52 protein-coding genes (1 of these 52 running past the window's edge) are annotated in these 55,544 nt (G+C 71.3%); 22 read left to right on the top strand and 30 right to left on the bottom strand.

The window, feature by feature from the left end; all coding sequences use genetic code 11:
• Positions 1-2,532, bottom strand: partial view of an ATP-dependent Clp protease ATP-binding subunit gene (locus tag ACIBF5_RS28985; protein ID WP_396816072.1) — the 5' portion only. 33 nt of this gene lie to the left of the window's left edge; 2,532 of the gene's 2,565 nt are visible here — the first part of the coding sequence; its start codon is at positions 2,530-2,532; the stop codon falls past the left edge of the window.
• Between the two features lie 89 nt (positions 2,533-2,621).
• Here ACIBF5_RS28985 and ACIBF5_RS28980 point away from each other — a divergent pair, with 89 nt between their 5' ends.
• From ACIBF5_RS28980 to ACIBF5_RS28960, 5 genes are all read left to right on the top strand, one after another.
• Complete coding sequence (locus ACIBF5_RS28980; protein WP_396816071.1) at positions 2,622-3,005, top strand: hypothetical protein; 384 nt, start codon at positions 2,622-2,624, stop codon at positions 3,003-3,005.
• A 196-nt stretch (positions 3,006-3,201) separates the two neighbouring features.
• A complete protein-coding gene (locus tag ACIBF5_RS28975) occupies positions 3,202-3,462 on the top strand; it encodes a hypothetical protein (protein WP_121160520.1) in 261 nt (86 codons plus the stop codon).
• Positions 3,463-3,469: 7 nt separating this feature from the next.
• The gene (locus ACIBF5_RS28970; protein ID WP_396816070.1) at positions 3,470-4,339 is read left to right on the top strand and encodes a hypothetical protein; all 870 of its coding nucleotides are present in this window, start codon (positions 3,470-3,472) and stop codon (positions 4,337-4,339) included.
• On the top strand, positions 4,332-7,034 hold the full coding sequence (locus ACIBF5_RS28965) for an FtsK/SpoIIIE domain-containing protein (protein ID WP_396816069.1): 2,703 nt from the start codon (positions 4,332-4,334) through the stop codon (positions 7,032-7,034). The genes ACIBF5_RS28970 and ACIBF5_RS28965 overlap by 8 nt, the downstream gene beginning before the upstream one ends.
• Positions 7,031-7,681: a hypothetical protein gene (locus tag ACIBF5_RS28960; RefSeq protein ID WP_396816068.1), complete on the top strand. Its 651-nt coding sequence runs from the start codon at positions 7,031-7,033 to the stop codon at positions 7,679-7,681. The genes ACIBF5_RS28965 and ACIBF5_RS28960 overlap by 4 nt, the downstream gene beginning before the upstream one ends.
• 57 nt (positions 7,682-7,738) lie before the next feature.
• Here the strand turns inward: ACIBF5_RS28960 and ACIBF5_RS28955 are convergent, their stop codons facing one another.
• From ACIBF5_RS28955 to ACIBF5_RS28930, 6 genes are all read right to left on the bottom strand, one after another.
• Positions 7,739-8,992 carry a cupin domain-containing protein gene (locus ACIBF5_RS28955; protein ID WP_396816067.1) on the bottom strand — a complete coding sequence of 418 codons (1,254 nt, stop codon included), beginning with the start codon at positions 8,990-8,992 and terminating at the stop codon, positions 7,739-7,741.
• Positions 8,993-9,005: 13 nt separating this feature from the next.
• Positions 9,006-9,311: a hypothetical protein gene (locus ACIBF5_RS28950; protein ID WP_396816066.1), complete on the bottom strand. Its 306-nt coding sequence runs from the start codon at positions 9,309-9,311 to the stop codon at positions 9,006-9,008.
• Between the two features lie 162 nt (positions 9,312-9,473).
• Positions 9,474-10,496 (bottom strand): LacI family DNA-binding transcriptional regulator, encoded by a 1,023-nt coding sequence (locus ACIBF5_RS28945; RefSeq protein ID WP_396816065.1) that lies wholly within the window; start codon positions 10,494-10,496, stop codon positions 9,474-9,476.
• 180 nt (positions 10,497-10,676) lie between these two features.
• Positions 10,677-10,829, bottom strand: coding sequence for a hypothetical protein (locus ACIBF5_RS28940; RefSeq protein WP_396816064.1), 153 nt, complete (start codon positions 10,827-10,829; stop codon positions 10,677-10,679).
• 178 nt (positions 10,830-11,007) lie between these two features.
• A complete protein-coding gene (locus ACIBF5_RS28935; protein WP_396816062.1) occupies positions 11,008-11,283 on the bottom strand; it encodes a ubiquitin-like small modifier protein 1 in 276 nt (91 codons plus the stop codon).
• Between the two features lie 3 nt (positions 11,284-11,286).
• Entirely contained in the window at positions 11,287-12,357 is a 1,071-nt protein-coding gene (locus ACIBF5_RS28930; RefSeq protein ID WP_396816060.1) for a WD40/YVTN/BNR-like repeat-containing protein, read from the bottom strand.
• Between the two features lie 283 nt (positions 12,358-12,640).
• Here ACIBF5_RS28930 and ACIBF5_RS28925 point away from each other — a divergent pair, with 283 nt between their 5' ends.
• A complete protein-coding gene (locus ACIBF5_RS28925; RefSeq protein WP_396816059.1) occupies positions 12,641-13,402 on the top strand; it encodes a cyclase family protein in 762 nt (253 codons plus the stop codon).
• A 13-nt stretch (positions 13,403-13,415) separates the two neighbouring features.
• Positions 13,416-15,074: a thiamine pyrophosphate-binding protein gene (locus ACIBF5_RS28920; protein ID WP_396816057.1), complete on the top strand. Its 1,659-nt coding sequence runs from the start codon at positions 13,416-13,418 to the stop codon at positions 15,072-15,074.
• A 34-nt stretch (positions 15,075-15,108) separates the two neighbouring features.
• On the opposite strand, the gene ACIBF5_RS28915 is transcribed toward ACIBF5_RS28920, so the two are convergent.
• Both ACIBF5_RS28915 and ACIBF5_RS28910 read right to left on the bottom strand, forming a co-directional pair.
• The gene (locus ACIBF5_RS28915) at positions 15,109-16,044 is read right to left on the bottom strand and encodes an anti-sigma factor RsbA family regulatory protein (RefSeq protein WP_396816056.1); all 936 of its coding nucleotides are present in this window, start codon (positions 16,042-16,044) and stop codon (positions 15,109-15,111) included.
• A gap of 198 nt (positions 16,045-16,242) precedes the next feature.
• Entirely contained in the window at positions 16,243-16,824 is a 582-nt protein-coding gene (locus ACIBF5_RS28910) for a hypothetical protein (protein WP_396816055.1), read from the bottom strand.
• Between the two features lie 198 nt (positions 16,825-17,022).
• On the opposite strand from ACIBF5_RS28910, the gene ACIBF5_RS28905 reads away from it, so the two are divergent.
• Positions 17,023-17,391, top strand: a complete 369-nt coding sequence (locus tag ACIBF5_RS28905) for an FKBP-type peptidyl-prolyl cis-trans isomerase (RefSeq protein ID WP_396816054.1) — start codon at positions 17,023-17,025, stop codon at positions 17,389-17,391.
• A 163-nt stretch (positions 17,392-17,554) separates the two neighbouring features.
• Positions 17,555-18,460 (top strand): DUF1295 domain-containing protein, encoded by a 906-nt coding sequence (locus ACIBF5_RS28900; RefSeq protein WP_396816053.1) that lies wholly within the window; start codon positions 17,555-17,557, stop codon positions 18,458-18,460.
• On the opposite strand, the gene ACIBF5_RS28895 is transcribed toward ACIBF5_RS28900, so the two are convergent.
• Complete coding sequence (locus ACIBF5_RS28895) at positions 18,450-19,301, bottom strand: alpha/beta fold hydrolase (RefSeq protein WP_396816052.1); 852 nt, start codon at positions 19,299-19,301, stop codon at positions 18,450-18,452. The two genes, ACIBF5_RS28900 and ACIBF5_RS28895, sit on opposite strands and share 11 nt — an antisense overlap.
• A gap of 384 nt (positions 19,302-19,685) precedes the next feature.
• Between ACIBF5_RS28895 and ACIBF5_RS28890 the strand changes: the two genes are divergently transcribed.
• Complete coding sequence (locus ACIBF5_RS28890; protein ID WP_396816050.1) at positions 19,686-22,097, top strand: glycoside hydrolase family 3 N-terminal domain-containing protein; 2,412 nt, start codon at positions 19,686-19,688, stop codon at positions 22,095-22,097.
• Between the two features lie 47 nt (positions 22,098-22,144).
• Here ACIBF5_RS28890 and ACIBF5_RS28885 read toward each other — a convergent pair whose 3' ends face one another.
• The 4 genes from ACIBF5_RS28885 to ACIBF5_RS28870 all read right to left on the bottom strand — a co-directional run bounded on the left by ACIBF5_RS28885 (position 22,145) and on the right by ACIBF5_RS28870 (position 24,630).
• Complete coding sequence (locus tag ACIBF5_RS28885) at positions 22,145-22,573, bottom strand: DUF2267 domain-containing protein (RefSeq protein ID WP_396816049.1); 429 nt, start codon at positions 22,571-22,573, stop codon at positions 22,145-22,147.
• Between the two features lie 143 nt (positions 22,574-22,716).
• Positions 22,717-23,115 (bottom strand): TraR/DksA family transcriptional regulator, encoded by a 399-nt coding sequence (locus tag ACIBF5_RS28880; RefSeq protein ID WP_396816048.1) that lies wholly within the window; start codon positions 23,113-23,115, stop codon positions 22,717-22,719.
• Between the two features lie 163 nt (positions 23,116-23,278).
• Positions 23,279-23,911 (bottom strand): uridine kinase, encoded by a 633-nt coding sequence (locus ACIBF5_RS28875; protein ID WP_396816047.1) that lies wholly within the window; start codon positions 23,909-23,911, stop codon positions 23,279-23,281.
• Between the two features lie 23 nt (positions 23,912-23,934).
• Positions 23,935-24,630, bottom strand: a complete 696-nt coding sequence (locus tag ACIBF5_RS28870; RefSeq protein WP_396816046.1) for a winged helix-turn-helix domain-containing protein — start codon at positions 24,628-24,630, stop codon at positions 23,935-23,937.
• Positions 24,631-24,824: 194 nt separating this feature from the next.
• Here ACIBF5_RS28870 and ACIBF5_RS28865 point away from each other — a divergent pair, with 194 nt between their 5' ends.
• On the top strand, positions 24,825-25,748 hold the full coding sequence (locus tag ACIBF5_RS28865; protein WP_396816045.1) for an AEC family transporter: 924 nt from the start codon (positions 24,825-24,827) through the stop codon (positions 25,746-25,748).
• A gap of 70 nt (positions 25,749-25,818) precedes the next feature.
• Here the strand turns inward: ACIBF5_RS28865 and ACIBF5_RS28860 are convergent, their stop codons facing one another.
• From ACIBF5_RS28860 to ACIBF5_RS28845, 4 genes are all read right to left on the bottom strand, one after another.
• Positions 25,819-26,451 carry a winged helix-turn-helix domain-containing protein gene (locus ACIBF5_RS28860; protein ID WP_396816044.1) on the bottom strand — a complete coding sequence of 211 codons (633 nt, stop codon included), beginning with the start codon at positions 26,449-26,451 and terminating at the stop codon, positions 25,819-25,821.
• A gap of 58 nt (positions 26,452-26,509) precedes the next feature.
• Complete coding sequence (locus tag ACIBF5_RS28855) at positions 26,510-27,010, bottom strand: rhodanese-like domain-containing protein (protein WP_396816043.1); 501 nt, start codon at positions 27,008-27,010, stop codon at positions 26,510-26,512.
• Positions 27,007-27,459 (bottom strand): cysteine dioxygenase, encoded by a 453-nt coding sequence (locus ACIBF5_RS28850; protein ID WP_396816042.1) that lies wholly within the window; start codon positions 27,457-27,459, stop codon positions 27,007-27,009. Before ACIBF5_RS28850 ends, ACIBF5_RS28855 begins: the two co-directional genes overlap by 4 nt.
• A 140-nt stretch (positions 27,460-27,599) precedes the next feature.
• Positions 27,600-27,977 carry a carboxymuconolactone decarboxylase family protein gene (locus ACIBF5_RS28845; RefSeq protein ID WP_396816041.1) on the bottom strand — a complete coding sequence of 126 codons (378 nt, stop codon included), beginning with the start codon at positions 27,975-27,977 and terminating at the stop codon, positions 27,600-27,602.
• Between the two features lie 174 nt (positions 27,978-28,151).
• Between ACIBF5_RS28845 and ACIBF5_RS28840 the strand changes: the two genes are divergently transcribed.
• Positions 28,152-29,276 carry a cellulose binding domain-containing protein gene (locus tag ACIBF5_RS28840; protein WP_396816040.1) on the top strand — a complete coding sequence of 375 codons (1,125 nt, stop codon included), beginning with the start codon at positions 28,152-28,154 and terminating at the stop codon, positions 29,274-29,276.
• Positions 29,277-29,429: 153 nt separating this feature from the next.
• Here ACIBF5_RS28840 and ACIBF5_RS28835 read toward each other — a convergent pair whose 3' ends face one another.
• Positions 29,430-30,875 (bottom strand): LVIVD repeat-containing protein, encoded by a 1,446-nt coding sequence (locus ACIBF5_RS28835; protein WP_396816039.1) that lies wholly within the window; start codon positions 30,873-30,875, stop codon positions 29,430-29,432.
• A 142-nt stretch (positions 30,876-31,017) separates the two neighbouring features.
• Between ACIBF5_RS28835 and ACIBF5_RS28830 the strand changes: the two genes are divergently transcribed.
• The 3 genes from ACIBF5_RS28830 to ACIBF5_RS28820 are packed head-to-tail and all read left to right on the top strand — an operon-like array spanning position 31,018 to position 32,982.
• Entirely contained in the window at positions 31,018-31,743 is a 726-nt protein-coding gene (locus tag ACIBF5_RS28830) for a DUF305 domain-containing protein (RefSeq protein WP_396816038.1), read from the top strand.
• A 44-nt stretch (positions 31,744-31,787) separates the two neighbouring features.
• On the top strand, positions 31,788-32,039 hold the full coding sequence (locus ACIBF5_RS28825; RefSeq protein WP_396816037.1) for a hypothetical protein: 252 nt from the start codon (positions 31,788-31,790) through the stop codon (positions 32,037-32,039).
• Entirely contained in the window at positions 32,032-32,982 is a 951-nt protein-coding gene (locus ACIBF5_RS28820) for a DUF3500 domain-containing protein (RefSeq protein ID WP_396816036.1), read from the top strand. The genes ACIBF5_RS28825 and ACIBF5_RS28820 overlap by 8 nt, the downstream gene beginning before the upstream one ends.
• A gap of 31 nt (positions 32,983-33,013) precedes the next feature.
• Here ACIBF5_RS28820 and ACIBF5_RS28815 read toward each other — a convergent pair whose 3' ends face one another.
• The 6 genes from ACIBF5_RS28815 to ACIBF5_RS28790 all read right to left on the bottom strand — a co-directional run bounded on the left by ACIBF5_RS28815 (position 33,014) and on the right by ACIBF5_RS28790 (position 41,021).
• Positions 33,014-33,520, bottom strand: coding sequence for a DUF2231 domain-containing protein (locus ACIBF5_RS28815; RefSeq protein WP_396816035.1), 507 nt, complete (start codon positions 33,518-33,520; stop codon positions 33,014-33,016).
• A 115-nt stretch (positions 33,521-33,635) separates the two neighbouring features.
• Entirely contained in the window at positions 33,636-34,397 is a 762-nt protein-coding gene (locus ACIBF5_RS28810) for a GAF domain-containing protein (protein ID WP_396816034.1), read from the bottom strand.
• Positions 34,398-34,628: 231 nt separating this feature from the next.
• Positions 34,629-36,923, bottom strand: coding sequence for an accessory Sec system translocase SecA2 (gene secA2, locus ACIBF5_RS28805; RefSeq protein WP_396816033.1), 2,295 nt, complete (start codon positions 36,921-36,923; stop codon positions 34,629-34,631).
• A 129-nt stretch (positions 36,924-37,052) separates the two neighbouring features.
• Positions 37,053-38,819 carry an ABC transporter ATP-binding protein gene (locus ACIBF5_RS28800; RefSeq protein ID WP_396816032.1) on the bottom strand — a complete coding sequence of 589 codons (1,767 nt, stop codon included), beginning with the start codon at positions 38,817-38,819 and terminating at the stop codon, positions 37,053-37,055.
• Between the two features lie 95 nt (positions 38,820-38,914).
• Positions 38,915-40,003 (bottom strand): zinc-binding alcohol dehydrogenase, encoded by a 1,089-nt coding sequence (locus ACIBF5_RS28795; RefSeq protein ID WP_396816031.1) that lies wholly within the window; start codon positions 40,001-40,003, stop codon positions 38,915-38,917.
• Complete coding sequence (locus ACIBF5_RS28790) at positions 39,996-41,021, bottom strand: Gfo/Idh/MocA family protein (RefSeq protein WP_396816030.1); 1,026 nt, start codon at positions 41,019-41,021, stop codon at positions 39,996-39,998. Before ACIBF5_RS28790 ends, ACIBF5_RS28795 begins: the two co-directional genes overlap by 8 nt.
• A gap of 204 nt (positions 41,022-41,225) precedes the next feature.
• Here ACIBF5_RS28790 and ACIBF5_RS28785 point away from each other — a divergent pair, with 204 nt between their 5' ends.
• The 4 genes from ACIBF5_RS28785 (at position 41,226) to ctaD (ending at position 46,158) form a co-directional block, all read left to right on the top strand.
• Positions 41,226-42,248: a glucosyl-3-phosphoglycerate synthase gene (locus ACIBF5_RS28785; RefSeq protein WP_396816029.1), complete on the top strand. Its 1,023-nt coding sequence runs from the start codon at positions 41,226-41,228 to the stop codon at positions 42,246-42,248.
• A gap of 26 nt (positions 42,249-42,274) precedes the next feature.
• Positions 42,275-43,411 carry a glycosyltransferase gene (locus ACIBF5_RS28780; protein WP_396816103.1) on the top strand — a complete coding sequence of 379 codons (1,137 nt, stop codon included), beginning with the start codon at positions 42,275-42,277 and terminating at the stop codon, positions 43,409-43,411.
• Between the two features lie 82 nt (positions 43,412-43,493).
• Entirely contained in the window at positions 43,494-43,970 is a 477-nt protein-coding gene (locus tag ACIBF5_RS28775) for a DUF4383 domain-containing protein (protein ID WP_396816028.1), read from the top strand.
• A 184-nt stretch (positions 43,971-44,154) separates the two neighbouring features.
• Complete coding sequence (gene ctaD, locus ACIBF5_RS28770; RefSeq protein WP_396816027.1) at positions 44,155-46,158, top strand: cytochrome c oxidase subunit I; 2,004 nt, start codon at positions 44,155-44,157, stop codon at positions 46,156-46,158.
• An 87-nt stretch (positions 46,159-46,245) separates the two neighbouring features.
• Here ctaD and ACIBF5_RS28765 read toward each other — a convergent pair whose 3' ends face one another.
• The 4 genes from ACIBF5_RS28765 to ACIBF5_RS28750 form a co-directional block, all read right to left on the bottom strand.
• Positions 46,246-47,400: a SigB/SigF/SigG family RNA polymerase sigma factor gene (locus tag ACIBF5_RS28765; RefSeq protein WP_396816026.1), complete on the bottom strand. Its 1,155-nt coding sequence runs from the start codon at positions 47,398-47,400 to the stop codon at positions 46,246-46,248.
• Between the two features lie 273 nt (positions 47,401-47,673).
• The gene (locus ACIBF5_RS28760) at positions 47,674-49,080 is read right to left on the bottom strand and encodes a hypothetical protein (protein WP_396816101.1); all 1,407 of its coding nucleotides are present in this window, start codon (positions 49,078-49,080) and stop codon (positions 47,674-47,676) included.
• Between the two features lie 230 nt (positions 49,081-49,310).
• Positions 49,311-51,137: a thiamine pyrophosphate-requiring protein gene (locus ACIBF5_RS28755; RefSeq protein ID WP_396816025.1), complete on the bottom strand. Its 1,827-nt coding sequence runs from the start codon at positions 51,135-51,137 to the stop codon at positions 49,311-49,313.
• Positions 51,130-52,254, bottom strand: coding sequence for a Vms1/Ankzf1 family peptidyl-tRNA hydrolase (locus ACIBF5_RS28750; RefSeq protein WP_396816024.1), 1,125 nt, complete (start codon positions 52,252-52,254; stop codon positions 51,130-51,132). The genes ACIBF5_RS28755 and ACIBF5_RS28750 overlap by 8 nt, the downstream gene beginning before the upstream one ends.
• 198 nt (positions 52,255-52,452) lie before the next feature.
• Here ACIBF5_RS28750 and ACIBF5_RS28745 point away from each other — a divergent pair, with 198 nt between their 5' ends.
• Positions 52,453-53,007, top strand: coding sequence for a hypothetical protein (locus tag ACIBF5_RS28745; RefSeq protein WP_396816100.1), 555 nt, complete (start codon positions 52,453-52,455; stop codon positions 53,005-53,007).
• Positions 53,008-53,032: 25 nt separating this feature from the next.
• On the opposite strand, the gene ACIBF5_RS28740 is transcribed toward ACIBF5_RS28745, so the two are convergent.
• Positions 53,033-53,368, bottom strand: a complete 336-nt coding sequence (locus tag ACIBF5_RS28740) for a DUF3817 domain-containing protein (protein WP_396816023.1) — start codon at positions 53,366-53,368, stop codon at positions 53,033-53,035.
• Between the two features lie 235 nt (positions 53,369-53,603).
• On the opposite strand from ACIBF5_RS28740, the gene ACIBF5_RS28735 reads away from it, so the two are divergent.
• Positions 53,604-55,085 (top strand): glutamate--cysteine ligase, encoded by a 1,482-nt coding sequence (locus tag ACIBF5_RS28735; RefSeq protein ID WP_396816022.1) that lies wholly within the window; start codon positions 53,604-53,606, stop codon positions 55,083-55,085.
• A gap of 243 nt (positions 55,086-55,328) precedes the next feature.
• The coding region (locus ACIBF5_RS28730) for a glycogen/starch synthase (protein WP_396816021.1) at positions 55,329-55,544 on the top strand (216 nt) is incomplete at its 3' end.

Genomic DNA, 55,544 nt, shown 5'->3' with positions numbered 1-55,544 from the left:
ACGGCCGCTGCCCCGGCCACTGTCCGACACGTCGAAGGTGAGCGCGCCGTCGGCGGTGTCGATCGTGACCCGCTGACCGGGCGAGAGCGAACCGTCCAGCAACATCCGCGACAGCCGGTTGTCGATCTCGCGCTGAATGGTCCTGCGCAGTGGCCGGGCACCGAACTCCGGCTGGTAGCCGTGCTCGGCGATCCAGTCCACGCCGGGCATCGTGAAGTCGACCACGATGTCCTGGGCGTGCAGCCGCTGCTTGGTCTCCTCAAGCAGCAGCTCGGTGATCTGCCGCAGTTGTTTGTTCTCCAACCGCCGGAAGATGATCACCTCGTCGATCCGGTTGAGGAACTCGGGGCGGAAGTGCTCCTGGAGCCGGCGCATCAACCGCTCCCGCAGCTCGACGCTCTCGTCCTCTGCCCCGTCCCCGCCGAAGCCGACGCTGCGCTGGGTGCCGGTGATCAGTTCCGAACCGAGGTTGCTTGTCATGATCAGCACGGTGTTGCGGAAGTTGACCGTACGGCCCTGGCTGTCGGTGAGCCGGCCGTCGTCGAGAACCTGGAGCAGGATGTTGAAGACATCGGGGTGCGCCTTCTCGATCTCGTCGAGCAGGACCACCGCGTACGGTCGCCGCCGTACCGCCTCGGTGAGCTGGCCCGCCTCCTCGTAGCCGACATACCCGGGCGGGGCGCCGACCAGCCGGCTGACCGTGTGTCGCTCCTGGAACTCGCTCATGTCGAGGCGGATCATCCGGTCGGACTCGCCGAACAACGCCTCGGCCAGCGCCCTCGCCAGTTCGGTCTTGCCCACCCCGGTCGGGCCGAGGAAGAGGAAGCTACCCATCGGACGGTCCGGATCCGCCAGCCCCGTACGGGACCGCCGCACCGCCTCGGCCACCGCGTTGACCGCGTCGTCCTGGCCGACGATCCGCTCGTGCAGGTGCCCCTCCAGCCGGAGCAACCGGTCGCGTTCCTCCTCGGTGAGCTGGCTGATGGGAATGCCGGTGGCCCGGGAGACCACCTCGGCGATCTCCTGTGGCCGTACCTCGGGAACCTGGTTCTGACCGTTGTCACCCCGGGACGCCTCGATCCGCTCCTGTACGTTCTGGAGCCGGTCACGCAGCTTCGACGCCCGCTCGTACTGCTCGTCGGCGACCGCCTGTTCCTTGTCCCGGCGCAGGTCCTCCAGTTCCCGCTCCAGGTCGCGTACGTCGTTGTCCGGCGTTCGGGTGCGCAGCCGTACCCGGGCCCCAGCCTGGTCGAGCAGGTCGATCGCCTTGTCCGGCAGGAAGCGGTCGATCAGGTACCGGTCGGCCAGTTCGGAGGCGGCGACCATGGCCTCGTCGGTGAACCGCACCTGGTGGTGTGCCTCGTAGCGGTCTCGCAGGCCGCGCAGGATCGCCACCGTGTCCTCGACCGACGGCTCCGGGACCAGCACCGGCTGGAAGCGCCGGGCCAGTGCCGCGTCCTTCTCGATGTGCCGCCGGTACTCGTTCAGTGTGGTCGCACCGACCACCCGTAGCTCGCCCCGGGCCAGCGCGGGCTTGAGCATGTTGCTGGCGTCCATGCCGCCCTCGCTGCCCGCGCCGCCCGCCCCGACCAGGGTGTGCAGTTCGTCGAGGAAGACGATGAGTTCGTCACCGTGGGCCCGGATCTCGTCGATGACCTTCTTCAGCCGCTCCTCGAAGTCGCCCCGGTAACGGGTGCCGGCGACCAGACCAGCCAGGTCCAACTGGACCACCCGCTTGCCGAGCAGGGTCCGTGGTACGTCCCCGTCGGCGATCCGCTCCGCCAGCCCCTCGACGATCGCGGTCTTGCCGACGCCGGCCTCACCGATCAGCACCGGGTTGTTCTTGGTCCGGCGGGAGAGGATCTCGACCGCCTGTTCGATCTCGTCGGCCCGACCGATGACCGGGTCGATCTCGTCGGCGCGGGCCAGGTCGGTGAGGTCCTGGGCGTACTGGTCGAGGGTCGGGGTGCCCCGGTCCGGCTTGGGCGCCGCAGCACCGGACCGTTCGGAGTTCGCGTTCTGCAACGCCTGCGGCTGGATCCGACCGGCCGCGAGCATCCGCCCGGCGGGTGACTCCGGGTTGAGCGGCAGAGCCATCAGGATGTGCTCCGGCCCGATGTAGGAGGCGCCCATGGCCCGGGAGAGCTGGTGGGCGTCGAGCAGCGCCCGCTTCGCAGCCGGGGTCAGCGAGAGGTTCGGCGGAACCTGACCGTGCGGCGCGGGCTCACCCTGGCGCTGCTGGCCGCCGAGCGCACCGGCCAGTGCGTCCGGGTCGGCCCCGGCCCGGCGGACCAGCTCACGCAGCGGCTCACGCTGCAACGCGGCCCAGAGCAGATGGTCGGTGTCGAGGTCGTTGCTGGAGGCGGACGCGGCCCGGCGGGCGGCGTCCGCGAGCAACTCCCGGGCGTCGGCGGTCATCAGCCGGGTGATGTCCACCCGGTGGGCGGGCCGTCGCCCCTCGCCGCGTCCGAAGTACCGCGCCAGGAACTCGTCCCAGGGGTCAACGCCGGAGTCACCGGGTGGCTGCGTCATCTCTGGTCCCCCTCAACGGGCGCGACACGGTCGGCGTGGCCTACCCGGCGGCCGGCCCGACAAACGTGCGGTGATGGCAGGCTGGGCACATGGACGCCGAGCCGCTACTCGTGGTGGACGCCGCCAACGTGATGGGTTCCCGCCCGGACGGCTGGTGGCGGGACCGGGCCGGTGCCGCGGCCCGGCTGCGGGACTCGTTGGCGGAGGTCACCGAGACCGGACTCCCGGACCTCCCGGCGCCGATCGAGGTGGTGCTCGTGGTCGAGGGGGCGGCCCGGGACGTACCCGGCCGCGACCGTGTCCGGGTGGTGCCGGCGCCGGGTTCCGGCGACGACCGGATCGTCGACCTGGTCCGGGAGGAGGCACCGGGGCGGCGTTGCGTCGTCGTCACCGCCGACCGCGAGCTGCGGTCCCGGGTGGCCGCGCTGGGAGCGGAGGTACGCGGACCGCGCTGGCTCCGCCCCGAAAACTGACGGGCAGACTGTCGGAGATCCGACTGAAGGCTGCCCACCGTCCCGGCCCGCCTGGGCCGACCTCGTACTTCGTAAAAACCCGCAAGCCTCGCCGGAACGGACAGCCGGGTGTGAACCGCCCACCCGGATATGTTGACCCCAGAAGGGCATTACCTTCTAATGAAAACCCTCTCCGCCCGCCCCCAGGAGGTTCGTCGTGGCGAGCGTCGCCGAGCTGAAAGCAGCCATCGATGCCGCCCTCCAGCAGATCACCGAGGGCCAGACCGCTGTGCAGGCGGCCAGCGAGAAGCTGACCGAGGCACAGCAGACCCTGGCCGGCGCGTTGGAGGGTAGCGGGCACGAGACCGTGAGTGCCGCGCAGGCATCGCTGACCCAGGCGTCGCAGGAACTGGAGGAATGTCTCTCCGCCACCCTCGCCGCGGTGGAGCAGGCACAGCTCTACGTCTCGACGCTCTGAGCCGCCCATGTCCATCGTGGAGGATCTGGGCGCGCAGGTGCGCGCCGCCGCCGACGAACTGCCGGTGGCCCAGGTGACAGAGGCACTGGACCGGCTCCGACAGGCCGCCGACCGGCTGCGATGGGTCCGGCAGGAGTCGGCCGACCCGATGGGCGTACCCGAACTGTCGGCCGCCACCGAACACGCCGAGACCGCCGGGCACGTACTGCGGGTGGCACAGGACCAGTTCGCCGCGTACCTGGCCGCGATCGGGCTCGCCGGGGACGGGCCGCCCGCCGCCGGGCAACCACCACGGCGGGAGCCGACCGACGACCCGCCGACCGCCGGACCGGGCCCCGTACCCGAGCCGCGCGGCGAAGCCGGGCCGGTACACCGGTGGTGGTCGGTACGGGTGACCGAACTGACCGGCCAACGCGACGCCCCCGGAGCGAAACCCGACCGCGAGATCACCGACGCCGAGGAGCTACTGCGTCGGGTGGCCGAACGGGTACGCGCCGACGACCGTGGCCAACTGCACGCCCAACTGCGGGACGTACCGGCCGACGTGGGCCTCGGCATGGCCGCGGTGGCGCCGCCGATGCTCCGCGACCTCGCCGCCGAACTGCTCGGACACCCGCCCCGGGCGCAGGACCTGCCCCGGCTGCGGGGCGAACTCACCGGCAGGGCCCGCGACCTGCTGCCCGGCCTTCCGGCCGAGGTGCTGGAGACGGCGCTGAGCCGGGTCTGCCGGATGCCGCCCCCGAAGAACCCCACCGCCCCGCCGCACCCGGCCGACCCGGCGGTCGCCGCCGGGGTACTCACCGGTCTGCTGCTCCACCGGCTCGGCCGGGACGCCCGGTCGGTAGCCGCCCAGACCCTGCGGGAGTCCGATGGCTGACGTCCGGACCCAGCTCGTCACCCGGGTCCGCGGCATGCTGTCGCATGCACTCGGCGTGACCCGGGGCAGACTCACCCAGGCGCGCACCGAACTCGACAGCTCCCGGGACCGGCTGGCCCGGACCCGTCGGGCCGCCGCGCGGGTACCGCAACGTGTCGGCGCCGAACGCGACCGCCGGCTCACCGAGATCGCCGACGAGTACGAGGCCGAACTGATCCTGCTGGCCCGACGTACCGCCGAGGCGGCGACCGAGGCGGCACCCGGCGCGGCCAGCGCGGCCTGGCCGTCGTGGCGGCCGAGCCCGGCGGCCCGCCACGAACCGGCCGGCGCGCTGCGGATCGGCGCGGTCCGCCTGCCCGACGCCGAACCGGTGCCGGCCCTCGTGCCGCTGCTCGACCAGGGCCACGTGCACCTCGCCGGCACCGACCGGGCCGGCTGCGACGCGGTCGTCGCCGCCCTGCTGCTGCGGGCGGTGGGCCGCGCCGAACCCGGCGCGGTCCGGCTGATCGGGTACGACCCGGAGCACCTCGGCGGCGGACTGGCCGGCTTCGCCCCACTCTCCACCGCCGGGCTGCTCACCTTCGTCGGGCCGGGCGGGCTGGCCCGGCTCCTCGACGATCTCGTCGACCAGATCCGCCGGATCAACGAGACAGTGCTCGCCGGCGAGTACGGCTCCCTGCGGGAGTTGGCCGCCGCGACCGGGCGCCGACCCGAACCGTGGCGGGTCGCGGTGCTGCTCGGCGGGGACGAACTCTCCCGGCACGAGCGCGGCCAACTCGACCGGGTGGTCCGCACCGGCGCCGCCTGCGGCGTACACCTGGTGGTCCGGGGGATCGAACTGCCCGACGAGCCGACGGTGGAACGGGTCCAGGTCGGCGACGGGCTGACCCGGTTGCGCACCGCCCCCGGACTGCCCGTACGACTCGACCCGCCACCCCCGGCGGGCCTGGTCACCGACACCTGCCGGGAGATCGCCGCCGCGGTCACCGCCGGTCCCGCCCCGGCTCCCTTCACCGACCTGCTGCCGCCGGTCGACCAGATGTGGAAGGAAAGTTCGGCCAGCGGACTGATCGCACCGATCGGCGACGGCCCACAGGGACGCCCGGTGTTGCTCACCCTCGGTGACTACCCGCCGCACGCATTGATCGGCGGCCCGTCCGGCACCGGCAAGACCAACCTGATCTTCGCCTGGATCGGGGCGCTGGCCGCCCGCTACTCCCCCGCCGAGCTGGAGTTCTACCTGCTCGACTTCAAGGAGGGGGTCTCCTTCGCCCGGTTCGCCCAGGGGCGGCGGGACCCGAGCTGGCTGCCGCACATGCGCCTGGTCGGCATCAACGTCAACACCGACCGCGAGTTCGGCCTCGCCCTGCTGCGCTTCCTCGCCGAGGAACTGCGCCGCCGCGCCGACGCCGCGAAACGGCACGAGGTGACCAAGCTCGCCGAGCTGCGCTCCGTCGACCCGGACGGGCACTGGCCCCGGATCGTGGCGGTGGTCGACGAGTTCCAGATGCTGCTCGCCGGTCGGGACGCGGTCGCCCGCGAGGCGGCCGACCTGCTGGAGGACCTGGCCCGACGAGGTCGGTCCCAGGGCATCCACCTGGTCCTCGCCTCGCAGGACGTACGCGGGATCGAAGCGCTCTGGGGGCGGCCGGCACTGGTCGCCCAGTTCACCCTCCGGATCGCGTTGCCGAAGGCGCTGCGCATCCTCGCGGAACGCAACGACGCCGCCCAGGCCCTGCCCCGGCACCACGCGGTCGTCAACGCCGAGTCCGGCATGGTCGAGGGGAACCAGGTCGCCCAGATCCCGTCCGCCAGCGACTGGGGCACCTGGAGCGAGTTGCAGAACCAGCTCTGGCGGATGCGCCCGCAGGACGCCGCGCCGGCCCGGTTGTTCGACGGCGACGCGGTGCCCCGACTCGCCGACGCCCCGGACTTCGCCGCGCTGCGACCGGTCGACGAGTCGGCCGAGGGTCGTACCGCGGGCAGTCCGCGGGGGCCGGTCGCGCTGCTCGGCGAGATCATCGACGTACAGGCCCGCTCGGCGGGAATGCGGCTGCCCCGGGCGCCCGGCCGGAACCTGGCCGTGCTCGGCACCCGGGTGGACGAGGCATGTGCGGTACTCGACGCGGCGGCGCGCTCGCTGCACCGGCAGCACCTGCCCGGCACCGCCCGGTTCTCGATCGCCTGCCTCGACCCGGACGCCGACCCGGCGGCCCGGATGCTCTACGACGCGCTCGGCGACGACGCGGCCTGGTACGACGAGGAAACGGTGCCGGAGCTGATGAGCGAGACGGCAACCACGTTGGGCCTGGGCGGGGCGCCAGGCGAGCCCCACTACCTGCTGCTGTACGCGGTCGACGCGGCGGCCGGCCGGCTGGCGGCACGCGCCGGTGGACGTACCGGGCTGGAGCACCTGCGGCAGATCCTGCACGACGGGCCGGAGCGGCGGACCCACGTACTCGCCTGGTGGCGGGGAGTCGCCCGGATGCGGGCGGACCTCGGCGGCCCGGCGTCACGGACCGACCAGATCGGCGCCTGGGTGGCTCTGGACGTACAGGGCGCGGAGCTGGGCTCGGCGCTCTACCCGGGCACCGGTGGGCCGGACTGGTACCCCCGGCCGTGGCGGGGACTCTTCTTCGACCGGGCCGTGCACCGTACCGGCCAGACGATCATCCCGTACGGGCCGGCCCGATGAGCGAGACGTACGCCGGACTGATCCGCCAGCTCGCCGACGTGACCGCCCGGATGGAGGCCGAGCGGGCCGAAGCCGAAAGCTGGTACGCCAGCCAGTGCGCGGGCGCGGAACGCGCGGTACGCGACGCCGAGCAGGCGGTGCGTCGGGCCGAGACGGAACTCGCCTCGGCCGGCCAGGAGGCTGAGCTGACCGACGCCGAGGTGCTCCACCTGTGGCAGACCCTGCGGGACCGACTGGGCGCGGGCGCCCGCCGGATCGGCGATCCCCCCGTGCCGACGCCGGGGCCGCCGACCGACCCGAGTCTGCTGCTCGAAGGGGTCCGGGACCTGTTGGACCGGACCCGGCACCCGGGGGAGCTGCCCGCCTCCAGCCACCCACTGCTGGCGGTCTTCGGTGCGCTCGGCGCGGCGCTCGCGTACACCCTGGGGTTCGCCGCCCGCGCCGCCGGGGTCCGGTACGGCGGCGACCTGGCCGTCGGGATGCCGGTCCTGAGCCTGGTGGTGACGCTGCTCGGCCCGCTGGTCGGCCTGGCTCCGGCGAGGCTGCTGGCGGACCGTCGTCATGCCGGACTGGACCCGAGGGCGGTGACCGTGGTGGTCGTCGCCGGGGCGCTGACCACCGGCACGCTCTTCGCCCTGTTCCGCTGAACCCGTCCGGCGCGACACCCGTCCGGCGGAACAACCGCCTCGGCGCTCCGGGCCGGCTCACCCCGGTACGGCCACCGCCTCGCGCAGCAGCCGCCGGGCGAGCACGATCCGGTCGGCGTCGTCGTCGAGACCGGGTAGGTCGCCGACCCGGGAGACGCCACCGTCGAGAAAGGCCCGTAGGGCGAGCGCGCACTGTCCGGGGAAGGTGATGGTGCGGTCGAACAGGCGCAACGCGACCCGGTCCGGCTCGCCGTCGCCGGCCGGCGTGACCTGCCAGCGCAGTCCCTCGCGGGGGGTGATCCGGGAGTCGGCGTCGAGTGCCGCGATCGCGTCCGCCTGGGCAAGCGGCCGGATCGGAGCCGGACGAGCGGCTGGCCAGACCCGTTCCCGCAGCTTGGCCGCCACCGCCGCCGGGTCAGCCTGGCCGAGCCAGTCCTGGAGCGCGGTGACGGTCTCGGTCAGTTCCTTCGCGATCTGGTCGGGCTCGGCGAGGTCGAGCCCGAACGGGAGTGAGGCGCGCAGCCGCTGGTCCTCGGCGGCGAGCCCGAGCAGGGCCTCGACCAGGGCGTAACGGGTCAACGCGCGGACACCGACGGTCAGGTGCAGCGAACTACCCTGCTGCGCCTGTGCGCTGTGCAGCCACCCGCGCGGCAGGTAGAGCGCGTCACCGGGCGCCAGGGTGACGTCGAGCGCCGGGGGGCCGGCGGCGGTGGCGGAGACCTCGTCGGCTCGGCCGCCCCACGGCTGGCGCTCCAACGGGTCGGGGAGCACCGGTTCGTGGATCCGCCAGTGCTTACGCCCGTCGACCTGGAGCACGAACACGTCGTGGGTGTCGTAGTGGGTGGCGAACCCCTGGTTGCCGGCCGGGGTCAGGTAGGCGTTGACCTGCAACGGTTGGCTGAGCGCGGCACCGAGTTCGCGGGTGAAGTCGATCAGTGGGGGCCAGTTGCGGTGCAGGCCCTGGAGGACGAGGGTGGCGCCGTCGGCGTACAGGTCGAGGATCTTCTCGTCGAGCACCTGGTCGCCGATCTCGGCGCCGGCCCCGCCACCACCGGTGAAGCGGGCCGCCGGCAGCACCTGTCCCTCCTTCGCGACGCGGAGGAACGGCGTACGGAGGCCACGCCGGCTGAGCAGGTCGTCGGCGTCGGCCGGGCTGAACAGGTCGGCGAAGCCGTCCGGGTTGCCGAGTTCGGCGGCCCGGGACAGCAGCGGTGTGCGGCCCCAGTGGGCGGTCACGAAGTTGCTCGGGGCAAGGGCCACACAGCGGGCCAGCGCCGGGCGGCGGTGGCCGCCCGGCGCCTCGTCGGTCATCTCGGTACCCCGGCTACCGTGCCGCGCTGTCCGCGCCGCCGTCGCGCTGTCCGGTGTTGGCGCCGCCGTCGGCCGGTCCCTCGGCACTGCCGTCGGCGCCACCGTCGTGCTGACCGGGCGTCGCCCCGCCGTCAGCCGGACCCTCGGCACTGCCGTCGGCACCCCCGTCGTGCTGACCGGGCGTCGCCCCACCGTCAGCCGGACCCTCGGCCGCACCGTCGGCACCCCCGTCACGGCCCATGGGGTTGGCCCCACCGTCGGCCGGGCCCTCACCCGCGCCACCGCCGCTCGTCCGCATGTCATCGTCGTCGAGTCTCATCGGGCCCCCTCGGGTCTGTCGCCCCACCATCCGCGCGGCGGGCGCCGTGCATCCGGTGGTACCCGGTGCACGATCGTCCCTAACCCACCGACGCAGTCCACTACGCAAACAGCCTAAATCGGTATCTTCGGCGTGGGAGTGGTTAGGCGAATCCGCCGCCGGTCAGCGCCGACCCAGAGGCGCCGAACTGTCCCGTACGACCAGGTCGGTGGAGAGCTCGACCCTCGGGGTGTCGACCGTCTCGCCCCGGGCCAACCGGAGCACGGTACGTGCGGCGAGCAGGCCCATCTCCGCCAACGGCTGACGCACGGTGGTCAACGGCGGCGAGGACCAACGCGCCTCCGGAAGGTCGTCGAAGCCGACCACGCTCACGTCGTCGGGCACCCGCAGGCCACGCCGACGGACCGCCTCGTACGCACCGAAGGCCATCTGGTCGCTGGAGGCGAAGATCGCGGTGGGCGGGTCGGCGAGGTTGAGCAGTGCCGTACCGCTGGAGTAGCCGGATTCGTGGTAGAAGTCGCCGGGGGCGACCAGCTTGTCGTCCACGGGGAGGCCGGCGGCCTCCAGCGCGGCCCGGTAACCGTCGAGCCGGGCCCGGCTACAGAGCAACCGGGGTGGGCCGGCGATGAAGCCGATCCGGCGGTGGCCGAGCGAGAGCAGGTGTTCGGTCGCCCGCAGGCCACCGGCCCAGTTCGTCGCGCCGATGGTGGGAATGTCCAATGTGGGTACGCCGGCCGGGTCGACCAGCACCATCGGCACGTTCAGCCGGCGCAGCTCGGCGTGGACCGGCGGGGCGAGGTCGCTGCTCACCAGGATCACCCCGTCGGTGGCCCGGGTGCGCAGGTTCTGCAGCCACTGCCGGGTGGAGGTCGAACGGCGGTGGATGGCCGAGACGACGGTCCCCACGCCGGCCGCGTGCGCGACGTCCTCCACACCCCGGATGATCTCCACTGCCCAGGGGCTGTCGAGGTCGTTGAAGACCAGGTCGATCAGACTCGCACCGGCCCGTGGCCGGGTCGCGCGACGCCGGTAGCCGTGCCGGCGCAGCAGTTCCTCGACCCGCTCCCGGGTCTGCGGCGCAACGTCGTTGCGGCCGTTGAGCACCCGGGACACCGTCGGCACCGAGACGCCGGCTTCCTGGGCGATCGCGGTGATGGTGATCCTGCGTCCTTCGTCGACCGTCACGGGGCAGCTCCTTCGTCGAGGCTCCAGCCTACGACCGAAACACTTCGCGGTTACGCCGGCACCGTGGCCGAGCGGGAGATACTCCGCGCGGCCGCATCGCGGGTCCGACCCGCCGGTCGGTCGGATGTGGCGTGTCCTCAGCAATTTACGGAACTGTTCCGGAAAACGCGTCATCCGAGACTAACCGATCGGGCGCGCGACGGCGCTGAGAGCCGGGCGACCGGCTGCGGTGGCCCCGCCGGGGTCGCCGCGCTGCGCGAGCTGACCACCCTGGGCGTGACCCCGGTAGCCGCCGACTGTGACCCGTACGCCGCTGGCCCGCACCTGGGCCACCAGAGTTACCTGCTACCCACGGCCGACTCTCCCGACTATCCGGACGAGAGCACGGTGGAGCGGCGCGCCCCGATGCCGCGGCTGCCGCCGGTGACGACTCGACCGCTGAGCGGGGCGCCGGACCTGCCCCGGCGCTCCCACCGCGTCCCGCCGGAATGTCACGGCCGGACGGACGAGCTCAGCCGCCGGCAACCGAGGGAATCACCTGTACCTCGGCGCCGCTGGGCACGGGGGTGTCGAGGCCGTCGCCCCGACGACAGTCCTCACCGTCGATGTAGACGTTGACGTAACGGCGTAGTTCACCCCGCTCGTCGCGAATCCTGCGGTCCAGCCGGGGCCAGCGGTCGGCGACCTCGTCCAGCACCGCCCGCAGGGTGCCGCTGGCGGTGAGGTCGAGGCGGCTGGCACCCGCTGCGTCAACCCGCAGCGCCGCCGGTACGAGGAGCGTGACCACCGCTCACACCTCCGCGGCACGCAGGCAGAGCACGTCCGGCAGGTGTGCCGCCACCAGGGACCACGAGTCGCCCTCGTCCCGGCTGGCGTAGACCTCGCCGGCACGGGTGCCGAAGTAGACGCCAGCGGTCTCGGCGTCGTCGACGCACATCGCGTCCCGCAGCACCGCCGCGTAGTAGGGGTCGGTGGGCAGGCCGACGGTGAGTGGCTCCCAGGTGGCGCCGGCGTCGGCCGACCGGAACGGCCGGCACCGGCGCTCGACCGGGAACCGTTCGCCGTCGGCGACCAGGGGAAAGTTGTAGATCACGCCGGGGCGGTGTGGATGGGCCACCATCGCGAACCCGAAGTCGCTCGGCAGCCCGTCGGCGATGGAGTTCCAGGTGACGCCCGCGTCGTCGCTGCGGTAGACCCCGTGGTGGTTCTGCGCGTAGAGCCGGTCCGGGTCGACCGCGTCCCGGGCCACCTTGTGCACGCACTGGCCAAAATCGGGCCACTCGTCGGGCAGGAAGTAGGCCCGGATCCCGGTGTTACCGGTGGTCCAGGTGGCACCCGCGTCGTCGGAGCGGTAGACGCCCCCGGTCGACATGGCGACCAGGAGCCTGGCCGGGTCGGCGGGGTGTGGCAGCACGGTGTGCGCCGCCTGGCCACCGAATCCCTCGCCCCATTCCTTGCGGTGCGGGTGGTCCCAGAGCGCCCTGATCATCTCGTAGCTGACGCCGCCGTCGACGGAGCGGAACAACGCGGTCGGCTCGGTGCCGGCGTAGACCACGTCCGGCTCGGCCACCGGGCCGGGCGCGAGTTGCCAGACCCGTCCCAGACTGGCCTCGGTGTCGGCCGGGAAGGCGAGCGGCGGCTGGTCCGGCTCTCGCCAGGAGCCACCGAGGTCGTCGCTGGTCGCCACGCTCGGCCCGAAGTGCGAGCTGCTCACCCCGGCGAGCAGTCGCGGGGTGGGGCGCCGCTTGTCGATCGCGGCGGAATAGACCCCGGTCATCGAGAAATGCGGTCCGCTCAGCTCCCAGGTGAGCCGGTCATCGCTACTGACGGCGAGAAAGAGTCCCTTCGTCGTGCCGATCATCAAGAGAGTTTTCGCAGGCGGTGTTGTCACGGTCGGTCCTCCCATCCGGCGCACCGGCGCACGCCAGGGGCCAGTATGGCCCCGGCCACCGACAAGATGGCACCGCGATTACCGCCAATGCCAGCGGACCGAGGTGCGACGAAAACCATTCACCTTCACTTTTCGTCGCCAACGGAGATCGACGCCGAGGATCGGGCCCGCCCCGTTCCGTCGTCGCCACCACTTCCGCGACGTCCCGTTCGAGGGTCCATCGTGGAGCCGGAGCGCGGTGTACCGTCGCCGCATGACGGTGCTGCAGGAGTTTGTCGCCGCCCTTTCCCGCGGCCGGATCCAGGTTGTCGACCTCACCGCCCCCCTCTCGGACCAGACCCCGATCCTCGGTCTGCCCGAGCAGTTCGGCCAGACCTGGCCGTTCCAGCTCAGCGAGATCAGCCGGTACGACGACCGCGGTCCGGGCTGGTACTGGAACAACTTCTCCACCGGCGAGCACACCGGCACCCACTTCGACGCCCCGGTGCACTGGGTCACCAGTCAACGGGGCGCGGACGTGTCGCAGGTCCCGGTGAGCCAGTTGATCGCCCCGGCAGTGGTGATCGACCACGCCGCCGACGCCGCCGACGACCCTGACTTCCTGCTCGAAGTCGAGCACGTCAAGGCGTGGGAGGCGGAACACGGTGCCCTGCCCACCGGCGGCTGGTTGCTCTACCGCACCGGCTGGGACGCGTACGGCGACGACCCCGAGCGGTACACCAACGCTGGGCGTACCCCGGGCATCTCGGTCGAATGCGCCCGGTGGCTGGCCGAGGAGTCGCCGATCCAGGGCGTCGGGGTGGAGACGGTCGGCACCGACGCGGGCGCCGCGCACTCGTTCGACCCGCCGTTCCCGTGCCACTCGTACCTGCTCGGCCAGGAGAAGTACGGCCTGACCCAACTCCGTAACCTGGGGCAGTTGCCGGCTACCGGCGCGGTGGTGATCGCCGGACCACTACCGATCGTCTCCGGGTCCGGCAGCCCGTGCCGGGTCCTCGCGCTGGTCGAACGGTAGGACCGGGCCACAGATGCGGGTAGCCGAGGTGGTCGGGCGGGTCCTGTACGGACACGGCGCACGGTACGTCTTCGGGGTGGTCGGCAGCGGCAACTTCCATGTCACGAACGCGCTCGTGGCGGCCGGTGCCCGGTTCGTGGCGGCGGCACACGAGGGCGGCGCGGCGAGCATGGCGGACGGATTCGCCCGCACCTCCTCGACGGTGGGCCTGCTCTCGGTGCACCAGGGTCCGGGCGTCACCAACGCGCTGACCGGCCTGACCGAGGCCGCGAAGAGTCGTACCCCGATGCTGGTTCTGGCCCCGGAGGCGACCGCGCCCCGGTCCAACTTCTTCATCGACCTGCCGGCACTCGCCGCCTCGGTCGGGGCAGACTTCCGCCGGGTACGCGCGACGCACGCGGCGCAGGACGCGGGTGCGGCGTACCGGGCCGCCGCCCGGGGCACGACGGTGGTGCTGGGCCTCCCGTTGGAGGTCCAGCACACCGTGACCGAACCGTGGTCCGGTCCGGTCCTTCCGGTCGCCCCGACGCCGGCCACCGCCCCGCAGGTCGAGCCCTTGCTGGCCGCGCTCCAGGCGGCACGTCGACCGGTCTTCATCGCGGGTCGGGGCGCCCGGGCGGCCCGGGAACCGCTGACCCGGCTCGCCGACGAGTGCGGAGCGCTGCTCGCGGTCTCGGCCGCCGCGAAGGGACTGTTCGCCGGGAACCCGTGGAACCTCGACGTGGCCGGCGGCTTCGCCACCCCGCTCGCCGCCGAGCTGATCGGCGCGGCGGACCTGGTCGTCGCGTGGGGCAGCACACTGAACATGTGGACGACCCGGCACGGCGAACTGATCCCGCCGTCCGCCGTCGTCGTCCAGGTCGACCACGACCCGGCCGCGTTCGGAGTGAACCGCCCGGTCGACCTGACGGTGGCCGGTGAGGTCGCGGCGGTCGCCGAGGCGGTGCTCGGTCGGCTGGACGCCGCCCCGACGGGGCCCGTGGACGCGGGGACCGGCGGCTGGCGTACACCGAAGCTGGCACAACGGATTCGTGACCACGGCCGGTGGCGGACGGTCCCGTACCGGGACGAGAGTGGGTCGGAGCGGGACGGTACGCCGGCGACGATCGACCCGAGGACGTTCTCGGCCGCCCTGGACGACCTGCTCCCGCCCGAGCGAACGGTGGTGGTCGACTCCGGCAACTTCATGGGCTACCCGTCGATGTGGCTCGACGTGCCGGACGTGGCCGGATTCTGCTTCACGCAGGCGTTCCAGTCGATCGGGCTCGGCCTGGCGAGTGCGCTCGGCGCGGCCGTCGCCCGGCCGGACCGGCTCACCGTCGCCGCGGTCGGCGACGGTGGTTTCGTCATGTCCGCGACCGAACTGGTCACCGCCGTCCGGCTGGCGCTGCCCCTCCTCGTGGTGATCTACGACGACGCGGCGTACGGCGCCGAGGTGTACCACTTCGGCCCGGACGGGCACCCGTTGGAGACGGTCACCTTCCCCGACACCGACCTGGCCGCGATCGCCCGTGGTTACGGTTGCGACGGGTTGACCGTCCGGAGCGTCGACGATCTCGGGCCGGTACGCCGGTGGCTCGCTGGTCCCCGTACCCGACCGATGGTGGTCGACGCCAAGGTCCGCACCGCGCGCGGCTCATGGTGGCTGGAGGAGGCGTTCCGTGGCCACTGACCCACCGACCGGGTCGGGGCGGAACTGAGCCGGGTCAGCGGTACATGTGTACGCGGACCGTGGTGGTACCCGGCCGCGTGTGCACGCGTACGAGGTCGCAGAGTTCGTTGACCAGGAGCAGCCCGCGACCGCCGGGTTGGTCCGCAGGCGCGGGAATCCGCCCGGCGAGCGGTTCGGTGATGTGCCCGGTGTCGGCGAGCTGGCAGATCAACTGTTTGTCGGTGCTCCAGACCGAGAAGGTGCCGCCGCCACCGGTGTGCTCGACGGTGTTCGCGGCGAGTTCGTTGACCGCGAGCGTCAGGTCGGCAACACGATCGGGGGCGAGACCGGCGGCGAGGGCCTGGGCGGTGACCAGACGGCGGAGTGCCCAGAGGGCGTGGAGATCGACCGTGAGGGTCTCCGCGAGTGGAGGCGGAGGCGGCAGGGGCAGGTTGAAGCCGTCCGCGACGGTGATCGGGTCCGCGTAGTGAGGGCTGTCCCAGGCACCGGCGGCGGTCCGCAGGACCGGATGGGTGCGGTACGCGTCGTCGAGCCAGGTCCGGTCGAGGCGACCGGTGTCGTAGGGGCAGAGGATGGTGGCCCAACGCCCGACGAAGGCCGTGTTGATCAGGGCCTCGTGCTGGGCACAGGCAGGGTACTCGGCGGCGGTCCGGCCGGCCCAGACCGGTTCACCGATGATCCGCACCCGGTGGTCGGGGTGCGCGTCGGCGAAGGCGAGCAGCACCCGGGGGATGATCCGGCCGGGGTTGCGGCCGGCGACGGCCATGTCGTGCAACTGCACCCGGGTGGCGTCGGCGCCGAGCGCGCCGCGGATGAGGTCAAGGTTGCCCTCGGGTACGGCGACCATGACCGGCTCTCCTGCCGCCAGGCCGGCCCGGATGAAGGGGATCGTACCGGCGAGATATTCGTGCCGGTTCGCGTAGAACAGGGCTGGATGGACGAACTCGTGGAGGTCGCGGGAGGGGTACATGGCCCGGCCGCCTCCCTCTCCGCCTGTTTTCGATCATCAACCGCTGGCCGTCCACCGATCGGACCGGCGATCGGACCGGAGCCGCCCGAACACTCACGGGTCACGAGCCCGCCCACCACCATAGCCGTCCGTCGCTTCGAGGCATTCCTGGCTGCGCCCGAAACCACCACCCACTCGGCCAGCGCCGAACAGCCGGGGTCAGGGCGTCGCGTACGCGTGCAGCGGCCCGGGGGCCGGGCGGGACTCCAGGGTCGACGGGTCGACGCTCCACGCGCCGGCCAGCCGCATCACGTCGTGCTCGGAGACCAGGATGTCGGGGTCGCCGGCGAGCCCGGGGGGCAGCCCGATCGCCTGTTCGACGTCGTCCGGGTCCCCACGCCACTCGGTGACCTCACCGATCTCGCCGAGGAAGCCGAACGCGCGAACCGCGACGCCGTCGACGGCGCGGGCCCAGCGGTGCAGTTCGGAGACCCGGTAGGTGGCGAAGAGTTGCACCTCGGTGCCAAGGGTGGCGGAGAGTTCGACGACGTCCACGACGGTGTTCGGGCGGAGCAGCCACCGGCCGGTGGCAAGGAGCCAGCGGGCGTCCCGGGCTCCGGGCAGCGGCGGGGTGAGCACCAGCCGGTCGTCGGTCAGGTAGGCCAGGTCGATCCCGTCCCGCCAGGAGACCGTGCCCAGGTCCCGTAGCGCCAGGGCCGCGGTGAGGGCCTCGGCGTCGGCGTCGCGGACAGCCAGCCACGACTGTTTGTGGCCGAATCCGACCATGGTCTCCCCCTGCATGCCCCGCACGTTACCGACCTTCGTCACGGCGAGCCGAGACTTACCGCCGGGAGCGCCGGATCCGGCGGGCCCGGGTTCGCGTACGCGGGGTCGCCAGCGGCCACGCCCCGGCCGGAACACGTCGGTGAGCCTCGATGAGTAAGGATGATTGGTTAGTTCCGTTCCTGATCATGCGATTCGTCCCCAGGAGGACTGGACATGGAAAAGCCGAACATCGGCCCGATCGAGGGGGCACCCCCCGCCGACCTGGTCATCGAGGACATCACCGAGGGCAGTGGTCCCGAGGTTGGCCGCGGGCAGTGGGCAAGCGTGCACTACGTGGGCGTCTCCCACTCCACCGGCAAGGAATTCGACTCCTCCTGGGGTCGGGGTGAGCCGTTCGGGTTCCAGGTCGGTGGCGGACGGGTCATCGCCGGCTGGGACCAGGGGGTGGCCGGCATGAAGGTCGGCGGGCGGCGCAAGCTCGTCATCCCGCCGCACCTCGGCTACGGCAACCAGGGCGCCGGCGGCGTGATCAAGCCGGGCGAGACGCTGGTGTTCGTGGTCGACCTGGTCGACGTCAAGTAACGAGCACGTTCGTACCACCACCGCGCACCAGCGCCCCCGCCGGAGCAGCAGGCCCCGGCGGGGCCACCGCGACAGCGGCGGCGGGGCCCCGAGGCCCCGCCGCCGTGTGGGGACCGCATCCGTGGGCGGTGACGGGGGCCGTGTCCCCGGGTTAGGGTGCGGCGTGTCGTCGTACCGGATCGGCGGGAGCCTGGCTGACGCCTCACGCGCGGTCTCCCTCGGCCTGGTGGCCGGGGTGTACCTGGTGGCCGCCGCCAGCGGCGCCCTGACCTGGTGGCTCCTCGCCCCGCACCAGGAGCCGCTGACCGCCGCCTTCTGTGCCGACCTGGTCGGCACGGCGGTCGTCTTCGCCGGCTCTGTGCTGGTGCGCAACGCCAGTCTCTACGACCCGTACTGGAGCGTCGCGCCGCCGTTGCTGATCGCCGGTTGGCTGCTCACCACCGAACCGGGGGTGGCCGCACGGCAGTGGCTGGTGTTGGCCCTGGTCGTCGTGTGGGCGGTGCGGCTGACCGGCAACTGGGTGGTCGGCTGGGCCGGCCTGCGCCACGAGGACTGGCGCTACGTGATGATGCGCGAGCGGACCAGCGGCCGACTGCCCTGGTGGCTGGTGAACCTCACCGGGGTGCAACTCGTACCGACGCTCGTCGTCTTCGCCGGCCTGCTCCCCGGCTGGTCGGCGATCTCCGGGAACCGGCCGTTCGGTTGGCTCGACGTGCTCGCCGCCGCACTCACCGCCGCCGCGATCCTGCTGGAGTCGCTCTCCGACCGACAACTGCGCCGGTTCGCCGCCGAGCCGGGCAACCAGGGCCGGGTCGCCGACCGTGGCCTCTGGCGGTACGTCCGCCACCCGAACTACCTCGGCGAGATCGCCTTCTGGTGGGGACTGTGGCTGTTCGCGCTCGCCGCAGCGCCGTCGACGTGGTGGACGGTGATCGGGCCGCTGGTCGTGCTGGCGCTCTTCGTCGGCGTGAGTGTGCCGATGATGGACCGGCGGTCACTGGACCGCCGGCCCGGTTATCGGGAACACATGCGAGCGGTGCCCGCGCTGCTGCCGCGGCTCAGGCGTTGACCGGCACCCGTTCCTTGATGAAGTTCATCAGCTCGCGGTTGATGTCGTCGGCGTGGGTCCACGGAATGCCGTGCGGCGCGTCCTTGAGCACCACCAGCTTGCTGCCGTTGACCGCCTGGTTCAGCCGCTTACCGGTGTTGGGGAAGGGCAGCACCCGGTCGGCGTCCCCCTGAATGATCAGCAGCGGTACGTCGATCTTCGGCAGGTCGTTGCGGAAGTCGGTCAGCCAGGTCGGGATGCAGGCCAGAGTGGCGTACGGGGACGCACTGATCGCCATGTTCCAGTTCGCCCGGACCACCTCCTCACTGACCAGCTTGCCGAGGTTGACGTCGAGGTTGAAGAAGTTCTGGAAGAACTGGGTGAACCAGACGTACCGATCCTTGCGGGCCTGGTCCATGAAGCCGTCGAAGAGACTCTGCTCGATGCCGTCCGGGTTGTCGGCCGTCTTGAGCAGGAACGGCGGGATCGGCGACACGACCACCGCCCGGTTCACCCGGGCCGAACCGTACGCGCCGAGGTAGCGGGTCACCTCGCCGGTGCCCATGGAGTGCCCGACCAGGGTGACGTTACGCAGGTCGAGCGTGGTCAGGATCTGGTCCAGGTCGGCGGCGAAGGTGTCGTAGTCGTAGCCGGCGGTGGGCTGGCTGGACTTGCCGAACCCCCGACGGTCGTACGTGATCGCCCGAAAGCCGGAGTCGACCAGCATCGCGACCTGCTTCTCCCAGGCGGTGCCCCCGAACGGGTACCCGGGGATGAGCAGGACCGGCTGACCCGAGCCGTGGTCCTCGTAGTAGAGATCGATGGATGCGGAATTCTCCGCCCCGACACTGATGTAAGGCATCTCGACACTCCTCTTGCGCGGAATCGTCCGTGGCGGGGGTCGGTCGAGCGTTGCCGCGTTAGAGGGGTGCGGCAGCCTGAAGTTAACACGGCCCGAACCGACCGGTGGGCGGATTGGCAGGCTGGGCCGGAGTCTCGGCACGCCGCCCGTAACTTTTCGGGCCCGTGCCGATACTTCAGGGTCAACCGGCCGCACGATCGGGCGCTACACGAACGACGAGGTCGTCCCGTGACAAAGGTGGCCGGCCGATTTCTGGCCCAATCCCCCCTCTCGACGGGAAGCCAGGTTTCCGGAAACATATCGGAAGCAACGGCACCAGCCTGCGGCGCGTAACCGTCGTGTACGGGGCTTCGGGGTGCCGGTACAAGCGACAGGAGGCTGCCCATGAGCAGCGATCCCCGGACCGGCGACGGCCACCGCACCCTGACGGCGGCCCCCCTGGCCCCCTGGCAGGATCCGTCCCGACCGATCGACGTACGGGTCGCCGACCTGCTCGGCCGGCTGTCGCTGGAGGAGAAAATCGCCCAGCTCTACGGCGTCTGGGTCGGCGCGGACGTGAGCGACGAGGACATGGCGCCACACCAGCACGACATGGTGGACGACGTCCCGGACTGGCGGGAGTTGATCCAGGTCGGACTCGGGCAGCTCACCCGACCATTCGGCACCGCACCGGTCGACCCGGCCCTCGGCGCCCGGGCACTGGCCCGGATGCAGGCCGAGATCGTCGCGGCGAACCGGTTCGGTATCCCGGCCATCGCCCACGAGGAATGCCTCACCGGTTTCATGACCTGGGGCGCCACCGTCTACCCGACGCCCCTCGCCTGGGGCGCCACCTTCCACCCCGAACTGGTGGAGCTGATGGCCGCCCAGATCGGTACGGCGCTGCGTCAGGTCGGCGTGCACCAGGGGCTGGCCCCGGTCCTCGACGTGACCCGCGACCCCCGCTGGGGGCGGACCGAGGAGACGATCGGGGAGGATCCGTACCTGGTCGCCACCATCGGCACCGCGTACGTACGCGGGCTCCAGTCAGCCGGTGTGGTGGCGACGCTGAAACACTTCGCCGGCTACTCCGCCTCCCGCGCCGGCCGCAACTTCGCCCCGGTCGCGGTCGGCCCACGCGAGTTCGCCGACGTCCTGCTACCACCGTTCGAGATGGCCGTACGCGACGGCGGCGCCGGCTCCGTCATGCACTCGTACGCCGAGGTTGACGGCGTGCCGGCAGCAGCCGACGAACGGCTCCTGACCGAACTGCTCCGGGACCGGTGGGGGTTCACCGGCACCGTCGTGGCGGACTACTTCGGAGTGGCGTTCCTGCAACTGCTGCACCACGTGGCCGGATCGGGCGTCGACGCGGCCCGGCTCGCTCTCACCGCCGGTGTCGACGTGGAACTCCCCGCGGTGCGCTGTTTCGGACCGGGACTGGTCGACGCGGTCCGGAGCGGGACCGTGCCGGAGGCGCTGATCGACCGGGCCACGACCCGTGTGCTGCGGCAGAAGGCGGCGCTCGGGCTCCTCGACCCGGACTGGCAGCCGCGACCGGCAGCCCTGACCGGAACGGTCGACGACCCGGCCGCCCTGGAGGGCACCGTCGACCTGGACCCGCCGGCCAACCGGGCGCTCGCCCGGGAACTCGCCGAGGAGTCGGTGGTCCTGCTCGCCAACACCGGCGCCGCTCTGCCGCTGCCTCCTCAGTCGAGAATCGCGCTGGTCGGACCTCTCGCCGACGATGTCACCGGCATGCTCGGCTGCTACACCTTCCCGAGTCACGTCGGCGGTCAGCACCCGGGGGTTCCGGCCGGTGTCGACATCCCGACCCTGCTCGACGCGCTCCGCGCCGAGCTGCCCCTGGCCGAGGTGACCCACACGGCCGGCTGCACCATCGACGGCCCGGACCGGTCCGGCATCGCCTGCGCGGTGGCGGCGGCGGCCGACGCCGACGTCTGTGTGGCAGTGCTCGGCGACCGGGCCGCGCTCTTCGGCCACGGCACCTCCGGCGAGGGCTCCGACGCGGCCGATCTGTGCCTGCCCGGCAAGCAGCAGGAGTTGCTGGACGCGCTCCTCGACAGCGGTACCCCGGTCGTGCTGGTGCTGCTCGCCGGCCGCCCGTACGCGCTCGGCGACTCGGCCGACCGGCTGGCCGCGGCCGTACAGACGTTCTTTCCCGGTGAGGAGGGCGGGCCCGCGGTCGCCGGGATCCTCTCCGGCCGGGTCGCCCCGTCCGGGCGGCTGCCGGTCAGTGTGCCCCGGCACGTCGGCGGTCAGCCGTCGAGTTACCTGGCACCGGCGCTCGGCCACCGCACCGAGGTCAGCAGCATCGACCCGACGGCGCGCTACCCGTTCGGGCACGGTCTCTCCTACACCCGCTTCGACTGGCGGGACGTACGCGTCGACGGCGTCGAGGCGGTGCCGGGTCGGGCCACCGAGATCGGCACCGACGGCACCGTCGAGGTGTCGGTGACGGTGTCCAACACCGGTGACCGGGTCGGGACCGAGGTGGTGCAGCTCTACCTGCACGACCCGGTGGCTCAGGTGACCCGGCCGGTGGTCCGGTTGACCGGCTACGCCCGGGTGCCCCTGAACCCCGGCGAGTCCCGGCGGGTGACGTTCCGGGTGCACGCCGACCTGACCTCGTTCACCGGACTCCACGGGTTCCGGGTGGTGGAGCCCGGTGATGTGGAGCTGCGGCTGTCGGCCTCCAGCGTCGACCACCGGTACGCGGTCCCGGTGCGGCTGACCGGCGCGTTACGCCAGGTCGACCACGAGCGGCGGCTGGTCGCGGAGGTGACCGTCGGCTGAGGACCGGACGGCCACTGGTCAGGGGTCAGTCGGGAAACCGGACCGGCTCAGGGAATGATCGGTTGCAGGTCCTTGGGCATGGTGGACCGTACGTCGTCCCACTCGCCCTGGCTGATGTGTCGACGCAGGGCGTCGAGCACGGTCTGCACCACGCCCTCCGGTCCGCCCTCGACCTCGTACGGGAAACCCTGCCCGACCTCGTAGAGGAAGTCGTCCCGGTTGAGCTTGATCGGTACGTCGCTCGGTTCCCAGCCCTCGAAGTACACGCCGCGCACCAGCGTCGGCAACTGCGCGGCGAACTGCACGCTCTCCTGCACCGGGAGCCGGTCCCGGAGCAGTTGCAACACGGTACGCAGCGCGGCGTACGACTGGTTGCGGCGCTGTTTGGGCCACCCGTACGCCTGCTCGATCTCCTGGAGGATGAGGTTGGTCTTCTCGATCGACGCTTCGAACGTCGCGTACGGATTGTTCGCCACTGCTCTTCCTCCGTCTGGGTGAGCCGCCGACCTCCCCCGGGCCGGTCCTGCGCCCCACACTGCCGGTGCTCCGGGTGAGCCCGGTTCACCCGGAGCAGGTGAAGGCCCGGGGAGGTGGCGACGCCGGTCTGACCCGGATCGACTCAGGCTGCGCGCCGTTCCCGAGACTGCTTACAGGAGACGCAGGTGGTGGCGGAGGGGAAGATTTCCAGCCGTTCCACCGGGATCGGCGCCGAGCAGCCCTCGCACCGGCCGTAGGTGCCCTCGGCGAGTCGGGACAGGGCGTGTTCGTACTGCGCCCGACGGTCCAGAATGGTCCGTAGCAACGACTGTGCGGTGTCCCGCTCCGCGGTCTTGGTTCCGCTGTCGGCCTGGTCGTCGCCGGCGGTGTCACCAACCTCCACCAGCCGCAGCACCTGGCTCTGCAGCACGGCCTCGTCGTACTCTCCGGTCAGCTCGTCGAAGCGGGCTTCCAGGGAGAGCCGGATCAGGTCGATGTCCGCCTGGGAACGGGCCGTGCCGACCGCATCGTTGACAAGCATGCGCTGCCCCTGCCTTTCCGTGACGGCGGTGGACTCGCTGCCAGGACCCGGTTGGTCCGGCGCGGTCCACCGTGACCGGGCGCATACCCGTGACCGAGGGGGGTCAAACCAGCGATTTCTGCCGGCGCAAAGGCCGGAGGGTCCAGCCGGAACGCGGGGAGGTTCAGCCCTGTTCGTCCGCTTCCACCAGCGCGGGGTGGCGCGGGTCGTCCATCCGGACGACCACGTCGGCGAAGGTGGCCGGGGCGACCTCCTCGGCGTACCGGGTGAACGCCGGCAGAGTCCAGGCATCCGCCGGGTCGGTGCGCCGCGACAGCGCTGCCGGGGACAGGACAAGGTGGACGGTCAGATCGAACGGGAGTCCGCCGCCGAGCAGGAAGGAGCCGCTGACCAGGAGCACCGCCCCGGGCGGCAGGTCGACGTACTCGGCCCGGCTGGCCCGGTCGGTGCGTGTGTTCCACAGCGACGGCAGGACCCGGCCGGTCTCGACGGCAGCGTCGAGCACCTCCCGGCGCAGGCCCGCCTCGTCGAGCCAGTCGGTGTAGAACGCGTCCGGGTTTTCCCGGCCGAACTCGTAGCGCAGCGACGCCGGTCGGAGGAAGTCGGTGGCCCGGATTGGCAGTGCCGGACGGCCGCGTACGCGCAGCGGGTCGACCAGGGCGTCGGCAAGCCGGTCCGGTGCCGAGGCGCCGGCACCGTCGAGGGCCACCCGCAGCGGCTGCCCGGTGCGCTCGGCGGCCAGCCGGTCGGCCAACTCCTGGACCAGCGACTCGGGACTGATCGGGCGGATCTTCACCCGCTCCATACTGCCCGAGTGGGTCAGCCGTCCTGGTCGATGGTGACGACTGCCTCGTCGGCGAGCCGGTAGCCGACGCCGTACACGGTGGTGACGAGCGGGACCTCGGTGCCGACCTTGCAGCGCAGTCGGCGGACGTGCACGTCGACGGTACGGACTCCGGTGTGCTCGTAGCCCCAGACCGCGGCGAGCAGTTGCAGCCGGGTGAAGACCCGTCGTGGATGTTCCACCAGGTGCAGGAGGAGGTCGAACTCCAGCCGGGTCAACGGCAGCGGTTGGTCGTCGAGGAGCACGGAACGGGAGGCGGCGAGGATCCGCAGTTCGGGCGCTGCCGTCTCGTCAGTGGCCGAGTCGGTGCCGACCCGCTCGACACCGGTCGGTTCGGTGAGCGACCGCCCCACGGGGACGTGGCCGGGCGGGGCCTGATCGGGCCTGGCCGGTGGGCGCAGCAATGCGGATTCGACCGGGCGACGGTCGGCCGGCACCGGTCCGTGAATGACCGTCGCCTGCCCCTGTTCCAGCAGCTCACGGGCGACGTCGAGGAGACGCTGCGCCGACGGGGCCAGGGCCTGGTCACCATCGAGCGGAATGGAGAGTGTCAGGGTCAGTGCGGGGGTGCCGGCGGCGGGCAGGCGACGCTCGGCGTCGGGTGGCCGCCCGGGTCCCGCTGGCTGGGACGTGTGCCACACGGCACGCGACGAGGCGGGACTGACCGACATGGTCCTCCTTGGCTGGTGGAGGGGAATCCCCTCGGCCCGGGGTGCGGGCACGCTCGATGTTTCCGGCCACTGCGGCAAGGGTCAAGGGGCCACTACGTTGCATGAATGTGACAATTGACGCACAGATTGGAATTGGACGCTCGCTCTACGTACCAGATCTTGGGAAATCGTCAGAATCAGTCCACGATGATCTAGTGCGAGGAGTGCTGACCGGCTTCACGGTCATCTGGACGGTCACGCTCGCCGGTTACCTGATCGGCCGTACCCGCCTGCTCGGGCCGGACGGCACGACGGTGCTCGCCCGACTCGCCTTCTTCGTCGCCGCGCCCGCGCTGCTCTTCACCACGCTGGCGCGGTCGTCGGTTTCCGAGGTGTTCACCCCCGCGCTGGCCGCGTTCGTGCTCAGTACGGTGCTGGTCGCGGCCGTCTACCTCACGCTCGCCCGTTGGGTGTGGCGGCGACCGGCCGGCGAGGCGACCGTCGGCGCGCTCAGCGCCTCGTACGTCAACGCCGCCAACCTCGGTCTGCCGGTGGCGGCGTACGTCCTCGGAGATCCGTCCTTTGTGGCGCCGGTGCTGCTGTTCCAGGTGCTGCTCGCCTCACCGGTCGCGCTCGCCGTGCTGGACGTGACCACCACCGGCCACCGCCCCTCGCCGCGACGACTCGCGCTGCTGCCGGCGCGCAACCCGATCATGCTTGGTTGTGCCGCCGGGCTGGCCGTCTCGATCGTCGGCCGCACGCCGCCGGACGCGGTGATGCGCCCGTTCGAGCTGGTCGGCTCCGCCGCCGTACCGCTGGCACTGATCGCTCTCGGCATGTCGCTGTACGGCAGCCGACCGCTCGCCGCCGGACCGGAGGCGGTCGAGCGCTACGTCGCGGTCGGGCTCAAGGTGCTGGTACAGCCGGCGCTGGCCTATCTGATCGGGCACCTGGCTCTCGGCCTCGACGGGGCGGCACTGCTGGCCGCGGTGGTCACCTCGGCCCTGCCCACGGCGCAGAACGTCTTTGTCTTCGCCACCCGGTACCAACGGGGCGAGGCACTGGCCCGGGACACCGTCGTGCTCTCCACCCTGGCCGCCGCGGTCACGCTCGCCGCGATCGCGGCGTGGCTGGGCTGAGCCGCCGCCGGCCGTACGGCCAGCCCGGCGGGCCGGTCGCGACAGTCAGTACGCCGACCGGTCGCGACAGTCAGGCGTCGCGGTCGACGCTGATACGCGCCTCGTCGGCCAGCCGGTAACCCACCCCGTACACGGTCGTCACCACCGGCAACGTCTCCCCCAGCTTCGCGCGCAGCCGGCGGACGTGTACGTCGACGGTCCGGGCCACGGCGTGTTCGTAACCCCAGACGCTGTTGAGAAGCTGGAGCCGGGTGAAGACCCGCCGCGGGTGCTCGGCCAGGAAGACGAGCAGGTCGTACTCCAGCCGGGTCAGCGGTATCGGTTGCCCGTCACGCAGCACCCGCCGGGAGCCGGCCAGCACGTGCAACGTCCCGTTCCGTCCGGCACCGCTCCCGCCGGCGACGGGCCCGCCTCCGAGTGAGACCGTCGCGCTGGCCTGCTGGGCCACCGGCTCCTCCCCGATCCTCGCCGGCATTTCGGACAGCCGTGCGGCGAGCGTCTCCCGGTCACTCTGCTCGACCAGTTCCCGGACCAGCTCCAGTAGGCGGGTCGCCTGCGGGGTGAGGGTGTCCCCGGCGTCCAGGGTGATGTCGACGGTGACGGTGAGGGTGGTCGCGGTGTCGCCGGGCGTCGATCGGCGGCGGGCATGGCCCGACCGGACCGGCGACGGGTACACACGCGGGCTGATCGCGATGACCGACATGGGGAGAGCCTCCTAGCGATGGTGTTCCGTGCCATCCCGGGCGTGGTGACGCCCAGGTTCAGGTGGACGTCCGCCCGGCGGTCGCCGGCACGTTGGTCAGGTGGGCGTAGACATCGGTCGGCCCGAAGGCCGGTAGGCCGGCGAGTCGCCAGGCGGCGAAACCGCCCACGATGTCGGTGGCGAGGTAGAGACCGAGGTCCTGGAGCGCGGCTGCGGCCAGCGAGGAGGTGTAACCCTCCTGGCAGAAGATCACCACAGGCAGGTCGTAACGCTCCGCGACCGGCAGCCGGGCCGGACTGCGGGGGTCGAACCGCCACTCCAGGACGTTGCGCTCGATCACCAGGGCGCCCGGGATCGAGCCGGTCGCGGCCCGCTGGGCGGCCGGCCGGATGTCGACCAGCAGTGCCCCTTCCCGGTACGCCAGATGCCCCGCCTCCGGGTCGAGCCGGCGCAGCCGCAGCCGGGCGGAGTCGAGGATCTCGTCAATCCCTCGGGATCCGGCCGGCGCCACGGTGTCCGGACAGCTCGTCGAGGGGTGCCGCGAGTTGATCAGCTTCACCAGGCCACCCCCGCCTCAGCGACTTCGGCGACCCGGAGGTTGCCACCGTCGAGTTCGTAGCGGGTCATCCGGGACAGCGCGGGCAGGTAGACGTGGATGCTGACCGCCGGGACGTTGCCGGTGTTGCTGACCCGGTGGATGTGGCGTGGGCCGAACTGCCGGCCGGAGCCCGTACGCAGGATCGTGGGGCGGAGCTCGCCGCCGACCACGACCTCCTCGGTGAGGGCGCCCGAGGCGACGGTGAAGGCACCGGCGGAGCCGCCGTGGTCGTGCAGGTCCGTCGACTGACCAGGGAGCCAGGTCAGCAGCCAGACCTCGTGCTCCTCGTTGCCAGCCAGGCGGGCGTACCAGCGTTCGACCGGGTCGAACCGGGGCGCCACCGGCCAGGAGGCGGGGTCTACCGCGTACCGACGGGCGATGGTGAGCGGGTCAGCGGAGTTGATGGTCATCGTCATTCCTCGTTGAAGCGACTGGTCCGTTGCCCCAGATCCTAGACGATAAAACCTATAGGTTTGATAGGTAATTGGGACGCGTCTCAGTGACTGGGACAGCGAAGCGGTCAGGCTCCCCGGTCCCAGTCGAGCGTCCGCTACTCGAATTCGCCGAAGACCGCCACCGCGACCTGGTAGGTGTCGAAGGCACGGGCAGCCCCGGCGTACGCCTCCAGATGGATGAACAGGTCGACGATCTGGTCCTTCGTGACCCCGGCGTTCAGCGCGATCCTGAGTTGGCCACGCAGCGGCTCATGGGTTCCCAGGGTGGCGGCGATGGCCACGGAGACCAGCGCCCGACTACGGTCGTCGAGCGCGGTCCGGGTCCAGGAATCGCCGAAGGTGTGGGCCATCGCCAGGTCACGGAAGTCCCGGCCGGAGGGGGGCTCGCCGGGGCCCAGCGGCAGCACGAGCGGTTGGCCGAGAAGTCGCGCGGCACTGTCGGCCGCCTGCTGTCGTGATCGTTCGTCCTGCATCCTGGCCTCCTTCGTCGCTCCGATCGTCGCACCGTTCCCCGCCGACAGAGGCCGTTACCCCTACATCGACACGATGGCGGGACCGCGGTTGTCCTCGCGAGATTTACTTGCTTCAATGCGATGGGAGCACCGGGCCGTCACACCTCTCACCGCGCACCGCGACAGGAGACGACCATGCTCCGCAAACTCCTCGGTCAGGCCACGCTCGCGACCCTGGCCATACTGCTCGGTCTCGTCATCACGACGCCCTTCCTGCCCGCCGCGTCCGCTCCGGCCACCGCGTTCGCCCCGGTCCGGGTCATGCCGCTCGGCGACTCGATCACCGGTTCACCCGGCTGCTGGCGCTCCATGCTCTGGAACCGACTACAGAGCACCGGGTACACCACCATCGACTTCGTCGGCACCCTCGGCCCCCAGGGCTGCGGGCAGGCGTACGACGGAGACAACGAGGGCCACGGTGGCGCTCTGGTGACGAACGTGGCGAACCAGAACCAGCTCCCCGGGTGGCTCGCCGCCACCCGACCGGACATCGTGCTGATGCACTTCGGCACCAACGACGTCTGGAGCAACGTGGCACCGGCGACCATCCTCACCGCGTACGGAAAGCTGGTCGACCAGATGCGGGCCAGCAACCCGGTGACGAAGGTGCTGGTCGCGCAGATCATCCCCATGGCACCGAGCACCTGCACCGAGTGCGGCCAACGGGTGGTCGCCCTGAACAACGCCATGGCGAGCTGGGTCAGCTCGAAGAGCACCGCACAGTCACCGGTCGTGCTGGTCGACCAGTGGACCGGGTTCAGCACCGGCAGCGACACCTACGACGGGGTGCACCCGAACACCTCGGGCGACCAGAAGATGTCCGATCGCTGGTACCCGGCGCTGACCGCCGCGCTGAACGGAATCACGCCGACGACCAGCCCCACCGCCGGTCCGACACCCACCCGATCCCCGACCGTGAGCCCGACGCCGACCCGTACGCCCACCACCGCACCGCCGATCGGGGGCTGCACCGCGACGTACCGGGTGATCGGGCAGTGGCAGGGCGGCTTCCAGGCCGAGGTGACGGTTCGCAACGGAAGCACCGGTACGTTCGCCGGTTGGGCCGCCCACTGGTCCTTCGGCGCCGGCCAGCAGATCAGCCAGTCGTGGAACGCCGTGGTGAGCCAGAGCGGCACGAACGTCTCCGCGCGCAACGTCGGTTGGAACGGCAACCTGGCCCCGGGCGCGACTGCCACGTTCGGCTTCATCGCCAACTGGAACGGCACGAATCCGGCGCCGACGGTCACCTGCACCGCCTGAACCGAGGCGGGCGGCCAGGGCTTGATCGTCGCCCGGACAGGCGTCGGGCCCGATCTCCGTTTCGGCGATCGGGCCCGACGGTGCGACCAGACTCACGTGTCAGGAGGGGCGCCTCCGACCATCGGAGATGGTGACGGGGAGCCCCTCCTCACCTCACCAGGACCAGTACTCCGGCTGGGTCTGCGGGTTGAACTCCTTGTACGAGTGCAGCTTCGCAGTCCAGGTACGCCAGTCGTTCAGGTCCAGGACGTCCAGACCCTTCTGGATGTCGTTGGAGTAGATGTAGCCGTTGTAGTAGTACGCGGACCACGAGCCACCCGTGACGGCACGGGTGTCCGAGAGCGGACCCCGCTCCCAGTAAGCGATCTCCTTGGGCTGGGCCGAGTTGGTGAAGTCCCAGACCGAGATGCCGCCCTGGTACCAGGCCTGCACCATGATGTCGCGGCCCAGGACCGGGATCAGCGAGCCGTTGTGCGACACGCAGTTCTCGAAGTCCGTGTTGGTCCGCGGAATCTTGAAGTAGCTACGGAAGACCAGCGCGCGACGGTCGCCGCGGCCCGTGATGTCGTAGACACCGTCGGCACCACGGGTGGCACCGATCGTCGGGTTGCAGGTCGGCGCGCCGCCGCCACCGAGTTCGTCGGTGAAGACGACCTTGGTGCCCTCGTTGTTGAAGGTGGCGGAGTGCCAGAACGAGAAGTTGGTGGTGTCACGGACCGAGCTGATCACCCGCGGCGCTTCCCGGTTCTTGATGTCGAACAGCACACCGTCACCCATGCAGGCGCCCGCGGCGAGGTCCTTCTCCGCGAAGACGGTGATGTCGTGGCAGCCGGTCGTGGTCGAGCTGCCGTTGCCGCCCGGGTTACCGCCCTCCGGGAAGAGCACCGGCGTCGCCACCACGGCGGCGTCGGTCGGCTTCTTCACCGGGACCTTGACGATGGAGATGAGGTCGTGCGGCGGCTGGCAGTCCGGGAAGGAGGCGTTCGGGCTGTACGAGGAGACGTACAGGTAGACCGTCTTCTTGTCCTTGCTCGGGACCAGGGTGTGGGTGTGCGACCCGCACTTGGTCTCGACGGACTTGATGTAACGGGGGTTCTTCTTGTTCTTGATGTCGAAGATCTTGATGCCCTCCCAGGAGGCCGGGTTGGCCGCGGACTGGGACGTGCTGGCGCACGAGTCGTCGCTACGGGACGAGTCGGTCGACAGGAACAACAGGTCACCGTAGACGGTGATGTCGTTCTGGGCGCCGGTGCAGAGCACCTGGGAGACGACCTTCGGCGCACGCGGGTTCTTGATGTCGAAGACGACGAACCCGTCGTAGTTCCCGGCGAAGGCGTAGTTTCCCGAGAAGGCGAGGTCGCTGTTGAGGGCGGCCTCGGTGTTGAACGGACCCACCTTCGGTACATTGGCGATCTGGCGCAGGTTCGGACTGCTTGAGATCTGGTCGACACCGGGGATGGTGTCCACGGTGGCCGGTGCTGCGGCCGGCTCGGCCGCACTGCTGGGCGGAGCGGTGGCAACGCCGAGCACGAGCAGGGCGCTCGCGGCAAGCCCGACGATCCGGAGTTGCCGCGGCCCTGGCAGAGAGTGGTTGAACATCTGGCGGCACCCTTCGAAAGGGGTTATCGATCCTGCAGACCTTACCTAACCCATCAATACATCGATGTGATAGATATCACATCGAGGAACTTGTACGCCACCTGGCTATGATCCAACACGATCTTCGACGAGGAGCAGCCAGATGACCGGAACAAGCCGACGGCGGTACGTCCTCGTCGCCCTCGTGGCGCTGCTGGTAATCGGCGGTATCGCCGCCATCCGGCTCACCTCCGACGACTCTCCGTCCACACGGAACGGTGCCGCGACGGCCGGTCCCAGCGGCAAACCCAGTCCCTCCGGCCCAGGCGACGGTAACGGTCAGGAGGCACCGGTGATCATGCCCGGCCGCCCCGGCGAGTCCGCCTCGGTCGCACCCCCCGGTGAGCAGGTCGCACCGAACCTACCGCGTTACAACACGATGGACGCGGAGTACATCCGGATGATGATCCCCCACCACAGCCAGGCCCTGCTGATGACCGAACTTGTGCCCGACCGGGCCAGCGATCCCCGACTCAAGGTGCTGGCCGGGCGGATCAAGGACACCCAGGGACCGGAGATCCTGCGCATGCGCGGCTGGCTTGAGTCCCACGGACTCGACCCGGACGAGGACAAGCGGCGCGGCCACGACCACGGCACGATGGCCGGCATGCAGAGCCCCGAGGCAATCGCCCGGCTCACCGCCGCCCGGGGGGTCGAGTTCGACCGGCTCTTCATCGAGATGATGACCAACCACCACCAGGGCGCGATCGACATGTCCATCGCCCTGCTCAAGGTCGGCGTCGACATCATCGTCGAGGAGATCGCCACGGCGGTGGCCTCCGAACAGAACATCGAGATCCAGCGGATGCGCGGACTGCTGCCGGCGTAGCCCGCACGGGTTTACCGGGCACCAGGGCGGGTAGCCGGCCGGCCATGACGACGCCGCAGACACCAGACGCCCTGCTCGTCGGAGGGCCCCGGGACGGCACTCTGTTCGCCGCCGAAGACGCCTCCAGCGTCGAACTGGAGATCGACGGTCTGGTCCAGCGCTACCTGCGTACCGACCAGGAGCAGCAACAGCAGGGCGCCACGGTGGTGGTTTTCGCGTACGACGGTGTCAGCGACGCGGCCGGCACCCAGGCCGAGGTGGAGGCGAGCGACCAGGTATACAGGGCGGGTGGATGACTCCGTACGCCGCCAGATGCGGGACGCCGCCGCGACCCTGATCGCGGCGCTACCCGGCCCGGCGCGCGAACTCGCCGCCCTCCCCTTCACCGCCGAGGCGGACCGGCGGTGGATCGAGTACCGACCCCGACCCCGTCCCGGGGCCTGCGTCGCTGACCTCGACCGGGCCGCGCGCAAGGCCGCGCACCGGCTGCTGGCAACCGCACTGAGTCCACACGCGTACGCCCAGGCGATGACGATCGTCGCGCTGGAGGAGGTGCTCGACCGGCAGGAGGGATGGCGCCGGGGTCGGCACAGTGACGACTACTGGGTGACCGTCTTCGGCGACCCGGGTCGGGACGACCAGTGGTCCTGGCGGTTCGAGGGACACCACCTCTCGGTCACCATGACCATCCGCGACGACCAGGTCTTTCCCACCCCGGTCTTCCTCGGCGCGAACCCCGCCCGGGTCGGCTACGCCGGCCGGACGATCAGCCGGCCGCTGGCCCCGGAGGAGGATCTCGGGCGGGCGCTGCTGGAGGCGGTCGGCCCGACCGGCCGCCGTGCGGCGATCATCTCGGACGAGGCGCCCGACGACATCCACAGCGGAACCTCACCGGTCGCCGACGCGCGGATCGAACCGCTCGGGATGAACGCGTCCGGGCTGGGGCCGACCGCCCGGGCCACGCTCGACCAGCTCGTCGCCCTCTATCTCGACCGGTTGCCGGCGGAGCTGGCCGCCGCGGAGGCGGCCCGGATCGGCGGCGGCGAGCTGCACTTCGCCTGGCAGGGGCCGACCCGGCCCGGCCAGCGGCACTACTACCGGATCCAGGGCGACGACCTGCTGATCGAGTACGACAACACGAGCGACGACGGCAACCACGCGCACACGGTGCTGCGCCGCCCGTACAGCGACTTCGGTGACGACGTACTGGCCGCGCACCGGGCCGCCACCGCGCACTGACCCGCCGGCGCCGGCAGGGGGCCGCCGGAGGTCAGCCACGGCGGAGCTGACCGAGCGGCTCCCCGACCGACTCGAAACCGGGACGGAGCACGTCCAGGGTGCCCGGCTCGCCCCGGGGCGGGTCGAACCGCCGCACCAGGGTTCCGCCGATCCAGACTCCGAGAGCGCCGACCGACAGGGCCAACAACTCCACCGCGAGCAGGACCGCGGTGACGCCCCGGTCCGGCGTACCGGAGCGGACCAGGCAGACGAAGACGAACAGCACCGCCATCGCGGTGTTGACCAGGTTGAAGGTCACCGCCGTACGCCGGGTCCGGCCGTCTGGCACGTCCCACAGGTCGATCATGCCTGCCCCGGCGGCGAGGGCTGCGGCCACCAGCGCCGCCACCACCGTCCAGTATCCGACCTCGCCGAGGAACTCCGGCCCACCGGCGAGGTCGGTCAGGTCGAACACCACGACACTGACGAAGAGTCCGAACGGGAAGGTCACCAGCATCGGCTGGATCGGGTGCCCGTGCACGCGCAGACGGCTCTCCATGACGACGCCCTCCCCGGCTGGTTCATCGACTACCGTCAGGCCCTACCCGCACCGTAGCCTGCCGAACCATCATCCGGACACGCCGCGTGCCCCGTTCCCGCACGATCAGCGAGAATCACCCGGCGAGCCGGGCCGGACGCGCCGGACGCCGGGCCGCCGACCGGGCCAGCCGGTCGGCCACCTCCCGCAGCGGAATCGACAGGGCCGCCGAGGTACGCCGGAGCACCTGCAACGCCTCCGGCGCGGAACAGCCGCGCTCGGTCATGATCACGGCGATCGCCTGGCCGACCAGCTCACCATCGAGCAGGTGCCGGTCCAACTCCCCGACGAGAGCGTGCTGCCTGACCCGGTCCCGTACGGAGGCGAGCAGCAGCCCGGCATGTTCGGCCAGCAGCATCGCGGTCACCTGCCGGTGTTCGGTGAGCCCACCCGGCTCCCGGGAGTACAGGTTGATCGCGCCGAGCACGTGGTCGTCGACGTCGACCGGCGCGGAGATCACCTCGCGTACGCCGAGCCGTCGCGCCCGTCGGGTCCAGGCCGGCCAGCGCGACTCGGTACGCAGGTCGGAGACGTGCACCAGGTCCCGGGCCCTGATCGCGGTCATCGCCGGACCGTCCGGGCCGTGCCGGGTGTCGTCGAGCGCGCCGGCCGCCGGAGCGGAGGCGACCACCGCCGCCGGTGCACCGGCACGCAGTACGGTGACGCCGCACCAGGTCACGCCCGGAATGGCCCGTTGGCTGGTCCGGACGAGTCGTTCCAGGGCGTCGTCGAAGTCGCTGCTCGCGATGAGCCCGGCGGTCAGTTCGCGCAACAGGGCGGCGGTCTCCAGCACGCCCAGGGTCTCGGTGGGGTGCGCCGCCCGGATCTCCAGGCTCACCGGGCCGCGGCCCAGGCCACCACCGCGCGCCGGAGGGCACGCTCCGCTCGTTCGCTCGCCTCGGTCATCTCTCGCCCTTTCCCAGCCTGATTCGACCCGCCCTACTACCCGGGCCGGATGACGATCAAACCGGAAACGGCCGGGACCCCACCCACCGAGCAGCGGTGTGCGGGGTCCCGGTCAGCGCCGTCCCTGTGGATCTTCTTGGAGATCCACAGGGACGGCCAGGGTTCAGCGCGCGGCGGCGGTGAGTCGACGTCCGACTGCCGCGATCAGGCGGTCCAGCTCCGAACCGAACGGGTTGTCGTGGACCAGGTAGGTCCAGGTCGCGCTCGGGCGCACCAGCTCCGCCTCGTCCGGCTGCCAGTCGTCACCGATCTCCGCCTCCTCGAAGGTGGCCACCGTGCGGGCCTCGATCTCCGGGACGAGGGCGGTGAAGGCGGGCACTGCCGACCGGTGGAACTCGTCGAGCGGGTCGAGCCGGCCCAGCGCACGCAGGTGCACCCCCTCACGGACCTCGGAGAGTTCGGCCAGGTGCTCGGCCCAGAGCCGGTCGAGGTGGTAGAGCGCGATCGACCGGGCGGCCCGGGAGAGCACCTCGGAGTCGATCTCCTCGGTCTGCTCAGGGAACCGCTTCTTCAGCATCTCGGCGGCGACGTCGCTGGTCAGCAGGCGTTCCCGGCGCTCGGCGAGCGCCTTGCGCTGCTGTTCGATCACCACGCTGTACCGCCAGGTGTTGCGGTGGATCTCGTGGTTGACGCCTTCGGCGACCCGCTGGGCATGCTCGACCGCGAAGTCGACCTGTTCGTCCTGCACCAGGCCGTCGGCGTTCATCTTCGGCGAAGGCGGGATCGCGTCCGAGGCGTGCCGCAGGACCAGTTCGTCCTCAAGGCTGACGAAGAACTCCGAACGCCCGGGGTCACCCTGCCGACCGGCACGGCCGCGCAACTGGTCGTCGACCCGCCGGCTGTCGTGCCGGCCGCTGCCGATCACGTACAGGCCACCGAGTTCGGCGACCCGGTCCCGGTCGGACTGGTCGCTGCCACCGAGCCGGATGTCCACGCCCCGACCCGCCATCTGGGTCGACACGGTCACCGCGCCGTACGCACCCGCCTCGGCGATGATCGCCGCCTCTTCGGCGTCGTTCTTCGCGTTCAGCACCAGACAGGGCACGTCGGCGGCGAGCAGCGCCTTGGCGAGCCCCTCGGACTCCTTGACGTCGAGCGTGCCGACCAGCACCGGGCGGCCCGTCTCGTGACTCTTCTTGATCTCCGTGACCAGGGCCTCCTCCTTCTCGGCCCGAGTCGCGTAGATGCGGTCCGGCTCGTCCACCCGGACACACGGGGTGTTCGACGGGATCACCGCGACCTCAAGCGAGAAGAACTCCCGGAGCTGGTCACCGACGAGCACGGCGGTGGCGGTCATGCCGCAGACGGTCGGGTACAGCGCCACGTACGCCTGCACGGTGATCGTCCCGAGCACCTCGCCCTCGGCGGTGGCGGTCAGGCCCTCCTTGGCCTCGACCGCCGCCTGCAGCCCGTCCGGCCAGCGGCGACGCTGGGCGACCCGGCCCCGCATCTCGTCGATCAGCTCCACCGCACCGTTGCGGACGATGTAGTCCACGTCGCGGTGCAGGAGGGCGTGCGCGTGCAACGCCACGTTGACCGCGGAGAGCTGCTCCATGTTCTCGTCGGCGTAGAGGTTGACCCCCTCCAGCTTCGCCTCGATCACGGCCAGCCCGGTATTGGTGAAGGCCACGCTGCGGCCGTCGTCGGCGACCTCGTAGTCCTCCCCCGCCCGCAGCCCACGGACCAGTCCGGCGGCGGTGTTCACCGGGTCCTGCTCGCCCGGCACCGCGCCGGCCAGCACCATCGGCACCCGGGCCTCGTCGATCAGGATCGAGTCGGCCTCGTCGACGATCGCGGTGGTGAGCGTCGGCTGCACCCGGTCGGCGATGTCGGTCACCAACTGGTCGCGCAGGTAGTCGAAACCGGCCTCGCTGACCGACACATAGGTGACGTCGCAGGCGTACGCCGTGCGCCGCTCCTCGGCGGTGGACGCCTCGGTCACCCAGCCGACGGTCAGGCCGAGCAGCTTGTAGATCGGCTCCATCCACTCGGCGTCCCGGCGGGCCAGGTAGTCGTTGACGGTCAACACGTGCACCGGCCCGTTGCCCCGGCGGACGTGCCCGTACGCGGCGATGGTGGCGGTCAGGGTCTTGCCCTCACCGGTCGCCATCTCGGCGACCTTGCCGGCGAGCAGTGACATCGCGCCGAGTAGCTGGACGTCGTACGGCCGCTGGTCGATCCCACGCCGGGCGGCCTCCCGGCCAACGGCGCAGATCTCCACGAAGTCCTCGGCCCGACCGGCCGCCTCGGTCAGCTCGGCGTCGTCGAGGGCTGCCAGTTCCTCCTCGCGGGCCTCGATCGCGGGCAACAGCTTCTCCAGCGGCGCCAGATCCACCGTGCTGCCCGGCCGCTGCAAGAAACGCCGGAATCTGCTCTTCAACCGTTGCGACACACCCATGAGCGGCAACGGTAGCCGACTCCGGGGCAACTGTGCGGCCCGGCAGGCCGGGGTAGTATTTCCGGTCCCGGAAGCCCAGGTCAGAGCGGTGACGCAGGCTGGTTCGGGCTGAGCCGGGACGGTGCGCGGTCAGCCGACGAGGAGTTGGTGGGCGGCGAGTTCCCGGTAGAGCGGACTGCTCTGGGTGAGTTCCGCGTGGGGGCCGACGGCGACCACCCGGCCGCCGTCGAGGACCACTATCTGGTCGGCGTCGACCACGGTCGCCAACCGGTGCGCGACGATCAGCAGCGTACGGTCGGCCGCCACGGTGTCGATCGCCCGGCGCAGCGCCGCCTCGCTGCGCGCGTCGAGGTTGCTGGTCGGTTCGTCGAGCAGCAGGATCGGCGGGTTGGCCAGCAGCGTACGGGCGATCGCCAGGCGCTGGCGCTCACCGCCGGACAGGAGCACGCCGCCCTCGCCGACCTGGGCGTCGAGCCCCAGCGGGGTGCGTCGGACCAGCCGGGTCAGGTCGACCTCGGCGAGTACCGCGAACAACTGCTCCTCGGTCGCCTGCGGCGCGGTCAGCAGCAGGTTCTCGCGCAGTGTCCCGGCCAGTACCGGGGCCTCCTGCTCGACGTAGCCGAGCTGCGCCCGCAGCCGGTCCCGGGGCAGCTCCCGCAGGTCGACCCCGCCGACCCGCAGCCTCCCGCCGGTCGGCTCGTAGAACCGCTCGACCAGCGCGAGCAGGGTCGACTTGCCGGCGCCCGAGGGACCGACCAGAGCGGTCCGGGTGCCGTACGGGACGGTGAAGCTCACCTCGTGCAGCACCGGACAGGCGTTCGGGTAGCCGAAGCTGACCCGGTCGAACTCGACCGCCGCCACCACCGGGGGCCGGGCGGGCCGGGCTGGCGGGACGCCGGACGCTCGCACCGGACGGTCCTCCGCGCCCTCGACCGGCAGGTCGAGCATTTCCTCGATTCGCTGGAGCGCGCCGAGTCCGGTCTGTAGCTGGGTGTACGCGTTCAACGCCTGCCCCAGTGGTAGCACCAGGAAGAACAGGAACATGACAAAGGCGACCAGGTCTCCGATGGTGATCGCGCCCGTCGCCACCCGGGCCCCGCCCACCCCCAGCACCACCAGGAACGCGCCCTGCACCGCGGTCGTGCTGATCGGCCCGATCAGCGCCTGCAACCGGGCCACCCGCAGGCCGGCGTCGTACGCCTGACCGGCGGCCGTACCGACCCCGGCGGTCTCCCGCTCCTCGGCCCGGCTGGCCCGGATGGTCCGTGCGGCGGAGATCGCCCGCTCGACCGCCGAGGTCATCTCGCCCACCCGCGCCTGGGCCTGTTCGGAGAGGCCACGGACCCGACGCGCGAAGATCATCGCGATACTCAGGCCGGCCGCCACGCCGGCCAGGGTGACTCCGAAGAGCACCGGGTCGAGCAGGACCATCGCGGTACCGGCGCCGAGCACCATCACGAAACCGGTGACCGTCTCGAAGAGCCCCGAGGTGACCACCGCCCGCAGCAGGGTGGTGTCGGCACCGACCCGGGAGAGCAGGTCACCGGTACGGCGCTGGTCGTACTCGGCGATCGGCAGCCGGAGCAGGTGCCCGGCGAGTCGGCGGCGGGTGCCCAGCACCACTCCCTCGGCGGTGCGTTGGAGCAGGTAGTCGCGGACTCCGTCGAGCGCCGCGCCGACCACGAGGAGGCCGACGAGCAGCCCGACCAGCAGGGTCACCGGGCGCGCGGCACCGATCGCGTCGAGGACCTCGCGGGTGAGCAGCGGCTGGACCAGGGCGGCACCGGCGCTGGTCAGCGAGAGCAGGGCGACGACGAGCAGCGTGCCTCGGTGCGCCCGCAGGTAGGGCAGCAACGCCGGCAGGCCGACCCGCCGGGTGGTGGGGGGTACGGTCATGCCCACACCGTAACCGGGTGATCACAGAGCACGGATGGTGCCACGCGCGCCGCTTCCCGGGCCGGCACGTGCGTCGCCGCCTCGCCCGGCACCGGTCAGCAGGCGAGCACCACCTGCGTCTCCTGGCGCCGGCCGGCGGCCAACTCGGTCAGGAGCGCCGGCCCCTCCTCGAACGGCACCACCGCCGATACCAGGTGCCGGGCCACCAGTTCCCCGTACGCCCGCAGCAGCGCCAGGCTCTCCCCGGAGAGCCGCTCGCGGTCCCAGGTCGGGGCGAGTCCGCGCGGCACCCGCCCGATCTGCGCGCACCGCAGGACGAGCCCGTTGTGGTGGAACTCCTCGCCGAACCGGACCTCGTCCGCCCCTGACTGGTAGAACGCCAGGTCGACCACGGTGCCCTGGGGACGCAGCAGGCGCAGCCCGAGCCGGAGGGCGGAACCCTGACCTCGGCACTGGAAGACCAGGTCGGCGCCACGGTCACCGGGTCCGTGCGCCCACCGCGTCTTGAGCAGCACCGCCGGGTCCTCCGCGTCCGGGTCGAGCGTCTCCAGACCGAGCGCGGCGGCGACCGCCCGTCGTCGCGGGGTCGGGTCGACGACGACCACCGAGGCCGCGCCGTGATGGTGGGCGAGCAGAGCGGTCAGCACGCCGACGACGCCGGCCCCGGTCACCGCCACCCGCCGGCCACGGACGCCGTCGGCGAGCGTACGGACGTCCGGGCCGTACAGGTCGGCGGCGGCGTGCAGCAGCCCGTTCACGCAGATCGGACCCATGTGCGCGACGTAGACGCCGAGCAGTGGGTCCAGATCCGCCGGCAGTGGCACGAACCGGTCCACCAGCGGATCGGCCAGGTAGCCGGTGCGGTGCCCGTACGCCATCGCGCCGATCGTTCCCTCGGCGACCGCCGGCGTCCGACTCTCGGTCACCTGGGCCACCTCCATGTAGCCGAGCCGGGTGACCGGGTACGGCGTGGCGGCCTCCCCCGGCTGGAAGAGCGCCAGATCGGCCTGCCAGCTCGCACGCAGGTAGGGATTGCTGCCCTTGAGGTAACTCAGCTCGGTGCCGGCCGAGACGCCGGTGTAGAGGGTCCGGACCCGGAACGTGCCCGGCCGGGCCGGTCCCGACTCCTCCTCGCACATGGTCACCTGCCCCGGTGCGGGCACCACGATCACCCGGTCAGGCATCGAGCCCGAACCCGGTACGGGTGGACCGGGTCGCGGTGGCGAGCGCCTCGACCGCCGGGGCCAACCGCACCGTCCGACCGGTCTCGGCCGACTGCGCCACCGCACAGGCCAACCGGTGCGTCCGCAGCGCCTCCGGATAGGGAACCCGAATGTCGTCGCCGATGCCGCGTACCGCGTCGACGAAGGCCCGGTCGGTCGCGATCCGGGCGGTCTCCGGGTCGGCCTCGGTGACGCCCTCGCCGGTCGCGTTCCGCCAGGCCAGCCCCTCTTCACCGATGGTCAGCACCAGCGCGTCGGCGACGACCTCCACGCCGGCCCGGTGCTTCCACTCCAGGGTGCAGCCGGAGACGAGGGTGCCGACCGCCCCGCTGGCGAACCGCAGGCTGGCCGTGGTGACCGAGTCGATGTCGGCGCCGTCGATCTCCGGTGGGGTGCCGTCGCCGTACGCGCTCACCTCGATCGCCTCCCCGGCGAAGAAGCGCAGCAGGTCGAGGACGTGCGCCGCCTGCTCGACCACCGGGCCGCCGGAGAGTTCCCGCCGGCTCCACCAGGCCACCTGCGGCACCTTGTCCAACCAGACGCCGCCGACCATCCGTACCGGCCGACCGGCCAACAGGTCACGCGCCTGGTCGAGGAAGGGCAGATAACGCCAGTGGTGGCCGACCGAGGTGATGACCTCCCGCTGGGCGACGAGTGCGGCGATCCGTTCGGCGGTGGCCAGGTCGGCCGCGACCGGCTTCTCGACGAACATCGGCAGTCCGGCCGCGATCACCGCCTCCTCGGCCGGACCGTGCGCGAACGGCGGCACACAGACGTACGCCGCGTCCAGCCCCGCGTCCAGCAGGGTGGCGACGTCGGGATACGCGGGGGCGTCGTGCTGGTCGGCCAGCCGCTGACAGGCATCCGGCAGGACGTCGGTCACCCCGACCAGCCGTACGTCGGCGAACCCGGCCAGCACCCGGGCGTGTCGTTGAGCGACGTTGCCGGCCCCGATCAGCCCAATCCGGCAGCTGCCCATCAGCTGACCTCCCGCTCAGGCCCCAGTGACATCATCGGACGGCTGTTGTCACGCCGGAGCGACATCAAACCTTCATCCGGACGAGACAGGAAATAACAGAACTTCGTGATCAATATGCTAGGACGGCGTCGGTTAGTCGGGTCCCACTCCGGGAAATCCACCGACGCTTCCGCTTCGATCGACTCGTGACCTGGGGGTGGGCCTGTGCGGCACTCGCAAACGACCGTCTCACCCGTGGTGGAGGCGTGGTCCACCTACCGTACTGGCTCGGCCGGGCAGTGGCCGGCGCATCGCCTCATCCGGACAAAGGGCGACACCAGGGTGACCGTGGTCATTCCCGCCTTCAACGAGGAGGCGACCGTTGGCGCGATCGTCGCGACGATCCGTGAATATCTGGTCGACAGGGTCGCACTGGTCGACGAGGTGATCGTGGTCGACTCCCGCTCCCGGGACAGGACCGCGGCCGTCGCGTCGGCCGCCGGCGCCCGGGTGGTGAGCCAGGACGAGGTGACCCGAGGGCTGCCCCGCCTTGAGGGCAAGGGCGACGCGCTCTGGGCCGGCCTCGCCGCGGCCACCGGTGACGTCATCGCCTTCGTCGACGCCGACCTGCGCGAGTTCCGCCCACACTTCGTCACCGGCCTGATCGGCCCGCTGCTGGCCGACCCGTCGATCTCCTTCGTCAAGGGCTTCTACCACCGCCCGCTGGTCGAGGCGGGCACGGTCGAACCCGACGGGGGCGGACGGGTCACCGAACTGATGGCCCGACCGCTGCTCAACCTCTTCTGGCCGGAACTGGCCGGCTTCGTACAGCCACTGGCCGGGGAGTACGCCGGCCGACGCGACGTGCTGGAACGGGTGCCGTTCGTCTCCGGCTACGGCGTCGAGACGGCACTCCTGATCGACCTGCTGGAACTGGTCGGGCTGGACGCGCTGGCGCAGGTCGACCTCGGCGAGCGCCTGCACCGCCACCAGGACACCGCCGCGCTCGGCCGGATGTCGGCGCAGATCATGCTGACCGCGTGGTCGCGGCTGCACCGGCAGGGTCAGGTCGCGTCGAAGACCCCACCGGCGACCCTGCTCACCCAGTTCCGCCGGGGCGGAGCGGGGACGTTGCCGAACCTCGAACGGGAGATCGTGGTAAGCGACGTCTCGGTGCAGGAGCGACCGCCGCTGATTCAGCTCCGGGACGTGATGGGGCGTTGGCGCCGTGAGGCGGTCTCCCCTTGAGCGGCCCGGCGCCGGTGACGGTGCTGATGAACGCCGGGCCGTGGCTGTCGGTCCCGCCGCCGGGCTACGGCGGCATCGAGAACGTGGTCGCGACCCTGGTGCCCGAGCTGCGCCGGCTCGGTGTCCGGGTGGTGCTCGCCTCCGTCGGCAGTAGCACCCTCGACGTGGACGAGCGACTGTCGGTCTTCGCCGACGGGCAGTTCTCCGCCCTGCAGCGGCCGTACAACCAGGTGTGCGGGATAGCCCAGGCGCACCTGGGCGGCGTGGTCCGGGCGCTGCGGGAACGCGACGACATCGACCTGGTGCACGACCATGTGGAGGCGGTGGGGCTGGCCACCCTCACCGCCATGGGTCCGGGTGGGCCACCCGTGCTGCACACCCTGCACTGGGACCTGGGCAAGCACCCGGACCTGTACGGACAGCTCGACGGCGGAGAGCGGGTACGGGTCAACGGCGTCTCCGCCGCGCAACTGGCCCGGGCACCGGCCGCGCTGCGCGCGCACTCGGTGGGGCACGTTCACCTGGCCACCCCGCTGGCGGTCGACGCGGACCGGCGCCCGGCGGCGGAGCCGGGCGAGCACATGCTGGTCCTCGGCCGGATCAACCCGGGCAAGGGGCAGGACGTGGCCGCGCGGCTGGCCCGACGGTCCGGTGTACCGCTGGTGCTGGCCGGGCCGGTCGGGCCGTACCACCGGCCCGAGGATCTGGCCGCCGCCGGTGACCAGGCACGCCAGAACCCGGACGTGCGCTTCTGGTACGAGCAGGTGGCGCCGCATGTCGACGGCGTGCTGGTGCGCTGGGTCGGCACGGTCGCCGGACGGGAGCGCGACGACCTGATCGCCACCGCCCGTGCCACCCTCTTTCCGCTGCGGTGGGAAGAGCCGGGCGGGACCGCGGTGGTGGAGTCGCTGGCCCTGGGCACACCCGTGGTCGCCACCGCCCGCGGCTGCCTGCCGGAGCTGATCACGCACGGGCGTACCGGGCTGCTCACCGACGACGAGGACGAACTCATCGATCTGCTGTTCGCCGCCACGCTGATCGACCGGGACGAGTGCCGGCGGGAGGCCGCCATCCGGTTCACCCCGGAGGCGATGGCCCGGCGCTACGTGGAGCTTTACGACCGGGTCCGCCAGCAGTCGGGGCCGGTGCTGGAAGCGGCGTGACCCGACCGACGCCCGTGGGTGACCGGGAGGTTTGTCCGCTGCCGGACCGGGGATCCTGCCGCCCGGCGGAGGAGGTACGGCAATGGCCGGAGTGTCCCGCGCCGGGGCCCGGGGAGCGTCCGGATCAGGTCGGGGGCGGCCCGGGCCGACCCTGGTCCAGATCGCGGCGGCGACCGTGGGAGCGGTGTTCCTGCTCGTCGGGGTGCTGGGGTTCATCCCGGGTGTGACCACCGACTACGACCGTCTCGGATTCGCCGGACACGCCTCGGGGGCGCAGTTGTTCGGGGTGTTCCAGGTCTCGGTGCTGCACAACCTCGTACACCTGGCGTTCGGGCTGGCCGGGCTCGTGCTCGCCCGTACCGTGGCCTGGTCCCGGCTGTTCCTGGTCGGTGGCAGCGCGGTCTACCTGTTGCTCTCGCTCTACGGTCTGGTGATCGTGCACCGGAGCGAGGCCAACTTCCTCCCGCTCAACCAGGCCGACGACTGGCTGCACCTCGGTCTCGGGCTCGGCATGCTCGGGCTCGGGCTGCTGACCACCCGCGCCCCGGTGCGACCGTGACCTGGTTCGGTGCCGATCTGCCCGATCGAGCCGGGAGGGCCGGATCGCGTGCGGAACGACCGATCCGACCGGACCGGTGGGTGCTGAGCGGGTAGACCGAAATTTCCTGGGCTGACGGGTTTCGTCCCCCACAGACCGGGTAGCCACGCCCGTCCTTTATGTGGGTCGCGACGGGGTGAGCAGGATGCCGAAACGGGTTACCACGGAGCCGGAACGTGAACGAGGGCCGATCGTGCTGGCACCAGCACGCTTCGGCGGCTACCCCGGGCCCATCCGGCAGGCGATCCGGGGCAGCCACCTGGTCAAGCTGCTGGGCACCACCGACGCGAAGCAGATCGGGCTGCTCTACCTCGTCACGTCGTTCGGCTTCTTCATCGTCGGCGGCGCGATGGCGATGCTCATCCGGGCCGAACTGGGGCGCCCGGGGCTGCAGTTCCTCTCCAATGAGCAGTACAACCAGCTCTTCACCATGCACGGCACGATCATGCTGTTGCTCTTCGCGACCCCGCTGGTCTTCGCGTTCGGCAACTACATCGTGCCGCTGCAGATCGGCGCCCCGGACGTCTCCTTTCCCCGGCTGAACGCGTTCGCCTACTGGCTCTACCTGCTCGGCGGTTCGTTGGTGGTGATCGGGTTCCTCACCCCGGACGGGGCCGCCGACTTCGGCTGGACCGCGTACACCCCGCTGAGCCGGGCCCAACACAGTCCGGGCATCGGGCCGGACATGTGGGTGATCGGGCTGGTCATCTCCGGCCTCGGCACGATTCTCGGCGCGGTCAACATGATCACCACGATCATCACCCTGCGGGCGCCGGGCATGACGATGTTCCGAATGCCGATCTTCACCTGGAACATCCTGCTCACCGCGGTACTGGTGATCCTGGTCTTCCCGCTGCTCGCCGCCGCGCTGCTGGCGCTCTACGCCGACCGCCGGGTCGACGCGCACGTCTACGACCCGGCCACCGGCGGGCCGTTGCTGTGGCAGCACCTCTTCTGGTTCTTCGGCCATCCCGAGGTCTACATCGTCGCGCTGCCATTCTTCGGCATCATCACCGAGATCATCCCCGTCTTCTCCCGGAAGCCGATCTTCGGCTACAAGGGCATCGTCTTCGCCACCATCGCCATCACGGTGCTGTCGATGACGGTCTGGGCGCACCACATGTTCGGCACCGGGCAGGTGCTGCTGCCCTTCTTCAGTCTGCTCAGTTACCTGATCGCGGTGCCGACCGGGGTGAAGTTCTTCAACTGGATCGGCACCATGTGGAAGGGGCAGATCACCTTCGAGACACCGATGCTCTTCGCCATCGGATTCCTGGTGACCTTCCTGTTCGGTGGGCTCACCGGAGTGCTGCTGGCCAGCCCGCCGGTCGACTTCCACGTCACCGACAGCTACTTCGTGGTGGCACACTTCCACTACGTACTCTTCGGCACCATCGTCTTCGCCGCATTCGGCGGGGTCTACTTCTGGTTCCCGAAGATGACCGGACGGATGCTCGACGAGCGACTCGGCAAACTGCACTTCTGGACCATGTTCATCGGCTTCCACGGCACCTTCCTGGTCCAGCACTGGCTGGGGAACGAGGGGATGCCCCGCCGGTACGCCGACTACCTGCCGACCGACGGCTGGACCATGCTGAACATGGTCTCCACGATCAGTTCCTTCGTGCTGGGCTTCTCGACCTTGTTCATCATCTACAACCTGTGGAAGTCGTACCGGTTCGGGCGGCTGGTCGCGGTGGACGACCCGTGGGGCTTCAGCAACTCACTGGAATGGGCGACGAGCTGTCCGCCGCCGCTGCGCAACTTCGACCGAATGCCCCGGATCCGCTCCGAACGTCCCGCGTTCGACGCGAAGTACGGTCCGCTCGTCGCGGACCTCGGTCGGGACCTGCCGCAGCGCTCCACCAAGCCACCGCAGGACATCTCGGACGAGTTGCACGCGGAGGAGCACCACCTCTCGGAGCGGGCGAGCCCCGAGGGGGCGCACGGCGCCCGGGAGGCGGTCCGCTGGCAACCCGATCCCCGTTCCGGCGCCCGGCCGATCGAGGTGCCGGAGCCGGCCGAGGTGCGCCGCCCGAACTTCGAGCCGAGCGTGCCGGACACCCACCTGGACGCCGACCGGGGCGGCCCGAACAGCGAACGCTGGCGGACCGGTCGCTCGGCGGACGACGAGGCCGACGAGGAGTGACGTGACGTGGGCCGGCGGGACGGGACAGCACGGCACCAGCGGGGACGGGCCCCGGTGGCAGGAGGCAACATGGCAGGACCGGCGCGACTACTCGTGCAGCGGGGCCAGCCCGGCCGTGGCGAGCGAGTGCCGTACGCCGGGCTGGGCCCGGGTGAGCTTCAGCGCGACACCACTGCGGGCGGCGGCGTCCCGCCCCGCGATCAGCGCGGCGATCCCGCCGTGCTCCAGTTGCCCGACGTCGACCAGGTCGACCACCACCTCGGCGGGCTGGCCACTGCTCACCGCCTCCACGACCGCACGTCGAAGCTGGTCGCTGGTGTCGCGGTCGAGTTCGCCACCGATCGCGATGACGGTGCGGTCACCGGTCTGACGGACCGACAGACGGCTCTCCGGCGCGTCCGGGTCCGGGCCGCCGGCCTGCCACGGTGGGGGTGCGTCGGCGAGCATCGCCTGCCGCAACCAGGTGAGGGCGCGGGAGAGCAATCGCGACACATGCATCTGGGAGATGCCGAACCGGGCGGCGATCTCGGCCTGGGTCTGGTTGCCGTAGAAGCGCATGGCCAGGATGCGCCGCTCCCGCCAGGGCAGCCGGCCGAGCAGTCCGCTGACCGTCACCCGGTCGTCCACCGACTCCAGGTCGGCGTCGGACTCCCCCACCAGGTCGCCGAACTCGGCCGAACTCTCCCCACCGACCGGTGCGTTGAGCGACGCCGGGCTGTAGCCGGCGGCCGACTCAAGCGCCGCGAGGATCTCCTCCTGCGGGGTCTCGAGTCGCTCGGAGAGTTCCGCCACCGTAGGGGCCCGGGACAGCTCGCTGGTCAGTGCCGCGGTCGCCTGCCCCACCTCGAGAATCAGGTCGCGCAGCCGGCGCGGGACGTGCACCCCCCAGGTGCGGTCCCGGAAGTGTCTCTTGATCTCGCCGACGATGGTGATCGCGGCGTAGGCGGTGAACGAGCCGCGTTCCGGGTCGTACCGGTCGACGGCGTTGACCAGGCCGAGCCGGGCGACCTGTTCCAGGTCTTCCAGCGGTTCACCCCGCCCCCGGTAACGGCGGGCCAGCCGGCCGGCGAACGGCAGAGCGAACCGGACCAGGTCGTCACGGGCCTCCTGCCGGCGTTCGTCCGGCAGGCCCTCGATCCGGGCCGCGTACGCGAGCGCCGCGGCGTCGAGGTCCTCCAGCCCACGCTCGCTCGGTGCGGTCGTGGTTGTGGTCGTGGTCGTCGTGCCGATCTGTCCGAACATCCGCGCCTCCCTCAGGAAGGTCCCCCACCCGGATTTACGGAACCGGTCAGTGGCGACCTCGCCACGGCGGACCGGACCGGAGCGCGAAGATCTGACCGGAGCAGCCCGTAAACGCCCGCACAGCTTCGTTACGCAGCGCAGTTAACCGGTTGCAGTCAGCGACGTTCCCGCTCTGTAGGTACTCAATCACGGCGGCGGACTTTCGCGGGATGTTTTGCCGCTGCACCCTCGCAACAGACCGCTGGACCCGCTCGACAGAGCGCTGACCCCCGCTCAACAGACGAGCAGACCGTGGGCGGTACCGCTGGCCCGGAGGCCGGTCAGGGCATCCTGCACCGCCAACGGCGCCGGAGCTGGCAGGTCGTACGGCTGCGCCCGCAGTACCTCCGTCGCGTGCCGGGTCGGCACCGAGGTGACCGGATAACCTCGGGCCGCCACCCGGTCCAGAGCCCGACGGCGACGGCCGAACGAGGCCACCGCCAGCCACTGCGGCAGCCCGGCCAGCGCCGGTGAACGCATCCCCGGCGGCTCGGGCAGTACGTCGACCGAGCTGAACGGGTCGCTGCCGGCCAACCACCACTCCGCACCCGCCACCCGGCGGCTGGTCGCGTTCTCACACCAGTACGGCACCAGACCGGCCCGGACCACCTGCCACGGGTCAAGCAACCGCCCGCACTCCACCACGCACCGGTCGCCGGTCTTGCCGGCCGCGCGCAGCCACCCCCGGTACACGTCCGCGGTCGCCGCGCTCAACGCCTCCGGCTCGGCGAAGAGCACCCGGTGCAGGCTGCTGTCCGCATCCCGTACCCAGTCCAGGAGGCTCTGCTCGAATCCCGGCTCGATGCCATGCTCCGCGTAACCCTGCGGTCCCAACGGGGCGGGTGGCTCCCACCGCTGCGGGTCCCCACCGGCGACCCGCAACACCTGGTCCAACGGCTCGCTGAGGATACGGAAATCGGCCGAGGTCAGGCCGCTGCCGGGGCTGCCGAGCTGGAACGCGTGCCCCTGCCCCTGGTCCACCACCGGCCAGGTCCGCACGTCCCGCATCAGGAGCACCGGCGCACCCGGCGCCAACCGCTCACCGAGAAAGTGCCGGTACGCCTCGGGCAACTGACGCCAGCGCAGCACCAGGGAGACGGTCGAACCGGCCAGCACCCCCCGGGCCGCCGGATCGTGCACCTGACGGACCCGTACCCCGGGGTTCGCGGCGAGCAGACGCTCGGCCACCTGGGCGCCGTACGCCAGGGAACCGGCAAGGTTGTCCACGGCTCCCTGTGGCCACTGCACCGCCACCTCGAACCCGGCCGGCAGCCAGGGCATGCCCAACGCGGTGGCGAGATGCACGGCAGCGCCGCTCGGCGAACCGAGCACCACCCCCGGGTACTGCCCCGGCGGGTAGTGGTCCACCATCCAGCGGGCCACCCACTCGGCGTCCACCTGGCCCACCTGACGTACGGGCAGCGCCGCCCGGCCACCGGCGCGGGCCACCGCCGATCGGCGTACCGACTCAGGGGTGCCCGGGAACCGGGCCAGCATCGGCTGGTAGCCGAGGTCGGCGCAGTCCTCCCCGCGCAGCGCCCGTGAGGCCGCGGCGAGCAGCACCCGGGCCGGGCTGTCCAGCGCGACGATCCGTCGCGGTCCGGGGACGTCGGGCCCGCTCGCAGCCACCCACTCCTGCATCTCCCGCACCGGACCCGCCCTTCTTCGTCCACTTGCCACACGCCGGGCTTCCCGTCCGGATCAGGTTCAAACGACCTTTCCGCGACGACGGGCGAGTTATCCGAGGACGCGCCATCCGGCCCGCGAAGACACACCGACGGCCCTCGACCGCCGGGAACGACCCAGTCCGCCGGATCCGGTCCCGGTGTCGCGTTCGCGTCGGCCGGTGGGCCGGTCTCGAACAGGTCGGATCAGGTCAGCTCGGCCTCGCCGCCGGACCGGTCCCGAATCCGGTCGGCCGCGACGGCCCGCTCCCGGACCAGCTCGGTACGGGACCGGCTGGCCGCCTCGGTACCGTCGACCTCCTCCCGCTCCTCCAGCAGCAGGCCACGCAGGTCGGCGAAGGGCCGATCGGGTGGAGAGAGCGGCACCGTGGCGTCCACCACCGCCTCGATCAGGGTGGGACGGTCGGCGGCGAGCGCCTCGTCCCAGGCCGCGCCGACCAACTCCGGCCGGTCGACCCGCAAACCGTGCATCCCGAGCAACCGGGCCCAGCCCGCGTACGGGACGTCGGGCAGCCGCTGGGCCTCCGGCAACGCCGGCCGGCCGGACTCCCGCTGGACGAGACTCATCCCCGCCTGGTCACGGTTGTTCAACACCAGCACGACGAACCGGGGATCGGCCCAGTCGTGCCAACGATTCGCCACCGTGACCAGCTCGGAAAGACCGTTCATCTGCATCGCGCCGTCGCCGGCGAGGACGACGACCGGCCGGTCCGGCATGGCCAGCTTCGCCGCGACGCCGTACGGCAGCGCGGTGCCGGTCGAGGCGAACGTGCCACAGAGGTGGGCCGGCACTCCCGGCGGCAGTTGCACGTGGCGGGCGTACCAGTAGGTCACCGAGCCGACGTCGACGGCGACCGCCGCGTCCCAGGGCAACCGGGGCGACAGCTCGCGGAGGACGTGCTGCGGGTTGACCGGCTCGGCCGGGGTGTCGGCCCGCGCCGTGGCATCGCCCCACCAGCGTTCGAAGGAAAGCTCGGTCCGGTCCCGCCACTCCCGGTTCGCCCGGTGCGGCACCCGGGGCAACAGGGCGCGCAGCGTCTCCACCGCGTCGCCGATCAGGGGTATGTCCACCGGGTAGCGGTTGGCCAGCCGCCGGCCGTCGATGTCGATCTGGATCGTGGCGGCCTGTCCGGGCAGCGGGTAGTAGTCGGTCCACGGATCGTTCGTGCCGATCAGCAGCAGGGTGTCGCAGCCGCCCAGCAGCTCGGCGCTGGCGGTGGTGCCCAGGTGGCCCATCACCCCGGTGTGGAACGGCAGCCGCTCGTCCAGCACCGGCTTGCCGAGCAACGAGGTGGTGATGCCGGCGCCGATCTGGTCGGCGAGCGCGATGATCTCCTCGGCCGCACCGTAGCCGCCCTGTCCGACCAGGATGGCGACCCGCTGACCGGCGCCGAGCAGTTGCGCCGCCGCGTTCAGGTCCTCCTCGTGCGGCAGCACCCGGGCCGGGGGCAGTCCCGGCGCCATGGAGTAGACCCCGTCGGTCTGCGGCGGCAGATCGGGTACGGCGGCGGCCTGCAACCGTTGCGGGACGATCACGCAGGTCGGGCTCCGGGTGGCGACCGCGGTCCGGAACGCCCGGTCGATCAGCGAGGCGACCTGCTCGGCCGTTTCGGCCACCCGGACGAACTCGCCGCACACGTCGCTGAGCAGCCGGGTCAGTTCGATCTCCTGGTACGCGGCGCCGAAGGCGTTGTCGAGTTGCTGCCCGACGATCGCGACCACCGGCTTGCCGTCCAGCTTGGCGTCGTAGAGGCCGCCGAGCAGGTGCACCACCCCGGGGCCCTGGGCGGCCAGGCAGACACCTACCCCGCCGGTGAACTTGGCGTGGCCGGTGGCCATGAAGCCGGCTGTCTCCTCGTGCCGGGCCTGGATGAACGCGGGGTCGCCGCCGGCCCGGCCCAGCGCCGCGACGATCGGCTCGACACCGTCGGCGGAGGCGCCGAAGACCCGTGGCACGTGCCACGCCCGAAGCCGTTCGACCAGCAGGTCCGCGACGGTCCGCGACTCAGCCACGGTCGCGCCCCGGGGTGCTGGCGTCGGCGTAGCGCAGGATCGCCCCGACCCCGTCGGGCAGGTCCGGCGCCTCGTCCGGGCCGAGTACGGTCAGGTCGGCGTCGGTCCCGACCAGGGCCCGGACCAGGGCGGCGTCGGCTCGTACCTGTCGCGGTTCGGCGACCGACATCGCGCTCAGCTCCTCCGGGCTGGTGGCGATCTCGGTCGGCAGGTCGCCGATCCACAACTGCTCGGTGGAGGACGGGTCGTCGACCAGGAGCATGGTCTCGACCTGGCCCCGCTGCAACGCGGTCACCACCGCGTCCAGGCCGTTGCCGATCTGCTCCTGCATGCCGAACTTGTCCAGCGTGGCGTCGGCATGTGCGGTCGCCACCTCGGCGATCGCCTGCACCGTCACGTCGTCGAGCTTGCTGTTGTCGGCGCCCGCCGCGCGGAAGCCGGCGTCGGTACGCACCACCCGGTCCTGCCAGTACGTCGGGAGCGCCGCGGCGATCATCTCCCGCATCGGGGTGTCACCGGCCAGCACGATCACCTCGGCGCCGACCCCGCTGGCGAGTTCGGCGGCGGCCGTGGCGATGTCGTCGGCGTTGCGGTGCCAGGAGGTCATGCCCGAGCGCTGCCAGTTCGACTGGGACCAGCCGCCTTGGTCGATCCGCCGGAGTGGGTACTGGTTGCCCCCCTTGACCTGTGCCCGTTGCGCCACCCCACTGGTGCTCATCGCGTCGATGTCGGCGCCGGCACGGTTGGCGAGCACCCGCACCCAGGGAATCTGGTCGCCGCGCTGGGCCAGCAGTGGCATCGTGTGGGCGATCGGGCCGTTGGCGGCGATGTCCTTCATCGGCGGCGCGGACAGGTATTCGGTCAGCACGACCTCACCGCCGGTGGCGAACGCGGCGAACCCGTAGTCGCCGGCCATCGGGTCGTGTCCGCGTACCACGCTGTCGAGCGCGGCGACGGTCGCCGGGTCGGCCCCCTGCTGTGCCAGCCGTTCACGCAGCGCCCGCCAGCGCAGGTCCAGCGCGGGGCGGGAATCCTGGCTGTCGCGTGAGGCATCCAGGTACACCGAGGCCCAGGGTCCAGGTCGGGCGTAGATCGGGCGTAGGAAGGACAGCTCCATGATCGATCGACCCCTCTCCAACTCGCCCCCCGCATACCCGTGCGGCCCGGGTTGTCACCTGGCCCACCGGCCCGCTGCCGAAACGGTGATCCCGCGGGCCGGTGCCGGGAGGGCGATCCAGCGGAGCCGTGAGGGCGATTCACTCACTCCACTTACCCGTACGCATCGATACAATGCGTGAACCAAAGCGGACTCTCGGTGGTGAAAATGGACAGCGAGCTCTATCCCGAGCGGGTGGCGTACCGGCGTGGGCCGATCGTCACCGGACGGGTCATCCGGCTACTCGAGGGCTATTCGCGGGAGATGCAGGTACAGCGACCGATCGTCGTCGCCGTACTCGCCACCGCCGGCGTCGCACGGGTGATCCTGCTGCTGATCGCGTCCCTGCTGCGCTCCGGCGCCGGGACCGGCGCGCGGCGCCGGTGGAAGGAACTGCGCAAGGGGCCAGAATTCCTGGTCACACCGCTACGGCTGCGTGACAGCGAGGGCGTGCTCTGCGAGGTGGAGATCCACGGCCACCTGCCGCAGAGTGCCATCGAACCGGCCGACCACATCCAGGTCACCATCCGCCCCCAGAAGGACCCGCAGTTGGCTCCCCGGGTCGAGCGGATCGTGAACCTGACCACCGCCCAACTGCTCACGCCCCGCCCGCCGACGGTCTGGTCGCACCTGGGACCGGCACTGCTGCTCCAGGCGGTGCTGGGCATCCTGGTGATCGGGGTGGTCGCCGCCCTGAGCGTGATCGGCGGCTGACTCCCCGCCCGAGCGGGAGACCCGCTCAGCCCACCGCCACCGGGGTCGGCGCCGGCTCCGGCTGCGCGAGCAGGCCACGTCGACGTGCCCAGCGCTCGAAGAAGAGGGTGGCCAGCGGCGGCACCGAGCAGATCAACGCGACCAGGGTCACCGACCAGCCCCAACGGCCCAGTCGGCTCACCACCAGAACCAGCCCGACGTAGGCGACAAAGAGGCCGCCGTGGATCGGGCCGAAGATCTGCACCCCGATCTCGTTCCCGGTCGGGCCGTACTTGAAGATCATTCCAGTCAGCAGTGCCAGCCACGAGATCGCCTCGGCGATCGCCGCCACCACGAACAGTTTCTGCGCCGTACGCCGCATCGACCCTCCCTCGGTTCCGAGCCGTGATCGTACGTCAACCGCCCGTTCGGACCGCCGCGTTCCCCCTGATCCCCGCACCCATGGCCGGCGAAGCCGACGGGGAGTCCCGCAGCGGTCGCCCGCCACGGCGGTGGTGTCGGGCCGGGGCGGCCGGGGAACCATCCTGATCGAGGACTTCCCATGCGGCATCTGCCGTGCAAGGTTGGAAGACTCGGAGTAGCTGGATGGTGACTTGATGGGCGAAGAGGTGTCCCCGCGCGTGTTCACGCGGGAGGACCGCGCACGGTACCGGGAAAAGATCCGACACTGTCTCGACGTCTTCGCCGAGATGCTGCGCGAGGCACGATTCGACATCGACCGGCCGCTGACCGGGATGGAGATAGAACTCAACCTGGTCGACGACCACTCCATGCCGGCGATGCGCAACGCCGAGGTCCTCACCGCGGTCGCCGATCCGCAGTTCCAGACCGAACTGGGCCAGTTCAACGTCGAGATCAACGTCGCCCCCCGCGAGCTTGCCGGCACCGGCACGGCCGACTTCGAACACGACGTACGCGCCAGCCTCAACTCGGCGAACCTCAAGGCCCGTACGGTCGACACCCAACTGGTCATGATCGGCATCCTGCCGACACTGCGCGCGGACCACCTCACCCTCGACGCGCTCTCCGCGAACCCCCGTTACACCCTGCTCAACGAACAGATCGTCGCCGCCCGTGGCGAGAACCTGCCGATCCGGATTAGCGGCGTGGAACGGCTGGAGACCACCGCCGACACGATCACCCCGGAGGCCGCCTGCACCAGCACCCAGTTCCACGTTCAGGTCAGCCCAGCCCAGTTCGCCGCGTACTGGAACGCCGCCCAGGCGATCGCCGGCATCCAGGTCGCGCTCGGCGCCAACGCCCCCTTCCTGTTCGGCCGGGAACTCTGGCGGGAAAGCAGGATCCCCCTGTTCCAGCAGGCCACCGACACCCGCCCCGAGGAGATCAAAGCCCAGGGCGTACGGCCACGGGTCTGGTTCGGTGAACGCTGGGTCACCTCGGTCTTCGACCTCTTCGAGGAGAACGTCCGGTACTTCCCCGCATTGCTGCCGATCTGCGACTCCGAACGGCCGGCGCGCACCCTCGCCAGCGGCGGCATCCCGGCCCTGTCGGAGCTACGGCTGCACAACGGGACCGTCTACCGGTGGAACCGCCCGGTCTACGACGTGGTCCAGGGACGGCCGCACCTGCGGGTGGAGAACCGGGTCCTGCCCGCCGGCCCCACGGTGGTCGACACCATCGCCAACGCGGCGTTCTACTTCGGGCTGGTCCGCAGTCTGGCCGAGTCCGACCGCCCGCTCTGGTCCCAGATGGCGTTCAGCGCCGCCGAGGAGAACTTCCACACCTGCGCCCGGCAGGGCATCGCCGCCCAGGTCTACTGGCCCGGACTGGGCTACCTCCCGGTCACCGAGTTGGTGCTGCGTCGGCTGCTGCCGCTGGCCTCGGACGGGCTGGACCGTTGGGGCCTGGCACCGACCGAACGGGACCGGCTGCTCGGCATCATCGAGCAACGGTGCCTCACCGGCCGCAACGGCGCGAGTTGGCAGGTGGCGACACTGCACCGGCTGGAACGCGACCGCGCCCTCGACCGACCGTCCGCGCTCGGCGAGCTGCTCCGGTGCTACCTGCCACTGATGCACAGCAACCAGCCGGTGCACGAGTGGCCGTACCCCGGCTGATCGGGTCAGACCGGGACCACTGTGGAGCCCTCCGGACCGACCGCTGCGCCTCGGCGGTGTCATCGGTCACCTTCGGGGATTTCGGGATGCGGATCGGGCCCGCGTGCCCTTTCCTTGTACGTGGGGTCGCACGCCGCACTGGGGCGGCACGGCGGCCCGCCCGGCCAGATCGGCCACCACTCACTTCCTTGTTCTGCCGGCACCGGCGCCGGCGCGCTCACTCTCGCCTGGACGGAGACGAATGTGACGACCCGACGGGTCGGCGAGCACCTCGCGAACGGCAGCTCGGACCTCCCCTGCCGCCCCATCCCCACCTCGCGCCCGCAGTCCAGTCCCCTGACCGCCTCCGGTGGTCCGGTCCAGGGCCGGCAGCGGATTCTGATGCTCTCCTGGGAATACCCACCCGTCCTCGTCGGCGGACTCGGCCGACACGTCCACGCCCTCTCCATCGCCCTCGCC

Origin of the sequence: Micromonospora sp. NPDC050417 (assembly GCF_044458865.1) — a bacterium.
Taxonomy (GTDB): Bacteria; Actinomycetota; Actinomycetes; order Mycobacteriales; family Micromonosporaceae; genus Micromonospora_G.
Note: the sequence above shows the minus strand (reverse complement) of the source record. Positions and strands in the feature narration are given on the sequence as shown.

Coding starts and splice junctions, on each gene's coding strand:
- ACIBF5_RS28980 (WP_396816071.1), top strand. CDS start 2,622: ATGGACGCCGAGCCGCTACTCGTGGTGGACGCCGCCAACGTGATGGGT.
- ACIBF5_RS28970 (WP_396816070.1), top strand. CDS start 3,470: ATGTCCATCGTGGAGGATCTGGGCGCGCAGGTGCGCGCCGCCGCCGAC.
- ACIBF5_RS28965 (WP_396816069.1), top strand. CDS start 4,332: ATGGCTGACGTCCGGACCCAGCTCGTCACCCGGGTCCGCGGCATGCTG.
- ACIBF5_RS28960 (WP_396816068.1), top strand. CDS start 7,031: ATGAGCGAGACGTACGCCGGACTGATCCGCCAGCTCGCCGACGTGACC.
- ACIBF5_RS28955 (WP_396816067.1), bottom strand. CDS start 8,992: ATGACCGACGAGGCGCCGGGCGGCCACCGCCGCCCGGCGCTGGCCCGC.
- ACIBF5_RS28950 (WP_396816066.1), bottom strand. CDS start 9,311: ATGAGACTCGACGACGATGACATGCGGACGAGCGGCGGTGGCGCGGGT.
- ACIBF5_RS28930 (WP_396816060.1), bottom strand. CDS start 12,357: ATGATCGGCACGACGAAGGGACTCTTTCTCGCCGTCAGTAGCGATGAC.
- ACIBF5_RS28925 (WP_396816059.1), top strand. CDS start 12,641: ATGACGGTGCTGCAGGAGTTTGTCGCCGCCCTTTCCCGCGGCCGGATC.
- ACIBF5_RS28920 (WP_396816057.1), top strand. CDS start 13,416: ATGCGGGTAGCCGAGGTGGTCGGGCGGGTCCTGTACGGACACGGCGCA.
- ACIBF5_RS28915 (WP_396816056.1), bottom strand. CDS start 16,044: ATGTACCCCTCCCGCGACCTCCACGAGTTCGTCCATCCAGCCCTGTTC.
- ACIBF5_RS28910 (WP_396816055.1), bottom strand. CDS start 16,824: ATGCAGGGGGAGACCATGGTCGGATTCGGCCACAAACAGTCGTGGCTG.
- ACIBF5_RS28905 (WP_396816054.1), top strand. CDS start 17,023: ATGGAAAAGCCGAACATCGGCCCGATCGAGGGGGCACCCCCCGCCGAC.
- ACIBF5_RS28895 (WP_396816052.1), bottom strand. CDS start 19,301: ATGCCTTACATCAGTGTCGGGGCGGAGAATTCCGCATCCATCGATCTC.
- ACIBF5_RS28890 (WP_396816050.1), top strand. CDS start 19,686: ATGAGCAGCGATCCCCGGACCGGCGACGGCCACCGCACCCTGACGGCG.
- ACIBF5_RS28880 (WP_396816048.1), bottom strand. CDS start 23,115: ATGCTTGTCAACGATGCGGTCGGCACGGCCCGTTCCCAGGCGGACATC.
- ACIBF5_RS28870 (WP_396816046.1), bottom strand. CDS start 24,630: ATGTCGGTCAGTCCCGCCTCGTCGCGTGCCGTGTGGCACACGTCCCAG.
- ACIBF5_RS28860 (WP_396816044.1), bottom strand. CDS start 26,451: ATGTCGGTCATCGCGATCAGCCCGCGTGTGTACCCGTCGCCGGTCCGG.
- ACIBF5_RS28850 (WP_396816042.1), bottom strand. CDS start 27,459: ATGACCATCAACTCCGCTGACCCGCTCACCATCGCCCGTCGGTACGCG.
- ACIBF5_RS28845 (WP_396816041.1), bottom strand. CDS start 27,977: ATGCAGGACGAACGATCACGACAGCAGGCGGCCGACAGTGCCGCGCGA.
- ACIBF5_RS28840 (WP_396816040.1), top strand. CDS start 28,152: ATGCTCCGCAAACTCCTCGGTCAGGCCACGCTCGCGACCCTGGCCATA.
- ACIBF5_RS28835 (WP_396816039.1), bottom strand. CDS start 30,875: ATGTTCAACCACTCTCTGCCAGGGCCGCGGCAACTCCGGATCGTCGGG.
- ACIBF5_RS28830 (WP_396816038.1), top strand. CDS start 31,018: ATGACCGGAACAAGCCGACGGCGGTACGTCCTCGTCGCCCTCGTGGCG.
- ACIBF5_RS28825 (WP_396816037.1), top strand. CDS start 31,788: ATGACGACGCCGCAGACACCAGACGCCCTGCTCGTCGGAGGGCCCCGG.
- ACIBF5_RS28815 (WP_396816035.1), bottom strand. CDS start 33,520: ATGGAGAGCCGTCTGCGCGTGCACGGGCACCCGATCCAGCCGATGCTG.
- secA2 (WP_396816033.1), bottom strand. CDS start 36,923: ATGGGTGTGTCGCAACGGTTGAAGAGCAGATTCCGGCGTTTCTTGCAG.
- ACIBF5_RS28800 (WP_396816032.1), bottom strand. CDS start 38,819: ATGACCGTACCCCCCACCACCCGGCGGGTCGGCCTGCCGGCGTTGCTG.
- ACIBF5_RS28795 (WP_396816031.1), bottom strand. CDS start 40,003: ATGCCTGACCGGGTGATCGTGGTGCCCGCACCGGGGCAGGTGACCATG.
- ACIBF5_RS28790 (WP_396816030.1), bottom strand. CDS start 41,021: ATGGGCAGCTGCCGGATTGGGCTGATCGGGGCCGGCAACGTCGCTCAA.
- ACIBF5_RS28780 (WP_396816103.1), top strand. CDS start 42,275: ATGAACGCCGGGCCGTGGCTGTCGGTCCCGCCGCCGGGCTACGGCGGC.
- ACIBF5_RS28775 (WP_396816028.1), top strand. CDS start 43,494: ATGGCCGGAGTGTCCCGCGCCGGGGCCCGGGGAGCGTCCGGATCAGGT.
- ctaD (WP_396816027.1), top strand. CDS start 44,155: ATGCCGAAACGGGTTACCACGGAGCCGGAACGTGAACGAGGGCCGATC.
- ACIBF5_RS28765 (WP_396816026.1), bottom strand. CDS start 47,400: ATGTTCGGACAGATCGGCACGACGACCACGACCACAACCACGACCGCA.
- ACIBF5_RS28760 (WP_396816101.1), bottom strand. CDS start 49,080: ATGCAGGAGTGGGTGGCTGCGAGCGGGCCCGACGTCCCCGGACCGCGA.
- ACIBF5_RS28750 (WP_396816024.1), bottom strand. CDS start 52,254: ATGGAGCTGTCCTTCCTACGCCCGATCTACGCCCGACCTGGACCCTGG.
- ACIBF5_RS28740 (WP_396816023.1), bottom strand. CDS start 53,368: ATGCGGCGTACGGCGCAGAAACTGTTCGTGGTGGCGGCGATCGCCGAG.
- ACIBF5_RS28735 (WP_396816022.1), top strand. CDS start 53,604: ATGGGCGAAGAGGTGTCCCCGCGCGTGTTCACGCGGGAGGACCGCGCA.